This window comes from Perspicuibacillus lycopersici (assembly GCF_025660475.1).
GTDB lineage: Bacteria > Bacillota > Bacilli > Bacillales > Caldibacillaceae > Perspicuibacillus > Perspicuibacillus lycopersici.
Genome location: NZ_JAOUSF010000001.1, coordinates 288,357 through 346,027, shown reverse-complemented (window position 1 = coordinate 346,027; position 57,671 = coordinate 288,357). Strand labels below are relative to the sequence as shown.

Genomic DNA, 57,671 nt, shown 5'->3' with positions numbered 1-57,671 from the left:
TGGAAACTGAATTTGCCATTCAAAAGGCAATGAGAGAAGTTATGCATGGGAGAACCACTTTCATTATTGCACATCGGATTTCTTCATTAAAACATGCAGACGAAATACTCGTGTTAGAAGATGGTGAAATTGTTGAACGCGGTGTTCATGAGCAACTAATGACCAACAATGGACCATATGAACGTATCTATAATATTCAATTTAAAGATCAACAAGCAATTCTTCAATCACAAATGGGGTGAACTTAAAACAAATGGATACATCGAACGCAAAAAGAAGAGCAAATCCGAATGTAATGAATCGATTCAGATATTCACAAGAGCAAGTAATTGAAAAGCCTTTCAACTGGAAGCAAATGGCTCGATTACTAGCCTATTTAAAGCCTTATTCGAAAAAATTACTACCTAAATCAATTATCGTAGTATTAATTACTACGATAATTCGATTGGCTATTCCGCTGATTATCGGATACTTAGTGTTAGAGCATGCAATAGTAGAGAAAAATACGTCGTTATTAATCATACTTATTTCTATTGTCGCTGCATTATATTTTATCTCTTATATTGGGAATTATTATCGGATTCGTTGGACAAATGAATTAGGGCAAAATGTTATTTATGATTTACGAAAGGATTTATTTACACATGTTCAAAGCTTGTCTCACAATTTCTTCGATAAGCGATCAGCAGGTTCTATACTTGTACGAATAATGAATGATACGAACTCCTTACAGGAACTGTTTACGAATGGAGTAATCAATATATTAATGGATATCGTTCTATTAATTGGGATAATCGGAATTATGTTTTCCTTAAGTCCACCGTTAACATTGGCTGTTATGGTTATTTTACCAATCATGTTTTTAATCACAACGAAGCTTAGAAGGAATATTCGACGTTCTTGGCAGAGTGTCCGAACAGTGCAAGCAAAATTAAACTCGCACTTGAATGAAAGCTTGCAAGGAATTCGTATTACCCAGTCTTTTACACAAGAACAAGAAAATATGGCTTTCTTTGACGGTGTTAATACAGATACGTTAGACAGTTTCAACGATGCGATTAAGAAAAACGCGATGTTTCGTCCATTTGTTGAAATTACAAATGCGATCGGGACAGTAATTCTTATTTGGTTTGGTGCACACTTACTGCAAACACAGGATATTACTTTAGGTGTGTTCGTATCGTTTGCCTTTTATTTAGGAATGTTCTGGGAACCAATTTCTCGATTAGGCCAAATTTATAATCAATTATTAATGGCAATGGCATCATCTGAACGTATATTTGAATATTTAGATGAACAGCCACTTGTAGGTGAGAAAGAAGATGCATTAGAGCTTTCTGATGTAAAGGGACATATTAAATTTGAAGATGTAGTATTTTCCTATGATGAAAAACGTACCGCACTGAAAGGGATAAATCTTGAAATTCAGCCAGGGGAAACAATTGCTTTAGTTGGACATACAGGTTCTGGTAAAACAACGATTGCCAATTTGATAAGTCGTTTTTATGACGCAACAAGCGGCAATGTGTTAATTGATGGCTACAATATTAAAGACATTACATTAAAGAGCTTACGAAAAAATATTAGTATTGTATTACAGGATACGTTTATTTTCTCAGGGACGATTATCGAAAATATTCGTTTTGGTCGCCCAGATGCAACAGATGAGGAAGTGAAAGCAGCAGCAACTGCAATCGGAGCAGATACCTTTATACAAAAGCTACCAAATGGCTATGATACAGAGGTAGAGGAAAGAGGAAATATTTTATCTGTTGGTGAACGTCAATTACTTTCCTTTGCACGGGCATTACTTGCAGATCCGAAAATCTTAATTTTAGATGAAGCAACTGCAAGTATTGATACGGAATCCGAAGTGAAAATTCAAACGGCATTAAAGCAGCTATTAAAAGGAAGAACATCGATTATCATTGCCCACCGATTGTCTACCATTCGCGATTCTGATCAAATATTTGTTTTAGATCATGGAAATATTATTGAGCAAGGAAATCATGAACAACTAATGAGTCATCATGGAGAGTATTATAAGCTTGTAAGTGCACAGTTCCAAATGCTTAATGCAATGTAGTTTCTTAATCAGAATATGCTGTATTACGTTACATTAAATGAAAATAAGTAACAAAACCTATTATGTGTAAGCTTGCATAATAGGTTTTTTTATAACGAAAATCGAACGTTCTCTTTTTATTTTAGGCTGTACGCTAATGGATTTGTTGTTATTTCATGAAGAAGGAAAAGCTAAGAATGAATAAATTTACGGCAGAGCAGAGTGAATACACGAAAACTCCACTAAGCGGAAGTCAGTTTCATTAGTCCCTATGCGTTGGAGCTGGACAAGCAGGAAAGCGAGATGCAATGAAGTCTGTGGGCTATTAACAAGTAGTTACAATCTATTCGAAACCAACCTTTTTTTATGTAAATATGTTACAATGGCTTCATAGCTATAAGTGATTACTGGAGGAATTTATCGTGAAAAAAGAATTTGTAGTTATTGGATTAGGAAGATTCGGAGGGAGTATTTGCCGCGAATTAACTAGATTAGGAATGGACGTATTAGCAATTGATAAAAACGAAGATTTAGTTACTGAATATTCGAATATAGTAACACATGCAGTTGTTGCAGATTCTGTGGATGAATCCGTTTTAAAAAGCTTAGGAATAAGAAACTTTGATCATGTTATCGTAGCGATAGGTGATGATATTCAAGCAAGTATTTTAACTACATTAATTTTAAAAGAGCTTGGTGTAAAAAGAGTTACTTCGAAGGCGTTAAATGAATATCATGAAAAGGTTTTACGGAAAATTGGAGCAGATCAAATTGTGCATCCAGAACGAGATATGGGGAAACGTCTTGCGCATAATTTAGTTTCCTCCAATGTATTAGATTATTTGGAGCTATCGGATGAGCATAGTCTAGTAGAAATTGCAGCAAATAGTAAAATTGATGGACATTCCATTATTGATCTTGACGTCCGTGCACGATATGGGGTAAATATTGTTGCAATTAAAAGAGAGGCAAATGTGATTGTATCGCCACAAGCGACAGAGGTAATCCGAAAAGGAGATATATTAATTGTAATAGGGGCAAATGCGGACATTAATCGCTTTGAGGTAAAGATGCTCCATGATTAAAGAGCAAATAGTTTAATTCCATATAAAAATAACCCCTCCATTTGGAATGGAGGGGTTTCGTTTATGCTTAAACTTCCATGATAATTGGTAATATCATTGGTCTACGTTTTGTTTTTTCATATAAGAATGGTCCTAAAATGTCTGTAATTTCATTCTTAATTTCTGACCATTGGGTTGTTTTTCTATCCATAATCTTCGCTAAATGTTTAGCAATAAGACTTTGTGCATCATTAATGAGGTCACCAGATTCTCTCATGTAAACAAAACCACGAGAGATAATATCAGGTCCTGCTGAAATTTTGAATTCTTTCATGTTAATGCTCACAACGACTATAACAAGACCTTCTTCAGAAAGAATTCTACGGTCACGGAGAACGATATTTCCAATATCACCAATTCCGCTACCGTCAATATAAATGGAACCGGATGGAATTTTTCCAGCTACTTGAGCTGTATCACTGCTAAGCGCTAAAACTTCACCATTATCCATAATAAAGCAATTTTCTTCTGGAATGCCACAATCATTTGCAAGCTTCGCGTGCGTAATTTGCATCCGATATTCTCCGTGAATTGGCATGAAGAATTTTGGTTTGATAAGTCGTAACATTAGTTTTTGTTCTTCCTGCCCACCATGACCAGATGTATGAATATCATTTAATGAACCGTGAATGACATTTGCACCTGCACGATAAAGCATATTAATCGTCCGATTAATGCTTGTCGTGTTGCCTGGAATTGGAGAAGAAGAGAAGACAACTGTATCTCCAGGGATTATTTGAATTTGGCGGTGAGTTCCGTTTGCAATTCTTGATAAAGCTGCCATTGGTTCTCCTTGGCTGCCTGTACAAAGGATAGTCACTTGGTTCGCTGGAAGGCGATTTAATTGTTGATTATCAATAAAAGTATCCTTAGGAGCTTTTATATAACCAAGATCTTGTCCAATTTCAATAGCTGCTTCCATACTCCGACCAAATACTGCAATTTTTCTACCACTTTTAACGGCAGCATCCGTAACCTGTTGAAGGCGATGGATATTCGAAGCGAAAGTAGCAAATATGATTCTTCCATCAACCTTACGGAATATATCTTGAATGCTTTCGCCAACTTTTCTTTCGGACATGGTGAAATCAGGAACTTCACTATTTGTACTGTCAGATAGTAAACAAAGTACACCTTCTTTCCCAATCTCTGCCATTTTTGTTAAATTGGCTGGTTCGCCAACAGGGGTAAAATCAAATTTAAAGTCGCCTGTATGTACAATATTTCCTGGTGGTGTTTTTACGACAATACCGTAGGAATCTGGAATACTATGCGTAGTCCGGAAAAAGCTTACAGACGTTTTGCGGAATTTAATAATATCCTCTTCTTTAATTTCGTGCATTACAGTTGTTCTTAATAACCCATGTTCTTCTAATTTATTTCGAATCAATCCTAATGCTAATTTACCAGCATAAATAGGGACATTTATCTCTCTTAAAAGATAAGGAATTCCGCCGATATGATCTTCATGTCCATGGGTAATAAATAACCCTTTAATTTTATCTACATTTTTTACTAGATAAGAATAGTCAGGAATTACGTAATCAATTCCTAATAGTTCATCCTCTGGGAATTTAATTCCAGCATCAATGACAATTATTTCGTCTTGATATTGCACAGCGTATGTGTTTTTGCCAATTTCACCTAAACCACCAAGGGCAAAAACCGCTGTTTGATCGTTTTTAACAAATTTCATAATTATATCTCCATTATTTTAAAATTTTCACTTTGTTTTTCGTACTCTAAATGTGTATCATTTAGAAATTGAACATATTCAATATTATAGTCGCTGCCTTCTAATTTTTTACGAACCTCTTGTTCAGAATTAGCTTCTACATATAATACTTTCGTACGTTCTCTTACTGGAACTTGTTGTTTTGTTTCTTGAAAGTAGACCTTAAAAATCATTTTTCATTCTCTCCTTAACGATTTCAACTTCCTTTAATTTATTTAATAAGTGAATCACGGAATTCACATTATATCCAATATTATACAGTATACTTTTTCTCGAGCAGCCGGACAATATTATATAATTTTAAGATTAACATAAAAAAGGAGATTTTAAAAATATTTCATGAAAGCTTTTTTTCGTTTTTTAAAAAATAGGCTTTTTTACATAGTTTAGCCTAGTTTTTATGCTATCATTTTTTTTCTAAGCAATTCTTTCCAACGATCAACAAGCTTTTTTTTGAGCTTTTTTAACATGGCGCTCACTCCTTATCATTAATTGTAGCTAAACTTTTTCTAAAGTAAAGTTAGGTATCGTTCAAAACTATAATTTATTTATATTATATGATTTTTTATAGTAATATTTCATGGTGCAATATGGAATCTGCTATTTTCTTTGGTTGACAATAGTTTTTGGAAAGGATACGTTATTTATGAAGAGTAGCAATGAAGTCACTCTAGGCTAACTTTCTAATACATACAAAACTAATAGTGAATGGAGTTGCATTTATGCGAAAAATTGTCTTTCTTGATATAGATGGTACGATTTTAAATACGAAACATGAAATTCCAGCAGCAACAAAAAAAGCTGTGCAACAGTTGAGAGAAAATAATATTTATGTGGCAATAGCGACTGGACGAGCACCGTTCATGTTTCCGAAGATACGTGAGGAATTAGCAGTCGATACTTATGTTAGCTATAATGGTCAAATTGTTGTCGTAGATAATAAAACAATTCATCATTTTCGATTCCCAGTGGATATGATTTCCTCTCTTTTAAAAATGGGAGAAGAAAATGGACACCCACTTGTGTTTATGTCAAATGACGGATTGAAATCCTCTGTTGAATACGACGAAAGAATAATCACAAGTATGCAATCATTAGAATTTAGCCACCCGCAATTTCAATCAAATTATTATATGAATCATCCTATTTCCCAAATATTACTTTTTTGTAAGGAAGGGGAAGAAGAAAGATATGAAAAAGCGTTTCCGATGTGTAAATTTATTCGTTGGCATGAGTATGCAGTTGACGTTATTCCAGCTACTGGTTCAAAAGCTGAAGGAATTGATAAAATAATCAATAAACTAGGATTTACGATAAACGATACTTATGCGTTCGGTGATGGTTTAAACGATATTGAAATGTTAACATCAGTTGGTACAGGGATTGCTATGGGCAATGCTGATCCGCAAGTAAAAAAATATGCGAATCTAGTGACAAGTCATGTTGATGAAGATGGTTTATATTTTGGTTGTAAGGAACTTGGTCTTATATAATATGTACTAAACATACTATTGGAAACTTTAATAATGGAAAAAGGAATGCAAAGCATCGGTTTGCATTCCTTTTTTGTTAAGGCAGTTTTCGTATAGATTGTTCCTTTTTAATAAAGACCACAAACTGAACACACTCCAATTTCCCGCGAGTGTCTACGTCTGCTAAGCATTGCATTTAATAACTATTTCATGTATTAACAGCAATTCTTTAATAAACAGTCTTATTAAATGATGGATAGTTAGTATTATTTGACTAAAGGCGAAGCGTTATCAACTTCTTTAAAGGGATTTTCTTGGTCAATATGGTCATAAAACATAATTCCGTTTATATGATCAATTTCATGCTGAATTGCAATTGCTGGAAGACCTTTTAGACGGATTTTTACTTCCTCACCATTGATATCATAAGCTTTGACGGTCACTCTTGCATATCGTGGAACATATCCTGGGATAGTTTCATCAACTGAAAGACAACCTTCACCATTAGGTAAATAGGTTTTCTCGACCGAGTGACTAATTATTTTTGGGTTGAAAAGCTTATAGCTATGCAATTTTCCATTGTCATCTTCCAAATGTACTGCAATCATTCGTTTAGAAACATTAATTTGTGGTGCGGCTAAACCGATTCCTGGACGTAAACTATATTTTTTTGCAATCTCTTCATCTTGACTATTTTGAATAAATTCCATTAAGGAATTTAATATTTGCTTATCCTCTTCACTAGGAGGTAGGCTAACCTCCTCAGCAACCTTGCGCAGCGTAGGGTGTCCATCCCGAATGATGTCTTTCATTGTAATCACTTCATTTCACTCCTTACCTTATCTATAGGCCAGCACATTTTGGATTATATTATAATTATATGTACCAAGTCTAACAAAGTTTAAAGAAAAAGTAATCAAATTTGCCTATCATTTGTCATAAATAAAGTAGAATATGAATAGATTTGAAAAATAACTAGAGAAAATAGATTGGAAATATTTCTTAGTAAAGTAGTCAAAATGCTAGTAATTGTTGAAATACCATTGAAAAATAAAAAAGGTATCAGTATAGTAAAATTATGTATATGGGGAATGGAGGTACGTTTGTGCGAAAACAAAAAGTGTTGCTTGTCTTAATTATCGGTTTGCTTTTTCTACTGTCTGGCTGCTTTAATCGCCAATCAACCGAGGAAAAAATTTATGAGGCATTAGAATCTGTCGTCCAGTTGGAACAAGAATTTGAAAATCAACAAGAACCATTAATGGAAATAGAAAAGCAAGAAAAAGAAGTTTATGATTCTATTTTGGAGCTGGGCTTAAAAGAGCATGACCAAATTGTTACACTAGCAGATGAAGCGATAGGCTTGACAGAAAAAAGGCAGGAACTACTTGATAAGGAAAATGATAGTATCGAGCAAGCGAAAAAAGAGTTTGAAAATGTCCAAAAATTAATAGAGAAAATAGAAGATGAAAAGCTGCATACGGAAGCACAAAATTTATATGATACGATGATGAAACGATACAGCTTGCATGAACAATTATATGAACAATATGCTTTAGGGATTCAGTATGATCAAGAACTATATAATATGTTCAAACAAGAAGATGTATTATTGGATGTTTTACAGCCTCAAATCGAAAAAATTAATGCTGCCTATGCAAAGGTATATGAGTTAAATGATCAATTTAATGAACAAACAGAAAGGTATAATGATTCGAAAGTCCAATTTTATGAAAATGCAGGATTAAATATTCAATTAGAAGAGAATGATAAGTAATATAACGTAGGAGGTAACCTGATAAAAGGTTACCTTTTCTTATGTGATATTCTGTACTGTAATAGTTAGAAATGAATTTATCCAAAATATGTAAGCGTTTTTATTTTGAAAATATAATGATTAATTAAGGTGATGACAAGATGACATAAAATAGGGAAGCTGTGATGTAATTTTATATTAGCTTGTTTGCTATCGAGTACTTTATGAAGACTGCTTAATGAGGATAGAAGAGTTAGGGAACAATTGTCGCAAAGATAAGCTTTTTGTAAACTACTGCTTCCTATGATGGAAAAGAATTATCTTAATATAATTTTTTCCAATCGTTAGAAACAGGTGTAAAAAGATAAACGAAAACAGTAGGCATTTCATTAATACAGTTGCAGGAAAATTACTAGTACAGATTATTAGTTAAAGCAGTTAGTTTTCTTTAAATATTGTTCAAATACATTTATACAAACTAATTGACGAACTGGTTTTTTTTGGTGTACACTAGTTAAGGATTAAATTGTTGTATTAATTTATTTTCTTAATAAAATAATACAGGTCACTAATGCTTAAGCAGAATAATCCTCTCAATTATAAAAGAAAATATCTTCAACCATAGATGTTTATCTCATGGGTAGTATTATGTTTCTTTTTAGGATCCTTAGGCAAACTATATTTAATAGTAATAAAATAATGTGATTATAGAAAGGAAGAGGCAAATGGCATCTAAAACAAAAAATGCAAAGCTTGAAGTTGCAAGCCAATTGGATGCAGTTGATAAGGAATTTCAAACATTCCAAATTTTAAATGAAGAGGGAGAAGTTGTTAACGAAAAAGCTTTACCAGATTTAACAGATGAACAACTTCAAGAATTAATGCGTCGAATGGTATACACTCGTATTTTAGACCAACGTAGCATTTCTCTAAACCGTCAAGGTCGCCTAGGTTTCTATGCGCCTACAGCTGGTCAAGAAGCATCACAAATTGCTTCACACTTCGCTTTAGAAAAAGAAGATTTTATTTTACCTGGATATCGTGATGTTCCACAAGTAATTTGGCATGGTCTTCCATTGTCTAAAGCATTTTTATGGTCTCGTGGTCATTACCAAGGATTTGAAAATACCGCAGCTCTTAATGTACTTCCACCACAAATTATCATTGGTGCACAATATGTACAAACAGCTGGTGTAGCACTTGGCTTGAAGAAAAAAGGTGAAAAAGCAGTAGCCATTACATATACAGGTGATGGTGGTACATCACAAGGTGATTTCTATGAAGGAATTAACTTTGCAAGTGCATATCAAGTTCCTGCAATTTTCGTTGTTCAAAACAATGGATTTGCAATTTCTACTCCACGCCATAAACAAACAGCTGCCAAAACTTTAGCTCAAAAAGCAGTTGCAGCAGGAATTCCTGGAATTCAAGTAGACGGTATGGATCCTTTAGCTGTATATGTTGCAGTTAAAGATGCAAGAGAACGTGCAATTAATGGTGAAGGTCCTACTTTAATTGAAACATTAACTTATCGTTATGGTCCACATACAATGAGCGGTGATGATCCTACACGTTATCGTACAAAAGAATTAGATAGCGAATGGGAGAAAAAAGATCCATTAGTACGTTTCCGTAAATATCTTGAAAACAAAGGTATTTGGAATGAAGAAATGGAAAATGCAGCTATTGAACAAGCAAAAGAAGAAATTAAAGAAGCTATTAAAGAAGCTGACCAAGCTCCAAAACAAAAAGTTTCTGATTTAATTTCAATCATGAGTAAAGAACTTCCATCTAATTTAAAGGAACAGTATGAAATTTATAAAGAAAAGGAGTCGAAGTAAGTCATGGCTCAAATGACAATGATTCAAGCAATTAATGATGCAATGAGAGTTGAATTAAAAAGAGATGAAAAAGTCCTTGTCTTTGGGGAAGACGTAGGAGTTAACGGCGGGGTTTTCCGTGCAACTGAAAACCTTCACGCAGAATTTGGTGAAGATCGTGTATTTGATACACCTTTAGCAGAATCTGGTATCGGTGGTTTAGCAATCGGTCTTGCTGTACAAGGATTCCGCCCAGTTCCTGAAATTCAATTTTTTGGATTTGTATTTGAAGTAATGGATTCCATTGCTGGACAAATGGCTCGTTATCACTTCCGTACAGGTGGTAGCTTTGAAATGCCTATTACTATCCGTTCTCCTTTCGGTGGTGGTGTACATACACCAGAAATGCACGCTGATAGCTTGGAAGGATTAATGGCACAAACACCTGGACTAAAAGTGGTTATTCCATCTACTCCTTATGATGCAAAAGGATTATTAATCTCTGCTATCCGTGATAATAACCCAGTTGTATTTTTAGAGCATATGAAATTATACCGTTCATTCCGTGAAGAAGTACCTGAAGGTGAATACACAATTCCATTAGGTAAAGCAGATGTTAAACGTGAAGGTAAAGATATCTCTATTATTGCTTATGGTGCAATGGTTCATGAAGCACTTAAAGCTGCAGATGAATTAGAAAAAGAAGGTTATTCTGCAGAAGTAGTGGATTTAAGAACAGTTAGCCCACTTGATATTGAAACAATTATTGCATCTGTTGAAAAAACAAACCGTGCAATTGTTGTACAAGAGGCACAAAAACAAGCAGGTGTTGCTGCAAATGTAGTTGCTGAAATTAATGATCGTGCAATCTTAAGTTTAGAAGCTCCAGTATTACGTGTAGCAGCTGCTGACACAGTATTCCCATTCTCACAAGCTGAGTCTGTATGGCTTCCAAATTATAAAGATATTATTGAAACAGCAAAAAAAGTTTTAACATTTTAATGCCTAATAGTTGAAGTCGGACGATGACATTGTTTTGATTCGTCCTACTTCTTCATTTTATTACAAAAACAACTAATTAATCATAGGATTAACACAATAGGAGGGATAATCGTGGCATTCGAATTTAAATTACCAGACATCGGAGAAGGAATCCACGAAGGTGAAATCGTTAAATGGTTTGTTAAACCAGGTGACGAAGTAAACGAAGATGATGTACTTTGTGAAGTACAAAATGATAAATCAGTGGTTGAAATCCCATCACCAGTAAAAGGGAAAGTAATTGATGTGAAAGTTGCGGAAGGTACAGTAGCAGTAGTAGGTGACGTACTTGTTACATTTGACGCACCAGGATATGAAAACCTGAAATTTAAAGGCGAAGAAACAGAAGCACCAGCATCTGCACCGGCAGCGGCAGCTACACCAGCGCAAGCAGCACCAGCAGCTAGCCAATCTTCTATTTTCGAATTTAAATTACCAGACATTGGTGAAGGAATTCACGAGGGTGAAATCGTTAAATGGTTTGTTAAATCAGGCGACGAAGTGAATGAAGACGATGTACTATGTGAAGTACAAAATGATAAATCAGTAGTTGAAATTCCATCTCCTGTAAAAGGGAAAGTAATTGATGTGAAAGTTGCAGAAGGTACAGTAGCTGTAGTTGGTGATGTACTCGTAACATTTGACGCACCAGGCTATGAAGGCTTAAAATTTAAAGGTGAAGAAACAGAAAATGCACCAGCGCAAGCAGCACCAGTAGCTGCTCAAGCTTCTGCACAACCTGCTGATCCAAACAAAAATGTTATTGCAATGCCAAGTGTACGTAAATATGCTCGTGAAAAAGGAATCGATATTCGTTTAGTGAACGGTTCTGGTAAAAATGGACGTATAGTTAAACAAGATATTGATGCATTTGCAAATGGTACGCAAGCAGCACCAGTAGCAGCAGCTACACCTGCAGCACCAACAGAAACAAAAGTAGAAAAAGCAGCTACACCTGCAGCAGCAGCTATACCTACTGACGGTCAATATCCAGAAACTCGTGAAAAAATGAGTGGTATTCGTAAAGCAATTGCAAAAGCAATGGTTAATTCGAAACATACTGCTCCTCACGTTACATTAATGGATGAAGTAGATGTAACTAAACTTGTTGCACATCGTAAGAAATTTAAAGAAGTTGCAGCACAAAAAGGAATTAAGCTTACATTCTTACCATATGTAGTTAAAGCACTAGTTAGTGCATTACGTGAATACCCTGCATTAAATACTTCACTTGATGATGCTACAAGCGAAATTGTTCATAAACATTATTACAATATCGGTATTGCAGCTGATACAGAACGTGGTTTACTTGTACCAGTCGTTAAAAATGCTGATCGTAAATCAATGTTTACTATTTCTAATGAGATTAATGAACTAGCTGTTAAAGCCCGTGATGGTAAATTGGCTCCAAATGAAATGAAAGGTGCATCTTGCACAATTTCTAATATCGGTTCAGCAGGTGGACAATGGTTTACACCAGTAATTAACCATCCTGAAGTTGCTATTTTAGGTATTGGTCGTATTGCAGAAAAACCGATTGTACGTGATGGAGAAATTGTAGCAGCACCAGTTCTTTCATTATCTTTAAGCTTTGACCATCGTATGATTGATGGAGCAACTGGACAAAGTGCATTAAATCATATTAAACGTTTGCTAAATGATCCAGAATTATTATTAATGGAGGCGTAAGCAATGGTAGTAGGAGATTTTCCAATCGAAACAGATACTATAGTAATTGGGGCAGGTCCTGGTGGATATGTAGCAGCTATTCGTGCTGCTCAACTTGGACAAAAAGTTACAGTTGTCGAAAAAGGAAACGTGGGTGGCGTTTGTTTAAACGTTGGATGTATCCCATCCAAAGCACTTATCAATGTTGGTCATAAATACCATGACGCAAAACATTCTGAAGATATTGGTCTTATTGGAGAATCAGTAAAACTTGATTTTTCAAAAGTTCAAGCTTTCAAAGATAGTGTAGTGAAAAAATTAACTGGCGGTGTTTCCGGATTATTAAAAGGAAACAAAATTGAAGTTGTTTCTGGTGAAGCATTCTTTGTTGACAGTAACTCACTACGTGTAATGACTGAGAAAGCAGCACAAACATATAATTTTAAAAATGCTATTATTGCAACTGGATCTCGTCCAATTGAATTAAAAACATTCAAGTATTCTAAACGTGTACTTGATTCAACAGGTGCACTTGCATTACAAGAAGTTCCAGAAAAAATTGTCATCATTGGTGGCGGTGTTATCGGTCTAGAACTTGGTGGTGCATATGCTAACTTTGGTACTCAAGTAACTATTTTAGAAGGTACTGACGATATTCTTGGTGGTAACTATGCTAAACAAATGACACAACTTGTGAAGAAAAACTTCAAGAATAAAGGTACGGAAATCATTACAAAAGCAATGGCTAAAGGTGTTGAAGAAAGTGACACTGGTGTTGTTGTAACTTACGAAGCAGCTGGAAAAGAAGAAAAAGTTTCTGCTGATTACGTATTCGTAATGGTTGGACGTCGTCCAAATACGGATGAAATTGGTCTTGAACAAGCAGGTGTTAAATTAACAGATCGTGGTTTAGTCGAAATTGATAAACAATGCCGCACTAGTGTACCTAATATTTATGCTATTGGTGACATTGTTGCTGGACCACAATTAGCACATAAAGCTTCTTATGAAGGTAAAATTGCTGCGGAAGCTATTGCTGGACATCCATCAGAAATTGATTATCTTGGAATTCCTGCTGTTGTATTCTCTGATCCAGAACTTGCAACAGTTGGTTATACTCCAGAACAAGCAAAAGCAGAAGGAATTGAAGTGAAAGTAGGTAAATTCCCATATGCTGCACTTGGTCGTTCATTAGCATTGAACAATTCTGAAGGCTTCTATCAATTAGTAACACGTAAAGAGGATGGAGTAGTTATCGGCGGACAAGTAGCTGGTCCTAATGCATCTGATTTAATCGCAGAAATTGGTCTTGCAGTTGAAACAGGTATTACTGCGGAAGACATTGCATTAACAATTCATGCTCACCCTACATTTGGTGAAATAGCAATGGAAGCTGCAGAAGTTGCGCTTGGTAGCCCAATCCACATTCTGTAAGCTGTATTAGTAAAGTTATTTAAACGGTGTTTCCTTATCGGAAACACCGTTTTTTGCTTTTTAATTTTTGCTAATTGTGTTTAATACATAAAAGGGCTATTTTTATTTTTTAACGTTATACATTTAAGGGATTTAATGAACATATACTGTAGTATATTATAATAAAAAGATAAAATAGTATAACATATTTTAAATTTTGTCATCATGTTTAAACGGGAGGGAATTCCAATGGGTCAAATCGTTTGTCAATCTTGTAATTCCACTATTGAGCATTTTGAAAATGAAAAGGTTTCCATTTTGTATGGCCAATGTCCACATTGTAAGGATTGCGAGGAAGAAGCGTAAATGTTGTGATAATAAGAAAAGGCTGTTCCTTTGTCAAAGAATGGATGACAAAAAAACAGCCTTATTTTTTATCTTATTGCGCGGTATTCCTTGATTACGCGAATATAGTTTAATTCACTATCTTCAGGTCCTTGTACCGGAAGACCGGCTTCAATATTCTTCTTAATATAATATAGATTTTCTTCCATGATTATTTCACCAGGGATTAAAATAGGAATTCCTGGAGGATAGACCATCACAAACTCTGCGATTACCCTACCAACAGCCTCTTTGAATGGAATAACTTCCGTTTCTGAATAAAAAGCATCTCTTGGAGATAACGCGAGCAGAGGAATTTCTGGTAAAAGAACTTGTACATGCTTTTTAGAGGCGTAGCTAGCAAATGTTTTTGCTAATTCCTTTAGTGCAGTTAATAATATGTCTGCTTCCTTTTGTGTATCTCCAAATGTAACGATACATAATATATTATATAAATCAGATAGCTCCACTTCAATATTATAAACTTCACGTAACCATTGTTCTGCGTCATGACCAGTTATGCCGAGATCCTTAACACTAATAATTAGCTTTGTTGGGTCAATTCCATATACAGCTTTATTATTTAATACTTCTCTACCGACACAATAGAGATGTTCGATTTGGTTAACTTCTTCACGAATGTATTCTGCTAATTCAATTGTTTTCGAAATAAGCTCTTTCCCTCTGATGGCTAATTGTTTTCTAGCTGTATCTAATGATGATAGTAAAATATATGACGTCGAAGTAGTTGTCAGCATACTTAAAATCGATTGAATACGGTTCACATTAATTAAACCTTCCTTAACATTTAATACAGAGCTTTGCGTTAAGGAACCTCCAAGCTTATGTACACTAGTGGCAGCAATATCAGCCCCTGCTTGCATTGCGGAAATAGGTAAATCCTCATGGAAATGGATATGAACTCCATGTGCCTCATCGACTAAAACGGGAACGTCATAGGAATGAGCAATTTCAACGATTTTCTTTAAATCAGCAGCTAAACCAAAATAAGTTGGATTAATGACTAGTACCCCTTTTGCATCTGGATGTTCTTCTAATGCTTTTTCCACAGACTCAGCTGTGATACCGTGGGATATTCCTAAAACAGCATCAATTGCTGGGTGAATGAAGATAGGAGTTGCACCTGAAAAGACGATCGCAGACATAACGGATTTATGCACGTTACGTGGTACAATTATTTTATCTCCGGGTCCTGCAACGGCCATTACCATCGTCATTATTGCCCCACTTGTGCCTTGTACAGAAAAGAATGTATGATCCGCACCGAATGCCTCGGCTGCAAGTAATTGTGCTTCTTTAATAATTCCTTTTGGTTGATGTAAATCATCTAACGGGGCAATATTTATTAAATCCATTGAAAAAGCATTATCGCCAATAAAGTTCCGAAATTCTGGATCCACGCCAACACCTTTTTTATGACCAGGTATATGGAATTGTATTGGATTTTTTTTAATATGCTCGAGTATTCCTGTAAATAAAGGGGTATCAAATTGATTCAATCTAACTTTCACCTCATTAATTCTTAATTTATTTTGTATTCAATAATGTTTATTGAAGGATTTATACTATGTATAAATAAAATTATTTTAATAAAACAAAATGAATTATAACAGTATAGACACCATTTTTCTATCTTTTTTTTATTATTTTGGACAAATTGTGATTGTGCATGAAAAATTGTCGCAAAGAATCTTTATACAATAGGATTTATTACGTTTTGAATTATTATTAGTAAGTGTAATATTTCTATTTTACCCAAACTGGAGTGCATTACTTATTTGAAAAAAACTGTTATACTTTACTGGATAAAGGAAATACATAAGGAGGAATTAATGTGAATTGGACTACAAGAGTAAGTAAATTACTAAATATAAAATACCCAATTATCCAAGGGGGACTCGCTCATCTAGCCTATAGTGAATTAGCTGCGGCTGTCTCAAATGCAGGGGGACTCGGACAAATTACCGCAATGTCACTTCCTAATCCGGAATTATTACGCGATGAGATTCGTAAAGTTAGAACATTAACAGATAAGCCCTTTGGGGTTAATTTTGCAATAAGTCAGCATGGAAAATCATTCGAACCGTATTTACAAGTTGCTATTGAAGAAAAGGTTCCGGTTGTATCTGTTACTGGAGGCAACCCTACTCCATTTTTTCAACAACTAGAAGGTGTTGATATTAAAAAACTAGTATTAGTTGCTGCGAAACGACAAGCAATGAAGGCGGAAATGCTAGGTGCAGATGCTGTAATGGTTGTTGGTCAAGAGGGTGGTGGACATATTGGTAGAGACGATTTGTCAACGATGGTGCTAGTTCCACAAGTAGTCGATGCAGTTTCTATTCCAGTCATTGCCTCAGGCGGTATTGGAGATGGTAGAGGGCTTTTAGCTGCTTTAAGCTTAGGTGCTGAAGGTGTTGAGATGGGAACAAGATTTATAGCAACAAAAGAATGTGTGCATGCACATTCGTCTTATAAGGAAGCATTAGTAAATGGTGATGAATTTAGTACCGTTGTCATAAAAAAATCAATAGGTGCACCAGCTAGAACATTAAAAAATAGCTGGACAGATAAAATATTGGAACTGGAAAATGAAAATGCTACATATGAAACATTGCAAGATTATATATCTGGAGAAGCAAATCGACGTTATGCACATGAAGGAAAAACTGAAGAAGGCTTTGTTTGGGCCGGGCAAGTAATTGGCTTAATTCATGACATTCCGACCGTTCAAGAATTGATTGACCGAATGGTTCAGGATGCAGAAACGATTCAAAGACGTTGGGTATAAAAGAGGTGCATTAAAATGGAATACTCCTATCCGATTTCATTCGATTGGTCTACAGATGAAATTATAAATGTTGTTCAATTTTTTGAAGCAATTGAAAAAGTTTACGGAAATGGAATAACGAAAAAAGAACTGATGGAAAAATATCGCTTGTTTAAGCAAGTTGTCCCAAGCATAGGGGAAGAGAAAAGTATATTTCGTGAATTTGAACAAGTAAGTGGCTATGCCTCGTATAAAGCAGTAAAAATGATGAAAGAAACAGATGATGATCAGGCAAAAATAAAATTATCTTAAGTAAAAACGGCTGTCCAAATCAAATGAATGGTTACTTGGACAGCCATTGTTTTTAACTTGTAAAAGAAAGCTTGTATAAAGGTATTAGCGTCTTGAACGTATCAAGCGTAAGTTGTGTCAATGCTTCTCCATTTTGTAAAATTGGATCATTAGCAGGAATATTTCTTCCGATTAAAAATTCCGCCTTTTTCACGTTTTTAAATCGTTCCAATGTATCTTCTAATGATATTTCTTTTATGCTTTGCGCATTTTTTTTCATATGGTCTGTTGAAATAACAAAATCACTTGGGATAATTGTTTTGATTACCTCTACCTGATTTAAAAAGCTTTGTGCTATTTGTGCTTTATTCGGTAATTCGTAAATATAAGCTAACCAAATAAATAGGTGGTCATCGAATAATCCTAGTTGAAAATGCGGATATTGTTTATAGCCACGTTTGTTTGGGCCGATAGCTAGCCATGTATCCTTAGGTGGATTGACTGTTCTTCTAGCGTGTTTCGCGATGTGTAAATACATCTCGTCACCGAGTAAACTAGATAAATCCATTGTTAATTCTGAACCTATTGCTTGGAATTTTGGTTGAATTTTGCCTCTTATGGCAGCCATTCTATCGTCCAATCCATCTATTGTAAATACTTGAAAATCTTCTTTAGTAAATCCTTGTAATGTCATTTTTGCCTCCACCTTAAACGATAATAAAAGTTTACCTTTATGATATCGTTATTTTAACATATAGGAGCTATTTGGTAAAAAAAGTCGAATTCTGCATAGCAAACTATTTACCACGACTAGAAACAATGGTCAATTAAATATTTATGATTTTTCAATTCAACAGTGTATCTTGTATTGAACGTTCTAGCTATTTGGTCTAAGATGGAACTATACATATGTGCATAACAATGAGGAGGAAATAATTTGGTTAATTGGATAGAAGTGGATACATATGCAAGAGAGTGGATTAAAGAAGCAGGTGAACGAATTCGGAAAACCTTTACACAAAAACTGGATATAACAACTAAATCAGATAAAAATGATTTAGTTACAAATGTGGATAAAGAAACCGAGCAATATTTTATTGAAAAAATCCGTAGTACATATAATGATCATAAAATTTTGGGGGAAGAAGGATATGGTGACAAGCCTACGACCATAGACGGTATTGTTTGGATAATTGATCCGATTGATGGTACGATGAATTTTGTTCATCAAAAACGAAATTTTATGATTTCCATTGGTATTTATGAAAATGGCGTTGGAATACTAGGCTATATTTATGATGTGGTACATAATGAATTATTTTATGGAAAAAAAGGGGAAGGTGTATTTTTCCAAGGTAAACCAGTACCAAAATTAGAAGAAGTGTCGTTGGAAGAAGCAGTTTTAGGATTAAACCCAACATGGGTTACTGAAAACCGTAGAATTGATTATTCCATTCTTACGCCACTAGTTAAACGCGCTCATGGTACTCGGTCATACGGTTCTGCAGCACTTGAAATTGCCTATGTAGCAATGGGGTGGATGGACGCATATATAACGCTTCGACTTTCTCCGTGGGATTATGCAGCAGGAAAGATATTAATCGAAGAGTTAGGTGGAAAAGCAACAACTCTTTCAGGAAAACCATTATCGATGTTAGAAGGAAGCTCTGTATTCATTAGTAAACCAGGTTTACATGAAGAGTTATTAGAAAATTATTTGAAGGAATTTAAAGAATAAGTCATATTCAAAACTACCCTTCCCGAATTGAACCCCGATTGTGTTAGAAACACAACTTATGATGGTGTGACAGTTTGGGAAGGGTATTTTATGACTTATAATCAAGTGACTGATATAATATCCTTCTGTGGTATGAAATCCATTATATATTTAAAAATCTAAAGTATAGTGAGCAAGAAATAAAGGAGAAATCCTTTTGATAGAAGGTCTCAACAAGAAAATGGACAAGAAATAAAGGGGAAATCTGTTTGATAGAAGGTCTCAACAGGAAAGCGGAAAAGAAATAAAGGAGAAATCGGTTTGATAACAAGTATCAATAGGAAAGTGAGCAAGAAATAAAGGAGAAATCCGTTTGATAGAAGGTCTCAACAGGAAAGTGAGTAAGAAACCGAGGAGAAATCCGTTTGATAGAAGGTCTCAACAGGAAAGTGAGCAAGAAATAAAGGAGAAATCTGTTTGATAGCAGGTATCAATAGGAAAGTAAGCAAGAAATAAAGGAGAAATCTGTTTGACAAAAGGTCTCAACAAGAAAGTGGACAAGAAACCGAGTTAAAATCCGTTTGATAACAGGAATCAACAGGAAAGCGGACAAGAAACCGAGGAAAAATCCGTTTGATAACAGGAATCAACAGGAAAGCGGAAAAGAAATAAAGGAAAAATCCGTTTGACAAAAGGTCTCAACAGGAAAGTGAGCAAGAAACCGAGGAAAAATCCGTTTGATAACAGGAATCAATAGGAAAGTGGACAAGAAACTGAGCTAAAATCCGTTTGATAACAGGAATCAATAGGAAAGTAAGCAAGAAATAAAGGAGAAATCTGTTTGACAGAAGGTCTCAACAAGAAAGTGGACAAGAAACTGAGCTAAAATCCGTTTGATAACAGGAATCAATAGGAAAGTAAGCAAGAAATAAAGGAGAAATCTGTTTGACAGAAGGTCTCAACAAGAAAGTGGACAAGAAACCAAGGAAAAATCCGTTTGACAGAAGGTCTCAACAGGAAAGTGAGCAAGAAACCGAGGAAAAATCCGTTTGATAACAGGTGTCATTATAAGAGGTAGCCACCGGGTGATGTGCTACCACTTTTTAGTAAAGATGGAATTTTTTTAGAAAATTAATCATTAGTTTTACTATCACTACGACTTTTTCTATAGCTTTCCTAGTTCTCTCATTTTTTTCTTCGTTTGAAAACCTCTGCCCATAACAATAATAACAATAAGGGTAAATACAATTCCCAAAACAATATTTTGAAGTCCGATGGCTATACCAATTCCAACCATTGAAAAAACAGCGATTATGGAATAAAAGAAAAAATTCCATTTAATATTTTTCATAACGTCCCCATCCTTTGTTCTATAGCAATTGATCGTTCAATAAATGTAAAAAATTTACTGTGGAATAGCAAAAGAAAACGCGTTCACTTTTTATTTTACTTGAAAAAATCTTTTTTTTCTACACTTTTGTATTCATGTGTTATAATGTTAAAGTTAATCTGTAGTAAGAAAGCAGGAGGAAAAATGAAACTTCGTGAAGATTTAAGAAATATTGCTATTATTGCCCACGTTGACCATGGGAAAACAACGTTAGTTGATCAGCTGTTAAAACAAGCTGGAACTTTCCGTGCAAATGAACATGTTCAAGAACGTGCGATGGATTCAAATGATTTAGAGCGTGAAAGAGGAATTACCATCTTAGCAAAAAATACTGCTGTTCAATATAAAGATACAAAAATAAATATTTTGGACACACCAGGACATGCTGACTTTAGTGGTGAAGTTGAACGGATTATGAAACTGGTAGATGGTGTTTTACTTGTTGTTGATGCATATGAAGGCTGTATGCCACAAACACGTTTCGTTTTGAAAAAAGCGTTGGAACAAAATTTAACACCGATTGTTGTAGTAAACAAAATTGACCGTGATTTTGCTCGTCCAGAGGAAGTTGTCGATGAAGTATTAGAATTGTTCATTGAGCTAGATGCAAATGATGATCAATTAGAATTCCCTGTTATTTATGCTTCCGCATATAACGGTACGGCAAGTACTGACCCAGAGAAACAGGATGAAAATATGCAAGTATTATTTGACACTATTTTGGAAGCAATTCCAGCACCAGTTGATAACCGTGAAGAGTCACTACAAATGCAAGTTGCCCTACTTGATTATAATGATTATGTAGGAAGAATTGGGATTGGTCGTGTGTTCCGCGGAACGATGAAAGTTGGAGAACAAGTTGCTTTAATGAAGCTTGATGGCACTGTTAAACAATTCCGTGTTACGAAAATGTTTGGTTTCTTAGGATTGAAACGTGTAGAAATAAATGAAGCTTATGCAGGTGATTTAATCGCAGTATCTGGTATGGAAGATATTAATGTAGGGGAAACCATTACGACAATAGATAAGCAAGAGGCACTACCTGTTTTACGTATTGATGAACCAACATTAAAAATGACTTTCTTAGTAAATAATAGTCCATTTGCTGGGAAAGAAGGAAAATATATTACGGCACGTAAAATCGAAGAAAGATTACAAATGCAGTTGCATACAGATGTTAGTTTACGTGTAGATCCAACTGATTCACCAGATGCTTGGGTAGTTTCAGGTCGTGGTGAATTACATTTATCTATCTTAATTGAAAATATGCGCCGTGAAGGATATGAATTACAAGTATCCAAACCAGAAGTAATTTTAAAAGAAATTGATGGTAAAATTTGTGAGCCGTTTGAACGAGTAGTAATTGATGCACCAGAAGAATACACTGGTGGTCTAATTGAATCACTTGGAAGCAGAAAAGGTGAAATGTTAGACATGATTAATAACGGAAAAGGGCAAGTTCGTTTAATTTTCTTAGTTCCTTCCCGTGGATTAATTGGTTATCAAACAGAAGTATTAACAATGACTCGTGGTTATGGAATTTATAACCATTCCTTCGACTGCTATAAACCTAAATTATCTGGTGTAGTCGGTGGCCGCCGTCAAGGTGTTTTAGTTGCACTCGAGGCAGGTAAAGCTAACTCTTATGGTATTATGCAATTGGAAGACCGTGGTGTTATCTTTGTTGAACCTGGTACAGAAGTATATTCTGGAATGATCGTTGGGGAGCATAACCGTGAAAATGATTTAACGGTTAATATTTGTAAAGCAAAACATGCAACAAACGTTCGTTCTGCTACAAAGGATCAAACAACGGTAATTAAAAAACCTAGAATCTTCTCCCTTGAAGAAGCATTACAATATTTAGATGACGATGAATATTGTGAAGTAACACCTGAATCTATCCGTTTACGGAAAAAGATTTTAGATAAAGCGACAAGAGAAAGACAATCTAGAAAGAAAAACGCTTAATTGTTTAGTGCTAATTGAATTGTTTTCTCATGGAAATAACTCGAGATTGAAACCCTGTTTTTATCGAAACAGGGTTTCTTTTTCGTTTTTACAAAATGAGCTTGTTCATGTATGATGAAAGTATCGGTTTTGCGAAGATTAAGAATTAAGGGGGAGCAAATTTGATAGAAAATCGGTTATCCTTTTTTGCTAGTCTGTATCAGGTGGATAAAAATCCTGAAATGGGAATGTTGCTTTTATACTGGACAATTGTAATACTTTGTATCGCTGCCTATAAATTGGGCTTTGCACAAAAGCTACCATTAATTAAATCAATTGTTGTTTATGGTGTTCTTTTACTAGGCTGTACGATATTAAGCTTTTTAGGGACCGTTATCCCAATTGCTGAGGGGTTGTTTGTTATTGTTTTAGTATTGCTTATCTACCGTATACGAAGACATCGGGAGAAAAAAGTGGGGGCAGGAGTGCAACAATAATTACATATAATAAAAAACAAGCATAAATTAATATGCTTGTTTTTTATTATGCTACTTACCACCATTCATCCTCAGGAACATTTGTACTATATAATTTGAATTTTCCTGTCGAAATGCGTGCTTCGGTTTTTTCTTTAATTCTATCGTAGCACTGTTGGCACATATATGTATGGATGGGACGATTTCGTAATTTTTTCGCTATTGGAGAGTCATCATCCAGTGATTCAATTTGATCGCAAATGACACATTTCACTTTCATCGGTAAGCCTCCAAATTTTGGTTTGTTTCAACAAGTATACCATATGAAAGAGTTAGTGTAATCGGTTTTTAGAAAAGAAATGAGGCTGGGACATAACAATTGATGTTTAAATGTAAGACGAACGATAATTCGGATAGCGGAGGAAATATACGTAGACTCCTGCGGGAAAAGCATGAGCCGACCTGACCCCGCACGAAGCGTAGCGGAGGAGGAGGCTAAGGCTATGTCCGCGGAAAGCGAAGTATATTTCCGGAGCGAATTTACCTACTTAACTTTGTTCGGATTCTCTTACATAAAAATACTTTTGTCCCAGCTTCTCTTTTTGTTGTGAACGTCTTATCTGGGATTTATTCTTATTCTTTATGATTGTTTGATTGTTCCTGTTGGTTCTTATCAAGCTTTTGACTATCTTTTGAATTTATATCTTGTTTTTGATCTTCTGTTGCATCTTTCGGTGTTGGATCCTGTAAGTCACCTGGTATTTCTGGCATAATGCGACCGACAATGTCAGATAGCTCGTTTAATACGCCTTGAACTGGTCGGCCATCTCGAATATCTTCGCCAATTTCACCTAATCGGGCTGTAATATCTGGATCTGCCACCACAATAGCATTTGCCCCATGGGGGTCATTTTTTAATACTTCCGATACAGAATATTTAATAGAACCGACTTTGGAACGATCTAGGTTTTCATCTACATCAATTCCTACAATTGCATAGTTCCCTAAAGCGACAGCTGTTGAACTCTTTACATTTGGAACACTTGCTGCAAGATTTGCCAAATGCTTCGATATTTTTTCACTTTCTTCTTGATCTACATTTTCAATGGTTGTATTTTTCACATGCATATAAGGATTGTCATTGTCGTTCGTGTTATTCATATTAGAGGATTCATTGTTGCCACGACATCCAGTTAATGCAAATAAAATAAGTAGAATAAATAACCACTGTTTCATGATTTTCACCTCATCATTGGTGTGTTTTTTCAATAAATATATTTTGATTAAAGTCGTTTTTTTATACATAAAACGAACAAATAGGTGAAATTAAGAAGGGATAATTTTATAATTTAGGGGAAAAATGGGGGTAACAAAAAACTGCCCATGTGCTTCATTGGACAGTTTTTATTATCAGGATACTTGGTTACTCGACAACAAAGCTTGTTACATGGGTAATCGGGTTGTTGCGATTGGAGCCATCGTTAAATAATACATAAACGGGACCATCATCCTTTAAAGGCTTTCCTTCATTTGAAAATTGAAGGATTAATTCACCGGCTTCTTCTAAAGCAATGGTTACGTTTTCTTTTTTTGTTTCAATAATTAAAGATTTCGCTCCGGGAAGTGGCTCTGCATTTTTGATAAACGGTTCAAATTTTATACCAAATGTTCCTGTTAATATTTCTACCTTCTTTAATTTTCGTTCCGCTTTTAAGGTAGGTGGAGCAACGGAGCCTTCTCGAATTTCACGATGCCAATAATTAGACATTTTTTCTTCATAGGAATCAACTTCTTCTGTATCTTCCTTTGCATCAAAATATGTCTTTAAATTAATGTGGCGATCATCAAAAATCCATACCGATGGATCAAGTGTAATCTTATAATTGACGTTACCTTTAATTTCTAAAATACTACTCAAAATCAGTACACCTCATTTCTGTATATAAATTGAGTATACATTTAAAATTCTTAATTGTCACATTGAAAGTTTCTATACTTTCTTGAATTATATAGAAAGGTGGAAGATAAAAATACAATCGTTAAAAACTGGAAAAGCATAAATGTCTTAGGAAAAAATCTTTCATTTCATAATTACTTCAATAGATAATCCCTTGCATTTTCTATGGTTTAAAGGTAGAATTTTAAAAAGGATGGTTTTTTCTTTCTAGTGAGGGGGAATGATGGTGGCGTCAGAAACGAAAGTCGATCATAGGGAGAAAGCCTGTACATTATTACAAGCAGATGCTGAAAAGATAATTAAATTGATTCAAGTTCAAATGGATCATTTAACGATGCCCCAATGCCCATTATATGAGGAAGTATTGGATACCCAAATGTTCGGTTTATCCCGTCAAATAGATTTCGCTGTAAGACTCGGGCTAGTGGAGGAAAAATTCGGTAGAGATCTGTTAGATTCAGTGGAACGTAAACTTTCAGCTTTACATGAAGCATCGATGAATAAATAATAGTTTAATAGACGAAACGAGTATCAGGATTATAACATGTATTGTTATTAAACGGTGCAATTAGCATCTTGATGTTGCGTGATTAATTTATCGGACCTTTAGGGGCAAACTTCACCTACTTAAACTCTAAAGATCTATAAGATTTAAGGCGGTAAAATAGTGCCCCTTAAAAGTGGGATAAAGCTCAAACAGTTGATTAGCCAATTGTTTGGGTTTTTTTATTATCCGTTAGGGTATACATATTTTAAGTTGTTTTATAAAATAGATTTACCGATTGTAATTACTATACGGTAGCGTGAAACCGGTTATATGTACCGGAAAGTATGATACAAAATTGCAAATAAAATTTAAATAGTATAACATAAATATAATGATTGGAAGAGAATTTATGGTAAAAAAAGTGTTGAAATCGTATGATTATTCCATTGTTTCCGTCTATATTTTAATTTCCTTGTTTGGATTAGTGATGGTTTACAGTGCTAGTATGGTTACGGCAATTCAATTAGGACAGGATAGTAATTTCTTCTATAAAAAACAATTAATAAATTTATTAATGTCATTTGTAGCCTTCGTGGTCATGTCCATCATCCCTTATAAACTATTTAAATCAAATAAAATGCTAGTTGCTATTATGCTATTATCCGTAGTTGGGCTAGTTAGTTTGAACTTTATAGGAAACAATGTTAATAATGCAACAAGTTGGATTAGTGTTGGAGCACGTAGTATTCAACCTTCCGAATTTGTTAAGCTAGGGATGATTATTTATTTAGCAGCTGTATATGCCAAAAAACAATCCTATATAAACGATTTTAACAAAGGGGTAGCCCCACCAATTCTCTTTTTAATATTTATTACTTTCTTAACGATTGTCCAACCAGATTTAGGGACAGCATCGATTATTTTTGTAACAGGATTAATGATGGTTCTATGCTCTGGAATGAATTGGAAAAATTTATTGAAGCTAGTAATGATTGGTGTAATTGCTGTTGTCATCTTCTCGCCAATTATATTGCTGAAGAGTGATGATATTTTTACTGAAGAGCGGATGGGACGTATTTATAGCTTTACGGACCCTTTTCAATATGAAGTCGATGAAGGTCATCAGCTAGTTAATTCTTACTTGGCAATTGGCTCTGGTGGCTGGAAGGGCGTAGGATTGGGAAAGAGTGTTCAGAAGCTAGGCTATTTACCTGAAGCCCATACAGATTTTATTATGGCAATTATTGCAGAGGAATTAGGAATATTTGGTGTTGGTTTTGTTTTAGTATGTTTAGGATATATAGTTTTAAAAGGTTTTTATATAGGTATGAAGTGCAAAGATCCTTTTGGCAGTTTACTAGCTTTCGGTATTTCCGGGATGCTAGGATTTCAAACATTCATTAACTTAGGCGGTGCCTCAGGTATGATACCAATAACAGGTGTAACCTTACCGTTTGTGAGTTATGGTGGTTCGTCTTTATTAGTTTTATCATTAGCTCTTGGCCTCTTAATGAATGTTGCGATGTTTTCTAACTATGAAATGAAGTACAAAACAGAAAAATCCAACACTATAAAGAAGGAAGAGCGATTCACACGGGCACCACAAGTATTTTAAGTGGTAATAATGTTTTACAATGCAGTTTAGTAGCATAGCGCTACTAAACTACCGTTAAATTACAGAAAATTACCTTATTAACGATAGTTAAAATAATTTTGTGTATTATTAATGAAGGGGTGGGAAGGTTGAATAAAATCAATAAAGTGTTAGTTGCGAATCGAGGGGAAATTGCCATTCGGGTATTCCGGGCATGTACAGAATTAAATATACGGACAGTAGCGATATATTCTAGGGAGGATTCTAGCTCCTATCATCGTTATAAAGCGGATGAAGCATATTTAGTTGGAGAAGGCAAAAAACCAATTGATGCTTATTTGGATATTGAAGGAATTATAAAAATTGCTAAACAAAGTGAAGTGGATGCGATTCATCCAGGGTATGGTTTTCTATCGGAAAATATTCAGTTTGCGAAAAGATGTGAAGAAGAGGGTATTATTTTCATCGGTCCTAAACCAGAACAATTGGAAATTTTTGGAGATAAAGTGAAGGCACGGATGCAAGCCGAGCGTTCGAAAATACCTGTTGTGCCTGGTCGTTCGATTCAATTAGAAGAAGATATTCGCCAGTTTGCATCAGAGGTTGGCTATCCAATTATCATTAAAGCAGCACTTGGCGGTGGCGGACGTGGGATGCGGATTGTAACAAATGAATCTGAATTAATAGAGGCATTTTCTCGTGCGAAATCGGAAGCAAAATCTGCCTTTGGTAGTGATGAAGTATATGTGGAAAAATTTCTTGCGAATCCAAAGCATATTGAAGTACAAATATTAGCAGATAATGATGGAAATTTAGTGCACTTATATGAACGGGATTGTTCTGTTCAACGCCGTCATCAAAAAGTGGTAGAAATTGCACCATCGGTTTCTCTTTCAGAACAACTACGAAAAGAAATCTGTGACGCTGCAGTGAAATTAATGAAGGATACTAATTACGTAAATGCTGGTACCGTTGAATTTTTAGTAGCTAATGATAAATTTTATTTCATTGAAGTGAATCCGAGAATCCAGGTGGAACATACGATTACGGAATTAATTACTGGAATCGATATCGTTCAATCACAACTATTTATTGCAGATGGCTATGATTTACATAGTGATGTTATCGGAATACCGAAACAAGAAGATATCAGTACAAATGGGTTTGCTATTCAATGTCGTGTAACGACAGAGGATCCATTAAATCATTTTATGCCAGACACCGGTAAAATAAATGTGTACCGAAGTGGTGGTGGATTTGGTGTTCGGTTAGACGCAGGAAATGGATTCCAAGGATCAGTAATTTCTCCTTATTATGACTCATTACTTGTAAAGGTTTCCACTTGGGCAATGACCTTTGAAAAAGCTGCTGCAAAAATGGTTCGGAATTTGCAGGAATTTCGAATTAGAGGAATAAAAACGAATATCGCGTTTTTAGAAAATGTGATGTTGCACCCGAAGTTCATTAACGGTGAATATGATACATCATTTATTGACACTACACCGGAATTATTTGTATTTCCAGTTCGTAAGGATAGGGGAACAAAGCTACTTACCTATCTTGGGGATGTAACAGTTAATGGCTTCCCGGGTATTGGTAAAGTAAAAAAACCAATCTTTGAAAAGCCGAGAATTCCAAATGTCGATGGTAATGTAGAGAATTTAGTCGGGACTAAGCAAATATTAGATCAATTTGGACCTAGTTACTTATCAGAGTGGATAAAATCACAGGAAAAAGTACTATTAACAGATACGACATTTCGTGATGCACATCAATCATTGCTTGCGACAAGAGTACGGACACATGATTTATTGAAAATTGCGGAACCAACTGCGCATCTTTTACCTAATTTATTCTCGATGGAGATGTGGGGAGGAGCAACCTTTGATGTCAGTTATCGATTTTTAATGGAGGATCCGTGGGAACGACTAATCCAATTACGAAAGAAAATGCCGAATGTACTTTTCCAAATGTTATTTAGAGGATCGAATGCGGTTGGTTATACAAATTATCCAGATAATGTTATTCGTGAGTTTGTAAAAGTATCTGCTACCGCTGGTATCGATGTGTATCGAATCTTTGATAGCCTAAATTGGATAAAAGGGATGGAAGTTGCTATTGAAGCAGTACGAGATGCCGGAAAGGTGGCCGAGGCTGCAATATGTTATACAGGAGATATTCATGATCCATCTCGTAGTAAATATCATTTAAACTATTATATTGAGTTAGCTAAAGAGCTAGAAAAGCAAGGGGCACATATTTTAGCAATTAAAGATATGGCAGGACTTTTAAAGCCGCAAGCTGCATATGAACTCATATCTGAATTGAAAAACCATATTAATATACCGATTCATCTTCATACACATGATACGAGTGGCAATGGCATATTTACTTATGCGAGGGCAATTGAGGCAGGAGTGGATATTGTCGATACAGCAATTAGCTCAATGGCTGGTTTCACTTCCCAACCAAGTGCCAATTCACTTTACTATGCACTCCAAGGTTCTAAGCGAATCCCGGATGTTTCGATAGCTTCCTTAAACGATATCTCGAAATATTGGGAAGATATTCGTCGTTACTATCATGAATTTGAAAGTGGGATGAATGCCCCGCATCCAGAAGTTTATGAACATGAAATGCCTGGCGGTCAGTATAGTAATCTTCAGCAGCAGGCAAAAGCACTTGGTCTAATCGAGCGCTGGGATGAAGTAAAAGAAATGTATCGACGTGTTAATTTAATGTTTGGAGATATTGTTAAAGTAACGCCGTCGTCGAAAATTGTCGGTGATATGGCTTTATTCATGGTTCAAAATAATCTAACGGAGGAAGATGTTCTGGAAAAAGGATTCAAAATTGATTTCCCAGATTCCGTTATTGAGTTTTTCCAAGGCTATATTGGTTTTCCACCAGGAGGATTCCCGGAAGAATTACAAAAAGTGATATTAAAGAATAAAGAGCCATTAACGGTACGTGCTGGAGAACTGCTTCAACCTGTCGATTTCCAAAAAATTAAAGAAGACTTAGTCGGAGAACTGAAGAGGAAAGTGACCGATTATGATGCACTTAGTTTTGCACTTTATCCGAAAGTATTTACTGACTATATAAAAAGTGTAAGTCAGTATGGTACTGTATCTGAATTAGATACCCCATCCTTCTTTTATGGTATGCGTTTAGGAGAAGAACTTGAAATTGAAATTGAAACAGGAAAAACATTGATTGTGAAATTAATTTCCGTTGGCCAAGTGCAAGCAGACGGTACGCGAATTGTTTATTTTGAATTGAACGGTCAACCTCGAGAAATTGTAATTAAGGATGCAAATGTTAAAGGTACTGTTTCAGAAAGACCGAAAGCAGATGTAAACAATGAACAGCATATTGGTGCGACAATGCCTGGAACAGTTGTGAAGGTAATCGTTGAAAAAGGAGAAAAAGTAAATAAAGGGGATCATTTGGTCATAACAGAAGCGATGAAAATGGAAACTACTGTTCAAGCTCCCTTTTCTGGTACGGTAGAGGATATATTTGTTTCAGCAGGTGATGCTATTAAACAAGGGGATTTATTAATACAATTAAAGAAATAATAAAAAGAGGTTGATGTTACATCAACCTCTTTTTATGCATGTAATTTACGGTCTTTGTCATTTTAACGATAATTAACCATTATTTTGAACGATGGAGGATATAATTTCCTTATTTTCCTGATGCTTTTTACTATGTAATTTTCGTGCTCTTTCATTATATTGTGTCCGCGAAATAATAAATATCATATAACTTAATACACCGAATAAGCAAGATATAAATAATGCATGTAATAAAGCAACATATAAGTTCAATTGAGAGATGATTACAATGGCGCCGGAAAAAACTTGAAGCGAAACGAGAATAAATGCAATCATCCAACCGTAATAAATAACAGGTTGTGTTTTATATTTGCGGATGGCTAATAAAAATATAAAGAGTATCCAAAGGAAAATAAGACCTGCAGCCAGTCGGTGTCCCATCTGTACCCATTCGTAAATGTTTCGAGGGAGTGTAATGGCGGTATTGTTACAAAATGGCCAGTCTGAACAAATCATACTCGCTTCCATATGTCTAACTAAAGCTCCTGTATAAATGACAACTAAGCTATAAATGGTTAATCCTATTGTATGGGCTTTCATTCGTTTATCAATAATGACATTTTCTACCTGAAACTTCTTATCGATCTCAAAAATAAGTAATGTCAAAAGAAGAACAGCGGAAAATGAAATTAAGGAAATTCCAAAATGCAGTGCCATAAAGAAATCCGATTGTCCCCAAAGGACTGTCGCAGCACCAACTAAACTTTGAATTACAATAAAGGAGAGTGCGAGAATGGATAAAAATTTCGTTTCTCTAATATGGCCAAGCTTTTTCCAGCTTAATATGGCAAGAACGAGAACCATTATTGCAACTAATCCTGTAACCATTCGATGGGAAGCTTCAATAACTAATTCAGAAGTAATTTCTGATGGGATAAATTGTCCATTACATAACGGCCAAGATGCACCACAGCCATCACCTGAATCTGTCTTTGTAACTAAAGCGCCACCAATTAATAACATGAGCATACCAAAAGTAGATAGAACAGCAAGCCGTTTTAAGTAGGGTTGCACTACGTCACCTTCTTATAATTTATTCTCTTGCTATATCGTACATTATGTTGATTCTATGTGACAAGTCATTTGTACTATTTCCATAATTATTATAATAAAAAAATATTGAAAATAAAGGTTTAAATGTATAATAATAAAAAAGTGCTTATAGAACGCTAAATTAATCGTTTAATTCCGTTTATTTTGAAAAGATATTATATTCCAATATAGAAATGGCACGTTTTCATTGTTTTGACACAAATTAGACAAATATTATTCAGAAATTATTCACAAAATCCATTGGTTTGTGCTTTAATATTAAATAGAGTTAAGTATTTGAAACGTTTTCATCTATAATTATTTCGTGGATTTTGCTGGTAATAAACCACAATGATAGATTATTACGCTTTTTTCGTATATAGTTAATACTATGGTTAACCCTCTTCTGCTAAGAAAGGAGGTCGAGTTAAGCAGTGGATAATACAAAAATACTTCAAAACAATTCCGTTTATCAAAAGGATTCAGACGAAGACACAAAAACCTCGGTAGTGAAAGACTTTTTAGCACTAATTAAAATTGGTATTATTAATTCGAATTTAATTACTGCAACAACCGGTATTTGGTTAGCCTTATATTATAATGATCTTAAGTTGTTTGATAACCTTGATAAGGTTATTTTTGCGATTGTTGGTACCTGGCTTGTTATCGGTGGTGCAGGTAGCTTAAATAATTTTATTGATCGCGATATAGATGTTAAGATGAGTAGAACAAAGAAGAGACCTACAGTTTCCGGTAATTTTTCACCAGCATTTGCATTAACTATCGGGTTAGGTTTTGTTACAATTGGAGCTCTTTTTCTATTCCAAACGACATTCGTTTCTGGATTGATTGGATTATTTGGCGTATTTGCTTATGTCATTTTATATACGGTGTGGTCAAAGCGAAGATTTACATTAAATACTGTCGTAGGGAGTATTTCTGGTGCTGTTCCACCATTAATTGGCTGGGCAGCGATTGATGGCAATCTTCATACTGCTGCTTGGATACTATTTTTAATTATGTTCATTTGGCAAATACCACATTTTCTTGCATTAGCAATGAGAAGAACAGAGGAATACCGTGCAGCAAATATTCCGATGTTACCTGTTGTGCATGGATTTGCAATGACGAAGCGACAAATTATCGTTTGGATTGTTTGCCTATTTCCATTACCATTTTACTTAAGTGAGCTAGGAATCCCATTTTTAGTACTAGCAACGATTTTAAATATTGGTTGGCTAGCACTTGGCATTATTGGCTACAAATCGATGGATGACATAAAATGGGCAAATCGAATGTTTATTTTTTCGTTAAATTATTTAACCATCATGTTCGTTTCCATGATTATTTTTACACTTATTTAATTAAGATGATGTTCATTTTTGGATAGCAAATGAACATAAATTCTCTTTGGCTATCCTAAATAATAATAGGTGAGTGAGCTATTTATTCACTCACCCAATACATAATCATTCATTAACACTATAAACAAAGTGGAAACGCTATTAGTATTTAAACTTGTTTTTAAGCGAAACATTCGCTTGAAATAAATTAATCGAATTTTTTTTATTCTTTTTATTACAAGAATTGTGAAAGAGGGGATTGATAGCATTATGAAGAAATGGCGTCTTATGACATTGCTATTTTTGATGGCGCTAGTCCTGGCTGGATGTGGTAAACCATATTTATCAACACTTCAGCCAGCGGGGGAAGTTGCAGGCAAGCAGCTTGATTTATTGATTTTTAGTAGTTTGATTATGCTATTTGTCATTATAGTAGTAGTTATCGTGTATGTACTAGTATTAGTCCGATTTAGAAGGAAAAAAGTTGGAGAGGATTTCATTCCAAAACAAGTGGAGGGTAGCCACAAGCTTGAAGTGATTTGGACTGTTATACCGATTATACTCGTGCTAATCTTATCGGTTCCAACCATTTTGTATACTTTTGAGTTTGGTAATGTCAAAGGTATGGAAAAGGTTGATCAAAACGGGGACAAAGAAGCACTTGTTGTAAATGTGCGAGCAAATTTATATTGGTGGGAATTTGAGTACCCTGATTTAGGTATTGTTACCTCACAAGATTTAGTAGTCCCAACGGATGAGAAGGTTTATTTTAATTTGATTTCTTCTGATGTAAAACATTCATTCTGGATTCCATCAATTGGTGGGAAAATGGATACGAATACAGAAAACACAAATACTTTTTATTTAGAATTTGATCAATCGAAAGCAGATGCTGCCGGCAATTTATTCTTCGGTAAATGTGCAGAGCTTTGTGGTCCATCACATGCGTATATGGACTTTAAAGTAAAAGCGGTTTCTCGAGATGAATTCAATCAATGGGCTACTGCGATGCAAAATTCAACAGAAGAACCTACACCAACGTCAGATGTTGCACTACGTGGTCAAGAGCTCTTCCAAGAAAATAATTGTTTCTCTTGTCATGCTACAACAGCAAATGACGAAAGACCTGCTGCAGCTAGAACTGCGCCAAATTTAGCTGATTTTGGAAATCGTACAAAGGTTGCAGGAATATTAGATCATACGAAAGAGGATCTGAAAAATTGGATTCAGCATCCTGGAGAATATAAACCAGGAAATAAAATGTATGATGAAAATGATTTTACAGAAGAAGAACTTGATGCATTGGCTGAGTATTTAATGGGTCTGAAAGTTCAAGAATAATAGGGGAGTAAAGGAGGCTTAAGTGTGAGTAGCATCGCTGTAAAAAAAGGATTTGGTGCCATTCTTTGGGAATATTTAACTACCGTCGATCATAAAAAAATTGCACATCTATATTTAATGGGTGGGGGATTTTTCTTCCTTGTCGGTGGTTTGGAGGCATTATTAATCCGTATACAACTATTAAAACCACAAAATACATTTTTATCAGAACAAACATTTAATGAAATGTTTACAATGCATGGAACAACAATGATTTTTCTTGCTGCCATGCCATTATTATTTGCATTTATGAATGCGGTTGTACCGCTACAAATTGGTGCGCGGGACGTAGCGTTTCCATTTTTAAATTCATTAGGATTTTGGTTGTTTTTCTTTGGTGGAGTATTTTTAAATCTATCATGGATTTTTGGTAGTGTACCAGATGCAGGATGGACTTCCTATGCAACTCTTTCTCTTGCTTCGCCGGGTCATGGGATAGATTTCTATACTTTAGGCTTGCAAATATCTGGTTTTGGTACGTTGATATCAGGGATTAACTTCCTTGTAACAATAATTAATATGCGTGCCCCAGGTATGACATTTATGCGTATGCCGTTATTTACTTGGACAACATTTATTGCATCTACATTGATTTTGTTTGCCTTTCCGCCATTAACGGTTGGTATTTTCTTCTTAATGTTTGACCGACTATTTGGTGCAAACTTCTTTGATGTAGCAATGGGTGGGAATGCAGTTATTTGGGAGCATGTATTCTGGATTTTTGGACACCCAGAAGTATATATCCTTGTATTACCAGCGTTTGGTATTTTTTCCGAAATTATTCCGACGTTCTCAAGAAAACGCTTGTTTGGCTACTCATCGATGGTGTTTGCAACGGTTTTAATCGGCTTTTTAGGGTTCATGGTTTGGGCCCACCATATGTTTACTACTGGTTTAGGTAATGTTGCTAATGCAATTTTTGCTGTCGCAACAATGGCTATTGCAGTTCCTACTGGGATTAAAATTTTTAACTGGCTATTAACTATGTGGGGCGGAAGCATCAAAATTTCCGTACCGATGCTATGGTCGCTAGGATTTATACCTACATTTGTTATGGGTGGTGTAACTGGTGTAATGCAAGGGATTGCGCCGCTCGATTACCAGCTACATGATACTTACTTTATCGTGGCCCATTTCCACTACGTAATATTAGGTGGGGTTGTATTTGCAATATTAGCAGGCTTGCATTTTTATTGGCCAAAAATGTGGGGAACTATGCTAAGTGAAAAAATTGGATATTTTACTTTTGTATTTTTCTTTATTGGTTTCCATTTAACCTTCTTTATTCAGCATTTCTTAGGTTTATTTGGGATGCCAAGACGGGTTGCTACATATTTACCTGGCCAAGGATTAGAGCTTGGAAATTTAATTAGCTCAATTGGTGCCTTTATGATGGCAGTTGGGGCAATCTCTCTAGTCTATAATATTATTATTACGGTTGTGAAAAATAAAAAGGTTGGAAATGATCCATGGGGTGACGGTCGTACGATCGAGTGGGCAATTCCATCACCACCGCCATTTTACAACTTTAAACAAACACCACTAGTACGCGGGTTAGACACGTATTGGATTGAAAAAACAGAAGGGAAAAAGGAATTAACTCCAGCAGAACCATTAAGCGATATTCATATGCCAAATAATTCCTTTGTTCCAGTTGTTATTTCCTTTGGATTATTTGTGGCTGCCTTTGGGGCAATGTATAATCCACTGAATCAAGTCGGGGATGGAAAGTCATGGGCTCTTCCAATGTTAATTATCGGGTTATTAATTACCTTTGGCTCGATGCTATTCCGTTCCATTAAAGATGATCATGGATATCATATTCATAAAGAAGATTTAATGGATGATGAAGGGGGAGAGTCGAAATGAATGTAGAAGGAAAATTCACACCACAGACATGGCCAGATTCTCCTGAAAAACAAACACTTGAAGGTAAAAATAAATTTCTAGGATTTTGGTTATTTTTAGGTGGAGAAACCGTACTTTTCGCAACATTATTTGCTACTTACTTAGCATTAAAGGAAAAAGGTAGTAGTATCACAACGGAAGAGCTATTTAGCATGCCATTAGTATTTGCGATGACGATGCTATTATTATCTAGTTCTTTAACTAGTGTGTATGCTATATACCATATGAAAAATTATAATTTTAAGTTAATGCAAGCATGGTTTTTACTAACAGTTTTCTTAGGATTTGGATTTTTATGTTTAGAGATTTATGAGTTTTATCACTATGTACATGGTGAACATTTTACTTATTCAAGCAGTGCATTTAGTTCCGCATATTATACATTAGTTGGTACCCATGGTGCCCACGTAACGTTCGGATTATTATGGTTCATCGCATTGCTGGTTCGAAATGCTAAAAGAGGACTTAATCTATATAATGCACCGAAATATTATGTAGCAAGTTTATACTGGCATTTCATTGATGTAGTATGGGTGTTTATCTTTACAGTTGTTTATTTAATGGGAATGGTGGGATAATTCATGACAAACGAACATGTGAGTAAGACAAATGTACGTGAGCAATATGAATATCGCCGGAAGAAGAATGCGAAAGAGATGAAGCTTCAAGTAGTTACTTTTGCGTTAATGATTTTTTTAACACTTATTGCATTTATGGCAGTTGGATTTAGTGAACATATTCCAGTGAAGTTTATTGCTCCATTTATCTTATTGCTTGCTATAATCCAAGTAATATTCCAGCTGTATTACTTCATGCATGCAAATCATAAAGGACATGAACTTCCAATGTTCTATATGTACTGTGGAGCTGCAACAGCATTTTTAACGATATTAGCGTTTTGTACAATTGTCTGGTGGTAGATTTTCATCAATAAATGATAACCCGGTCGCTTGTTTACCGGGTTATCTTTATTTTCATAGATTTCACTTTTGTCCCTGTCATAAAAATGTCAAATCTAGCAATTGGTGAAATAAAGTAAATATAGTTATAATAAAAACAAAAGATGAAATTTTTCGATGAGGTGACATTTTTGTTAACATTAAGTCAATTTGGTTTTCGTGCATTATGGAGTCCCTATTTTTTCCTATTTATCATCGGTGTAATCGTCCTATTTTTTTATGTGGCGATAAAAAAACGTCATCTTTTTGATGGGAATGAACGCTTATCTAAAAAAGAGGGGTTTTTATTTACCTTTACACTTCTATTCATTTATGTTTTGAAAGGATCTCCTATTGATTTATTAGGTCATTTAATGTTTACCTTCCATATGATCCAAATGGCATTACTATACTTACTTGTTCCACAGCTGTTAATAGTTAGTATTCCGAAATGGATGTGGAGTAAATTTATTACATTACCATACATAAAACCGGTATTTACATTTTTTACGAAGCCGTTAATTGCATTACTATTATTTAATGGTATATTCTCAATGTATCATATACCGCTTGTATTTGATGTTGTAAAAACAGATATGCTTCTCCATACTATTTATACATTTGTATTATTATTGTTAGCAATTAATATGTGGTGGCCATTACTGAATAAGCTACGTGATGGCAATCAATTATCTGGAATAAAAAAATTAGGCTATTTATTAGCAGCAAGCGTTCTACTTACTCCTGCATGTGCACTTATTATTTTTAATAAGAATCCGATGTATAGTACGTATTCCAATCCAGATCTTTGGTACCAGTCGTTGCATCTATGTGTACCGGCAGACCTATTAGCTACTCTCCAGTTAGCTGGACCAGAAATGTTCAATCTGATGAGTGTACTCTATGATCAACAGCTTGGTGGAGTAATAATGAAAATTTTACAAGAAGTTATATATGGTGGAGTTTTGTATCGGATATTTATTGAATGGTATCGGAAGGAGCAAAATGAACCAGATCCAATCTTAAACTTGGACCCAGAACTATTGAAAAAATCATAGGTTAAAAAATAATTGAAAACACATAGTATTTTTTGAGAAAGAGGTAGATGTTGCAATGGGTAGTTTACCAATATTACCAACAATCAGTACTTCCTTTATTGTAATTAGTGCGATTTTTGTTGCAATCGGATGGTACTATATTAAACAACGCAAAATTGAAACACATAAGAAGCTTATGTTAACTGCTGCTGTTTTTGCAGTACTATTTTTCATTATTTACGCTAGCCGTACCATCTTTTTTGGAAACACTTCCTTCGGTGGGCCAGATAATATAAAAATATATTATACGATTTTTTTAATTTTCCACATTACGTTAGCTACAGTAGGAGCGGTGTTAGGTCTTTTTACTATTTGGTTAGGCTTAAAAAAGCAATATGCAAAGCATCGTAAACTAGGACCAATTACAAGTATTATTTGGTTTTTCACTGCTATAACAGGCGTTTTAGTCTACTTATTACTTTATGTGTTTTACCACGGTGGAGATAGCACCTCATTAATTAAAGCGATTTTAGGATTTTAAAAAAGCAAGCAGCGAATAATTTCGTTGCTTGCTTTTTACTAGTTGATTGGCTGGTTCTAACGTAATGCTTCTAGCTCCTTTTGTACCTTTACTAGTGTTTCCTCACATTTACTAACTAGAGAGTTTGGAAAGTTTTCATCTTCCCCATATTCGATGCCGTGTGGGTAATAATATTTACCAAGTATCGGCTTCTTCAATTGAATGTAAGCATCGTGTGCGCCGACGTCACCCTCCAAAGCCACACCCTGTACACGTAAATAATAAACATGCTCTTTAATGACAATTTTCCGATCATATGTAACTCGTTCATAATCCCATTGTCCTGCACGAATTAAGCCATATTGAGGCAGTATTTCATCTAATGTGTTTAAATCAATTTTTAAATTTTCTAACCCCGTATTTTCAATATACATAATTTCCCCCTCCTAATGTTCATCAATTGTTGATATGTAGAACGTTTACATTTAACCTTCAATTTAATAATAGTGGATTATTCTGTAAGTTTCAATGTTTTCTATAATAATCTTTATTAATTTACTACAGGAATAGAGGATAAACTAACTGTCATGTCTATTGAGCATATCTAATGTAACCCAATCGAATAAACTTTATTGCTTCGGGAAATTTATTAAATGTTGTAACTGGTTGTTAAGGAATTTTTTAAAATGATTGTGGAATGGAGGAAGTTTAATGATAAAGATTCGGGATATTATGACAACTGAGTTAGAAACATGTTCCATATTAGACAATATTTATGAAGCGGCACTGAAAATGAAACAATATAATTTAGGTGCAATTCCTGTTGTTGATGGGGACAAGCTTATAGGAATTATTACTGATCGGGATATTGTCATTCGCGGGATTGCAGAAAAGAGAAGTGCTTCTTCTAAAGTGGAAAAAGTAATGACAATGGAAATGATAACGATACATGCCGATCAATCAGTAGAAATAGCGGCAAAAATTATGGCAGATCATCAAATCCGAAGATTACCGGTAGTAGAGGATGATCGATTAATTGGAATTGTTTCATTAGGAGATATTGCGGTAGAAGAAAAAACCGATCACAAGGCGAAACTAGCCTTATCTGCAATATCGGAGCAGCAAGAGGGAGAATATTTTCAGTAATAAAGCTCTCGATTATTTAAATAGTAGCAATTATAGGGTGTCCCATATCGGTAAAGCTTCTAGCATTCCAGGTTAATAAATAGAGTTTATTGAAATTCTCTATTCTATCTATTAATCAAATGGTGTAAAAGCATGTGGGACACTTTTTCGTTTAGTGATGTGCTATAATCACATAATTGTTCATATTGGTGACTAATCAGACGTAATGTAACTTTATCTAGGTAAATTCTCTTTTAAAAGTTTATAATTCAGGCATTATTCGCTAAAATGATATATAATATGAACTAATAGAAAATAAATTATGGAGAAAAAGCATTTCTTGAGTAATGATACAGTTGTAAAGTGTTGTAAAAGGAACTTAATTATTTTTACATTTTCTTAATATAATACATTTCTTTATTCGTTTAATATTAATTATGAATAAAATGCTAGTTTTCATTCTATTTACTATAACTATGCATATAATGGTAATAATCTATAAGAAGGGGAGGAGTTCCCTCTGAAAAGTTTAGTACGAATTTTGCTCTTATTAACGTTATTTATTGTCATTGGAATTTCTTTCAATTTGTTTTATGGACAAGAGGACGATGTTTTAGTTAGTGATCCGTCAGATGCAGTTGTGGACGAAGATTTAGATGTACAAATGGAAACGGAAAAAAATCCTGAGCTAACAAGACCGGAAAAAGGTATATCTACCTATATTGGAAAATCTACAAAGAGCTTCCAGGAGAAATTTGGAGAGCCTGCTCGAACAGACCAATCGTATTATGGCTATGAATTGTGGATTTACAATAAAGAAAATCAATATATGCAAGTAGGAGTGGTGGATAACAAAGTTGTCACAATCTCAGTCGTAGGAAAAGATATTGATGCCTCTCCGTTTGAAATTGGCGAAAATCTGGAATCTGTTTATAAAAAAGTTTCTATGCAGCCGATTGTAGAATTAGCAGATGATAGTGGAGATTATCGTTTTGAATTATTTGAAAATGATTTAAATACACGTCCACTTATACCTTTTGGAGATATATATGCGCAGCTATACTTTGACAGTTTTGAAGGGGAGTTATTGTTTGTTCGATTTATGGACAAAGAGACATTATTAAAGCTTCGTCCATATGATTTGACTTACCGAGGTGAATTAGTAGAGAGTGAACCGTTAACTGAAGAGCAATGGAAGGAAGCAGATTTAGCTAGCGAACAGGAAATTTTTGAATTAACCAATATTGTTCGAAAAAGATATGAACTACCACAATTACAATGGGATGATACAACTGCTGATGTAGCTTATTATCATTCGCAAGATATGTATGAAACAGAAAATTTCTCCCATGTATCGGAAAAATATGGAGATCTAGCAGATCGCCTCGAGGCAAGAAGTGTTTTTTATGAAGCAGCGGGTGAAAATATTGCTTATTTATATAATGATAGTATCGCCGTTATTGCAGGCTGGTTAAATAGTCAAGGACACCGGGAAACATTTTTAAGTGACGAATTTACTCATCTAGGTGTAGGAGTTTATTATAAATACTATACGCAAAACTTTATAAGACAGACTTGGGAAGAATAAGCTGCTAAATAAAGGCCAGTATAACAGCCTTTATTTAGCAGCTTTTTACTTTTTATAAGTAATTTTCAATGCGGTTGGTACCATTTATCTTTCCTATCATATGTATGTATAGAGGAATATACAGAGGTGAAAAAAGATGAGTAAAGGTAAACTTCATCCATCCGTACAACAATTTAAGCAATTTGTGAAAAATCATCCAGAAATGATTCAAGAGGTAAGACAAGGAAAAACTTCTTGGCAAGAGCTATATGAGGAATGGTACTTGCTAGGGGAAGAGGATCCAAAATGGGATGCCTATTCATCGGAAAAGCCTAAACAGGCACATGAAACGGACAATACGGATACAACTAATACAACAGAGGACTCAGTTACAAACCAGGCATTTATTAATAATATATTAAATTCATTAAAAAAAATGGATATGAATAAGGTGCAATACTATATGAATAATCTACATGATGCGTTAGGGGCTGTACAGCAATTAATTACTCAATTTCAATCAAATGAAGGTTCGAATCGAGAAAATCATGCGGAAACAAGTGAAAGAAGACCACATCCATTTTCATTTCGAAAAGATTAACGGAGCGGAGGTATTATGAGAAAAGATATTTACGACTATATTAAAAGTAAAAAAGACCTTCATCAATTTATTCGTGAACAACCGATATGGTATAAAAATCTTGCGAGAAATCCTCACGATATCGAAAAATTTGAGCGGGCAGCCTTACATTATTATCGGAAAACCATTCCGGACCGGGTAGAAAAAATATCTAATAATATGCAGATGGCTTCCATGATGATTGGTATGTTACAAGCAATGAATCAAAAAGACTAAAGCAATTTTTCTCAAAATAGAAAAATTGCTTTTTTATTTTGCTGAAATTTGAGTGAATATCCATGAAATGGATACACTAATAGAAAAAAGGAGTAGATAACTATGCGCTCCATTCTTTTTGTATTATTACTGCTTTTAACGACGAGCTGTTCAAAGGATATACCAGACCCAGAAGTGAAAAATGAAAAGGAAAATATCGATCCGATTCAAATGGAATACGACTTAAATCGCACCAATGCATATAACTTACAATAGTATTATACAGGCATTTTTCGATTGCTATATTTGGTTTAGGAAGCATTAGCAAAAATAGAAATAATGAAAATAATGGATGTTTTTGTTAAATATTGCTTGTCTAAGGCATTCCATTGTAAGCATACATTATGGTATGATAGTGATGGAGGTGTACTTAATGATTGCAACAATGGAACGTGTGGAAATCATTGACACAGCAGAAGCACTGGCTGAAATGGTTGTTAATAGTGAAGTAGCAGAAATGTATCGCCACTTTTTATATATAATGAATACGAATAGAGAAACACAAAGAAAAATTAAGCGGTTTGTCCAGTTGAAGGAACGTTTTGAGGAAGTGCAACGTTTTGGAAGATATCACCCAGATTATAAACAAGTCAATACCGATGTACGGTTGGCTAAACGAGAAATGGATATGGATGAACATGTAGCAAACTTTAAGCGTGCAGAAGTAGAACTGCAAAATGTACTGGATGAGATTAGTGTTCTTATCGGTCATTCTGTTTCGAATAGTGTAAAAGTAGCTACTGGTAATCCTTTCTTCCAAACATCATCCTGTGGATCTGGTTGTGGTTCAGGTGGTAGCTGTGGATGTAGTGCGTAAATATTTACGTTTTATTATCAATAGGGATTAGGGGAAGTAGCTATGATAGGACAGAGACAAGGGATTATCGTTTGGTTGTTTTCGATAAAACAAGCCAAAAATTTAAAAAAATATGGGAATATCCATTATATTTCCAAACGGTTAAAATATGTCGTACTTTACTGTGACCAAGTGGAAAGCGAAGAACTATGCAATAAAATCGACGCATTATCCTTTGTAAAAAAAGTAGAGCTATCCTACCGACCGTTTTTAAAAACAGATTTTGACAATGCAAAACCGGATAAAGCAAAAGAATATGATTACAAGCTTGGATTTTAAAAAGAATGCTGTTCAACAATTGGTTGAACAGCATTCTTTTTATATGATTTTTAAAGCATTTTTAACAAGTAGTCTGTTTTCTAATGATTGTAACAGCAAGAAATGCGTAAAAAGGAAGGTAGACGCCAAAAAAAGCAGACAGCTTTACATTATACATTCAGTCTACTAACAATATTCTCTACGAAAAAGCTGTCTGCCATTATTTGAATATCAAAAAAATAACCCTGTAGATGAATCCACAGGGTTCCTTCAAACTCAAAAATGAGCGAAGGCAAAGGGAGAGGAGAAACCGGAGGAAGAACTTATGGGGAAACGTAAGTCTTCTCCGCGGTTGGCAACAACACCATCGTAGTTGATGTTGTCATTAACAGTATGGCCATCTCCATCTTTCTTATACATTCTTTGCACAAAAATTAGCGAAAAAACAAAAACTAGTCTCTCCTAATAATTTATGGTAGCATGGTAGGGAACAATGAAATTGGATATAGTAAATTCCATAAAATATTATTATTTTGTCATATAGGGTGATTATGTGAGGGTAGTATCAGGTTCACAAAAAGGAAGAATATTAAAAGCAGTACCAGGAAATAGTACACGACCAACGACAGATAAAGTAAAAGAAGCCGTTTTTAATATGATTGGTCCTTATTTTGACGACGGGAATGGTTTGGATTTATTTGCCGGTAGCGGTAATCTAGGTATTGAAGGAATATCGCGAGGGTTGGATAAAGTAATTTTTGTAGACCATGATGGAAAAGCGATTCAAACCATTAAACAAAATTTAGATTTATGTGGTTTTCGGAATCAAGCAGAAGTGTTTAAAAACGATTGGAAACGTGCTTTAAAGGCTGTTATAAATCGAAGCTTAATATTTCGTGTGATTTGGTTAGACCCGCCTTATAAAAATGAAGTATATACCACTATTTTGCGAGAAATTGATAAGCATCAGTTATTAGAAAATCATGGTGTAATTGTTTGCGAGCATGCAAAGGAAGTGGACCTGCCAAATCAAGTTGGCGAATTTGTTAAGTGGAAGTACGAAGTATATGGAACGATTGCTATTTCCATTTATCAGAAGGGAAAAATAGAGGAGGATTAATTAATGGAAAGAATAGCAGTTTGTCCTGGCAGCTTTGATCCAATTACAAATGGTCATATTGATATTATAAAAAGGACATCCCAACTATTTGATAAAGTATATGTTTGTGTTTTAAATAATTCGACGAAAAATACATTATTCACACATGAGGAACGGATGAACTTAATTAAGGAAGCTACAAAGGATGTTCCAAATATTGTGGTTGATTCGTATAATGGGTTATTAATGGATTATGCGAAAACTATAAACGCAAGTGTGATTATTCGTGGTTTACGCGCAGTAACGGATTTTGAATATGAAATGCGGATTACTTCGATGAACCGAAAATTAAATGAGGATATTGAAACTCTTTTTATTTTAACAAAAAATGAGTATTCTTTCTTGAGTTCTAGCATTGTAAAAGAAGTAGCGAAGTATAATGGGAATATTTCAGATTTAGTTCCTCCAGCTGTAGAAAAAGCGTTGTATCAAAAATATTTGGAACATAAATTAGGTAATTAACATACATATTGTTTATTATTGCTGTATTTGTTAAAAATGTGAGGAAATAGTGTGCGGACTTTTTACAAATAGCAACAATTTATACGAAAACAGCCAAAAGCAAAAAGATGAACGGAAAAAAATAGCATTGTTTTGAATATGGTGGTAATTACCGTATGGACAGGGCTAATTTACTCAACCGTTCATCTTTTTACTTTTACATGCAATAGATTATTTTTCCAATGTCATCCTTCTTGCATAAACAATGATATAAATAATAAGCGAAATAATCGTTATTATTGGTCCATTATGGAGGAGATAATTGATAATGGTCGAAAATGGCTGTTCGTGCAGCTGTAAAAATGCTGGGATCGATTCCAAACTCATTCCGCTTAAACGATTTTCGTATAATGGTTTCCAAAGAATGACGGTAATTAATGCTGCAAAAAATCCATGGAATAACCGTGCTATGAGAAACGGTAATAGGCGCATATCGGCCTGTGCTAATAGGCTAGCTACTTGTGCTTGAATACTAAAGCCTCCGAAAGCTAGTAAAAAGCTTACAACAACTGCTTGTTGTAATAAAGCTGTATTTTGTACTTCACTAATTAATTGGCTACCAATTGTCATCTCAAATAATCCGGAAATAAAGGGAACACTTAAGTCTTCTGAGATGGAAAACATCGAAAAAATAATTTTAACAAATAATGCAATAAAGTCGGTTATATGTAATATCGAAAGTAGGCGGTTAATGACCGAAAATAATATCATAAAGCCACCAATCATAAGTAATGTTTGTATCGATGAAATTACAGCATCACCTAATATTTTTCCTAATGGCCGTTTTTCTTTCACCCGCGTGTGATGAAGTGCACGGAACGCTTCTTTAATAGAAAACTTTGTTGATATTTCTTCTTTTGTTTCCTTTTTTCCATGGAATCTCATAATAAGTCCGACACAGATATTCCCAACATAATGAGCGATAGCAAATATAATTCCTAATGCAGCATTGTTAAAAAAACCAACAGCAACTGCGCCAAAAATAAATAAAGGATTTGCAGAGCTAGTAAAAGAGACTAGGCGTTCACCTTCTATTTTCGTAATTTGCTTTTCTTGTCTCATTCGTACCGTGAATTTTGCACCGGCAGGGTTTCCTGATGCCATGCCCATCGCCCACACAAATCCCCCGACTCCAGGTACCCTAAATATTGGTCTCATTAATGGTTCTAACAAAACCCCGATAAATTTTACAACGCCAAAGCCTATTAATAATTCAGCCACAATAAAAAATGGTAATAGCGAAGGAAATACTACCTTCCACCAAGTATTTAATCCTTTTGTTGAAGCGGCTAAGCTTTCCGCTGGAAAGGATATTAAAGAGATTGCTAGTGTAACAGCAATCGCCGCAAATATTGTCGTTTTTAGTCTAGAACGAAGCAAAGGTCTTCCTCCCTTTTTTATCAAAGTAATGCAAGTCCATATATAAGAGTATGAATTATGGCCAAGATTATAATAAACTTTTCATCTGAATTTTTTATTGTTAGAATGAAATCAAGGTTTTAGGCATGTCCTTACCATTAACAGTCTATGAATCTGCTGAATAAAAAAGAAGTATATTTTTTTCGTCAGCACATTTGATGATTCATATCCTTTCCTTTTTTGCATACATATTCTTGAGTCGAGAAAAAAGGAGAGGAAGCACGTGGACTTTCCAAAAATAGGTCTAGCATTAGGTTCAGGGGGGGCGAGAGGACTCGCACATATTGGTGTTATAAAAGTTCTGGAAGAAGCAAACATTCCTATCCATATGATTGCAGGAAGTAGTATTGGATCTTTAATTGGTGCATTCTATGCTGCCGGTCACAATGTAGAGGAAATGCTTAAAATCACAAGTGCTTTCAAAAGAAAGTACTTTTTAGATATTACTATCCCAAAACTTGGTTTTATTGCTGGTAATCGGATTAAAGACTTTATTCGATTATTTACGTATAATAAAAATATTGAAGATTTATCGATCCCATTGGCTATTACAGCAACCGATATCCATACAGGAGAAAAAGTGATTTTTAAACAGGGACCTATTGCAGATGCAGTAAGGGCAAGTATTGCGATTCCTGGAATTTTTGTACCGGAAACTTGGAATGGAAGAGTATTGGTTGATGGAGGGGTAATCGATCGCGTACCTGTTTCGGTAGTGAAAGAAATGGGTGCAGAAATCATCATAGCAGTTGATGTTGCAGGTTTGAAAAAAAATGCATCGATAACTACTATCTATGATGTAATTTTACAAAGCATTGATATAATGCAATTGGAATTGGTGAAAAATCGCGAGAACCAATCTGATATTATGATCCAGCCAATTGTTGAGCAATTTGGGTCCTATTCCTTTGGGCAAGCAACAGAAATTATTTTAGCAGGCGAAGAAGCAGCTAAAAAATATATTGATACTATTAAATCCTTGATTAGCAGGTGGAAGGAGTCACATCAGTGAATAAAAAACGAACAATTATTGCGCTAGTACTTGTAGTTATCGTCGTCTTATTTTTAAATTTATATACCCTTCCTTATTATGTGTCAAGACCAGGTATGGCAGAGGAAATTGATACCGTTATTGATGTGGAAGATGGCTATGATGCAGAAGGAAAATTAATGCTTACTACCGTTTGGATGGGGCAAGCGAACATCATTTCCTATCTTATGACAAAATTTAATAAATACTACGAGCTATATCCACTGGAAGATGTTCGATACGAAGATGAAACAGATGAGGAATACAATGTTCGCCAGCTGTACTATATGGAAGATTCACAAGAAAGTGCTTTACAAGTAGCATTTGAAAAAGCTGGAAAAGAAGTACATGTTGATTATAAAGGAATATATGTTTTAAGTGTGTTAGAGAATGCACCTGCTACTGACATATTAGTCCCGGGAGACCGAATAACAAAAATAGATAATCATGCTTTTCACTCATCTGCGGAATTTACCGAGTATATTCAAGGAAAAAAAGCAGGGGATACTATTTCGGTCACCTTTACTAGAAACGATGAAACGATAGAGAAAAATATTACGATTGATGAGATTGAAGAAATCGGAAAACCAGGTATTGGTATTGGACTTGTCGATGATAAAGAAGTGAAGACAGATCCTTCCGTCGAGATTAATACAGAAAAAATTGGCGGCCCTTCGGCAGGATTAATGTTTTCTTTAGAAATTTATAATCAGTTGAATGAAGAAGATATTACAAAAGGATACGCAATTGCAGGAACAGGTACGATATCTGTTGATGGAGTAGTTGGTCCAATAGGTGGCATCGAACAAAAAATTGTAGCAGCAGATAAAGCAGGAGCGGAAATCTTTTTTGCACCGAACGAAAATGGAGCAAAAACATCAAATTATCAAAATGCAGTAAAAACAGCGAAAGATATAGGAACAGATATGATAATTGTTCCAGTTGATACATTTGACGATGCAATAAATTATTTAAACGAGCTTGAACCAAAAAAATAATAAGGAAAGCCTCCAAATCGAATGATTTTGTGAGGCTTTTTTGTTAGAAAAGGAGAGACATACTAAACAGTTGCCTCGGGTTTTATAATAGGTGGCTGGCTATATTCTTGCTCGATTAATTTTTGCCCGATTGGAGCAGGGTAGCCAAAGGAATATACATGACTAGCTTTTACGTCTAAACGAATGGTTTCTTCATTTACAGCAGATAATTTTGAAACAACAGGGAGGGAAATTAGTTCTTTCTTTTCCTTTAAATATTTTCTCCCTTTCTGTGACAGCCCAAGCAGGCGAATATATTCTGCTCCTTTACTTCTTTTTTTCATTTCTGCTTTCTTACTGTTTGTTAATATATGGGTACATACTCGTTGTAATCTTGTCCATGTATATCGTTTCGTTTTTGTTTTTTCCATAAACTCTTGAAAGCTACTAGCCTGTCTTGCATTGGATTGCATTCGATATTCCAATCCTTCCTCCATTTCATATATTTCTCGTAGCTCGGCAGGTTCAGATTGTAACAGACGGTATTTTAAATATTGCCAATAATTTTCCCACCGAATAAAGGTTTCGTAATCATTTTGAAAAGCAACCAATTCTAGATAAGTAGTGATAGGGATGGACGAACGGATTTCCTCTAATGTCGCCTGTTTATCGAATAATGATTTACGGATACTTGTTGCACTAGAGATGGATGTATTTGAGAGCATTTGATCATGATAGCCTGCATTTTTTCTTTCAATGGTTAAAGCAATCATTTTACTCTGACAGTCATGAATAGCTTTCATATAATGATAGCCTAAAATATTATTTGGTTGTGCAAGATCAACTATTGCTTCGTTCGTTTGTAGCTCATGAAAGGCAAGAGCGGTTGCCTTTGGATAACTATACCCTTGTTTCATAAATTGTTGAACGAAAAAATCAAAGTCTGATTGATGTTCCTTCATAAACTGTAATGTGCTATTAAATAATTCAATATTTCCAGACTCACTACCAAAACAGAGGTAATTACAATCTAGTGCTGATAAAATTTGTACGGCGCCAGTAGCAAATACTTCTGCTTTCTGTGTTGCAAAGGCGTAAGGTAATTCCACAATAAGATCAACACCAGCTTCCAATGCCATTTTTGCACGAGAATATTTTGATACTAATGCTGGTTCTCCTCTTTGTAGAAAATTACCACACATTACTGCAATAATACAATCTGCATTTGTGCGTTTTTTTGTTTCAAACAAATGATGGGCATGTCCATTGTGAAATGGATTATACTCCACAACAATACCAGAACTTATCATAAGAACCTCCAACAATTTGATTTTATTTTATTTACATCTTCTCCAATATCGCAAGGAAAGTGAATCAAAATTTTCAAACAGGTTGATAATATAGTAAGTATTTAAAAAACGAAGGGCTATGTTTTAATAAAAGGTATTTTATGTGTAAGAAATTTTAAAATGAACTGCTAAGCAGACTGAAAGCGCTTAGGAATCTCGTAGGAAAGCGGAGTGTATTCAGTCTGCGGACTATTTTCTAGTTGTGACAACTTGTAAAAATAAATGTACTGGCATTTATAGGTAAAATAAGTTAATATCTACTATGTATATTTTTACATTACCACTTTTGGAGTGTAAAGAAAAAATATTGACAAATGGATATAGGAAAGCTATAATAACCTTTGTTGCCTTAGGGGTGAATGTCTTGAAATGGTCAATGACTCAATTACAAAAATTTAGAAATAAAGGGTTAGAAATTGATGAAGTAATCAATCTGGATTCCATTAAAAATAGAGATCCGCAAATCCGTTCTATTTCACCTATTCGGGTAAAAAGTACGGTCGATATTACTTCAAAAGAAGTGACCTTTCATTTGCATATTACTGGTGAATTGGTTTTACCAAGTTCAAGAACACTTAATGATGTTCATTATCCAATCGATATTCATTCGGTTGAAACTTTTCTTTACGATGTTTCTGAATATGATATCGATCCAGATGGGGAGCTTCATTTAATTCAAGGGGAAATGGTTGACTTATTACCAGTTATAGAAGAATTAATATTAATAGAAATACCTTTGCAAGTTTTAGGTGATGAAGATGAGGATGTTCCTGCTTCCCTACAATCAGGGAAAGATTGGGAATATATTTCTGAAGAGGAACAACATCAATCGAAAAAAATTGATCCCCGATTAGCTGAACTTGCAAAATTATTAAATCAAGATGATGAGTAAATTTAACTCCGAAACTTTTTAAGGAGGTGGGAAACATGGCTGTACCATTTAGAAGAACATCTAAAACTAGAAAACGTCTTCGTCGTACACATTTTAAATTACAGGTTCCTGGTATGGTAGAATGTCCAAATTGCGGCGAAATGAAATTAGCTCACCGTGTATGTAAAGCTTGTGGAACTTATAAAGGTGACCAAGTTATTAACAAATAATGTCGAAAAGAAGCCTACATTTTATGTACGGCTTTTTTTTGAGATTTTTTTACACTCAATAACGATATTCCATATGTTATGCTTCGAAGAGCGAGTCTATCGCTTATCATTATCCACAGATCATCCATCTTTATTATCAGTCACTTAAATGAAAAATAGTGCCTGCTTTTCTATATTCTCCTATATTGTATAAACCTTACTCAAGCCATTCCCATTTTTATAAGTTATTTCCTCTAAATATGAGATACATTCCTCACGTAATCACTAGTTACCGGAATAAAAGACATGCTTAATAGAATATATTCTAGTCTACCGTTTCTACTAGTTGCATATATATTTTATTACAAAATGAATTTTGCTCTAGGAGGGAAAAATATGACAACTGTGCGTCAAGATGCTTGGACGAAAGATGAAGATTTACTTTTGGCAGAGGTTGTATTAAGACATATAAGAGAAGGAAGTACGCAATTAAAAGCATTTGAAGAAGTAGGCAAGAAATTAAGTCGAACTCCTGCAGCCTGCGGATTTCGGTGGAATTCACAAGTAAGAAAACAATATAAAACGGGAATTGAGCTTTCTAAGAAGCAAAGAAAAGATTTGAAGAAAAAAAATCAAACAGAAGAAGAAAAGATATTATTTACCGACGCGGAAGTAGAGGTTCCAGACCTTTCGAACTCTGAGGAGAAAAGCTTGTCATTCGAATCTGTCATTAATTATTTGCAGGATTACAACGAAAAGCAGCAAAAATTACGCCAATCTGCTGAGCAATTGAAAGAATTTAAGGAAAAACTATTTGTTTTAGAATTGGAAGTACAAGAATTAAAGAGAGAAAATCAAATGCTGAAGAAAGAAAATAAAGCAATCAAGGATGATTACTTAGCATTATTAACAATTATGGAAAAGGCAAGAAAACTGGCAGTAAAAGAAGAAGAAAATCAGGTGAAAATGAAGTTTCAAATGGATCCAAATGGTAATTTAGAAGCATTGAAAAAATAATAGAGGTAAGCTGGTGGAGAATTTCTCCACCTATTTCATTCGCTCGGAACTTGTTTCATCCGTGATAATAGAAGCTTTTCCAAAAGAGAAACTACTTCCATTCATTCTACATCAAGCAAATAATAACACTCCATCAGTAAACGGCCGAAAATAATTAGTTACAATGTTTGAAGACTGGTATTTTGTTTACAAAAAATAGGAAGCGTTTTCAGATAGTTTGTTTCATATAAATTGTTTGAAAGGAGAATTCGATGAAAAAAATTTTAGTTGCAAATAGAGGAGAAATTGCATCTAGAATTATTCGAACCTGCAACCAGATGGAGATACAAACAGTTGCAGTGTATTCAGAAGCAGATAAAGAATTGCCATTTGTTCAAGCAGCAGATGAGGCTATTTGTATAGGAAAGTCTCCTGTCGCACAATCATATTTACAAATGGACAATATATTAGCCGCTGCCAATCAATTTCATGTGGATGCTATTCATCCAGGATATGGATTATTATCCGAAAACGGTACATTTGCTGAAAAGGTAGAAGCACAAGGTTTTATTTTTATCGGACCAAATGCAGATACTATCCATTTAATGGGAGATAAAATATCCTCTCGTGAAATTATGAGTAGAGCAGGTGTGCCAGTCGTTCCTGGAAGTGAAGGGAATGTGGAAAACGCAGAGAAGGCAAGTCGCGTTGCTAGATCAATTGGTTATCCTGTAATGTTGAAGGCAAGTGGAGGTGGTGGTGGAATTGGGATGGTTTTATGCCGTAATGAGAGCCAGCTCCAAGCCGCTTTTCGTTCTGTTAAAGCAAGGGCAAAAACAAATTTTCGATCAGACCATATCTTTATTGAGAAGTACATAGAAAATGCACGCCATATCGAGGTACAAATATTTGGTGATAGATTTGGCCAATATGTTCATTTATTTGAACGCGATTGCTCAGTGCAAAGGAGAAATCAAAAAGTGGTGGAAGAATCACGAGCGCCTTCCTTAAGTATTAAGCAACGGGAGCAACTCTATGAAATAGCATTACTTGCAGCAAAGGCAGTTCAATATAAAAATGCGGGTACGGTTGAGTTTATTATGGATGAGGAAGGGAATTTCTACTTTTTAGAGATGAACACACGATTGCAGGTGGAGCATCCGGTTACCGAGATGATTACGAATTTAGATTTAGTGGAATGGCAAATTCGCATTGCTCGTGGCGAAGCAATTCCATTGAAACAAGAGAACATTCATGCTGAGGGACACGGAATGGAGTTCAGAGTTTATGCGGAACATCCGAATTCTTTTTTACCTTCGCCCGGGAAGCTGATAAAGCTTCAATGGGGAAGTGGCTCGCTTCGCATTGATTCAGGTTATCGAGAAGGAAATGAAGTAACACCATTCTATGATCCATTAATTGCGAAATGTATTATTCATGGAGAAACAAGAAAGGAATGCATTTTACGAGCACGTGATTTTTTTGAACAAACAACAGTAGAAGGGATTCAAACAAATATCCCGTTATTTTTACGTGTTCTAGAAAACGAGTCTTTTATAAATGGTACGCATTCCACAAATCTTTTAGAGAAAATGAAGGAATAGGAGGTTATTTTGATGGAAGTTTTATCTTCAATGGCAGGTACAGTATTTCAACTGTTAGTTTCAAAAGGTGACACGGTTGAAAAGGGTCAAATAGTAATAATATTAGAATCTATGAAAATGGAAATTCCGATTGAAAGTGAACATAGTGGAATTGTTCAAGAAATCTATGTTACTGAAGGAGATTTTGTCAATGAAGCAGAAAGGCTTTTGAAATTAGTGTAATTGGGCTTTAATTTTTCTTTGGCAGAAAAGAGTTGGTTATGAGAATTAACTGTTTGCGTGCAATCCTTTGTGTGCTATTTTTGCGAGTTTGATAAAGTAGTGAAATGAGGTGGGACACTGTGCAAGAAGAACTATCTGTTCAATTAAAGCGCAATGTGGAGAAAATAAGAAAAGGTGGAAACCCAAAGTATCATGAGCAGTTAAAAGTGCAAAATAAGCTCTTTGTCCGTGAGCGACTGCAATTATTGTTTGATAATGGCAGCTATCAAGAGGATGGGGCTTTTGCTAATTTCCAAGAAGGCGAACTTCCTGCAGATGGAGTAGTGACTGCAATCGGAAAAATGAATGGTCGAACCATTTGTGTGATGGCAAATGATTCAACAGTAAAGGCGGGCTCTTGGGGTGCTCGGACAGTGGAGAAAATTGTTCGTATACAAGAGACTGCAATGAATTTGAGAGTCCCAATTATTTATTTAGTGGACTCAGCTGGTGCAAGAATTACGGATCAACTAGAAATGTTTCCAAATCGACGGGGAGCAGGGAGAATATTCCATAATCAAGTGAAAATGAGTGGAATGGTTCCACAAATTTGTCTGTTATTTGGACCTTCTGCTGCTGGAGGAGCTTATATCCCTGCCTTTTGCGATATCGTCATTATGGTTGATAAAAATGCCTCAATGTATCTAGGTTCCCCACGAATGGCGGAAAAGGTAATTGGTGAAAGGGTATCGTTAGAGGAAATGGGTGGAGCAAGAATGCATTGCGAAGTTAGTGGCTGTGGAGATTACTTAGTAGCTTCGGAACAAGAAGCAATTAGTGTAGCGAAGCGCTATTTGCATTATTTTCCGCAAAATTATGCAGAAAAGCCAGAAAAGAAAGATGGTGCAAAACAAGCAAGCTTGGAACCGTTGGAAAAATTAATTCCTAAAAATCCAAACGCTCCGTTTAATATGTACGATTGTATTAATACATTAATTGATGAGGATAGCTTTTTTGAAATGAAAAAACTATTCGCTCCTGAGCTAATCACCGCATTTTCCCGAATCGATGGGAATGTGGTCGGGATAGTAGCAAATCAACCGAGAGTAAAAGGTGGCGTACTATTTGTAGATTCCGCGGATAAAGCTGCAAAGTTTATTCAGTTATGTGATGCCTTCCATATTCCTTTATTGTTTTTGGCAGATGTACCAGGGTTCATGATTGGTTCTAAAGTGGAGCGGGATGGAATTATCCGCCACGGAGCAAAAATGATTGCTGCAATGAGTTCGGCAACTGTTCCGAAAATATCCGTCATTGTCCGTAAAGCATTTGGTGCAGGCTTATATGCAATGGCTGGCCCGGCATTTGAACCAGATATTTGCCTTGCACTGCCTACAGCTCAAATCGCGGTAATGGGACCGGAGGCAGCCGTAAATGCTGTATATGCAAAGAAAATTGAGGAGATAATAGATCCGAAGGATAAATATGCATTTATCCAAAAGAAACAGAATGAGTATAAAGAACATATCGATATTTATAAGCTCGCCTCGGAATTAATTGTAGATGAAATTGTTGCAGCAAATGACTTACGAAATGTTTTAATCAATCGTTTTCAACTTTATGAGACAAAAGAAGTACTTGTACAGAAGAAAAAACATCCTGTCTACCCGGTATAATCTATTTTATAAATAAGCGATAGGTTGTTTTTTGATAATGGCGGAAAATTAACTATATTGTCTTAAAAAAGCACAGGAGGTGTAAAAACTCCTGTGCTTTTTCTTGCTATATTCAGAAAAAAGTTATTTTTCGGCTAGAATATTAACAAGATTACTAGATAATTTGATAATATAAAAGAAGGATTATTGAATGGTGGGAAAAAAGGATGAAGATTGGTATAATCGGTGGTGGCTCTATCGGCCTTTTATTTTCTTGTTATTTAAGTGAAAATCATCAAGTCACTTTATACTGTCGGACTATTAATCAAGTGAATATGATTAATCAATGTGGTATAACGCTTCAAAAAAAAGATAGCAGTATTTTGTCAAATATACATGCGAAGCTTTCCACTGAACGAGTTGCCGATGAACTAGTATTAGTAACGGTAAAGCAATATCATTTGCCAGAGCTATTACCAATATTGGATAAAATACCACAGCATATACCGCTGCTTTTTTTACAAAATGGCATGGGGCATTTGGACTATTTACAAAAAATGAAACATGATAATATTTTACTAGGTGTTGTGGAGCATGGGGCATTGAAGATATCGCTTTCTACGGTTAAACATACTGGTTTTGGCACGACAAGAGTAGCAGCATATAAAGGTGATATGCAGAAATTAATGGCAATAAAAAATACATTACAAATGTCCAATTTCCCTTTTGAAATAGAAGCAAATTACAATGAAATGCTTATCCGTAAATTAGTCGTAAATGCAGCCATTAATCCTTTAACCGCCTTGCTTCGGATAAAGAATGGGGATTTACTATCCAATAACTATTATTTTGAACTATTAAAAGAAGTTTTTCAGGAAATTATTCAAGTGCTTTGCTTGCAGGAGCTAGAGGATACGTATTTTGCCTCCATAGTGTCGATTTGTCAAAGTACAAGTAACAATTATTCCTCCATGTTAAAGGATATTTTGGAACATAGACAAACGGAAATCGAGGGAATTGTTGGGGTATTACGAAATAAAGCAGAAATTCAAAAGCAATCCGTTCCTTTTTTACAGTTTTTATACACTTCCATCAAAGGAATGGAATATAAAAGGTGGGATGAGTAGTGGCTTCATTTCTTTCCAGTATTCTAGCAATATTTATCATTGCACCAGTCTTATTATTTGTTATCATCTTCTTTCTATCAAAATATTGGATTCATGATACACGTAGGTCGATTCAGATTTCGGCAGATAGCACGACATTATTTTTTATTTTATCGGTTCATTTTATTATTTTAGCGGTTTGGGAAAAATCATTACTGTCATTATTGATTCTATTACTACTTCTAACAGCTTTATGCTTTGCCTATTTATATTGGAAACTAAAAGGAGAATTAAATTACGGAAAAATCTTTCGGGGATTTTGGCGCTTTAGTTTTCTTTTGTATTTCACTTTGTATGTATTTTTAATCATTTTTGGTGTATTTTCTAGTGCGTTTACGTTTTTAACATAGGCCATTTTCTAAAGGAATGTTGTTAATTCAAGAGAAGGGTTTATTAAATGGAACGCATAGCAGAGTAAAGACACGAAGACTGCGAAGGCGGTGTATTTTCAGTCAACGATCCTTTTATAAATAGCAATAATCTATCTAGAAACAGTCTTTAACATAAAGAGAGGTATTCTCAACTTTACTTTGGAAAATTACGGTTTTCCAATCAAGTTTTTTTTCATTCAGTCAATCCTCTGTTATACTCAGAGTAATTGAACAAGAAGTAGAAAGGAAGAATCTTTGCATGGAAATGCTCCAACTTAATATAGAACCTAGTAATTCACTCGTAAAACAATATATTACGAATGAGGATGTGTCCTATTTTCATTATTCCTTCCGTAGTGTGGAGGATGATAAAAAGCGTTATTCAGAATTAATGGAAAGAGTATTTCCGAGAAGCCTTTTAGTGGAACATATTCGTTCCTTTATGAAGCCATATTCCTTAACAGAAGAAATTGAAGCATCATTAGCGAAGCTTGAGCAACCGAATAGTGTCGTTGTTGTCGGTGGCCAGCAAGCAGGACTTTTAACAGGTCCC

At 34.9% G+C, this 57,671-nt stretch carries 58 protein-coding genes (2 of these 58 cut by a window edge); 45 read left to right on the top strand and 13 right to left on the bottom strand.

Going from position 1 to position 57,671, the window contains the following annotated elements:
• The 3 genes from OEV98_RS01645 to OEV98_RS01635 form a co-directional block, all read left to right on the top strand.
• On the top strand, positions 1 to 242 hold the end of the coding sequence (locus OEV98_RS01645) for an ABC transporter ATP-binding protein (RefSeq protein WP_263071399.1). 1,513 nt of this gene lie to the left of the window's left edge; 242 of the gene's 1,755 nt are visible here — the last part of the coding sequence; its start codon lies beyond the left edge, outside the window; it ends in the stop codon at positions 240 to 242.
• Between the two features lie 11 nt (positions 243 to 253).
• A complete protein-coding gene (locus OEV98_RS01640; RefSeq protein ID WP_263071398.1) occupies positions 254 to 2,086 on the top strand; it encodes an ABC transporter ATP-binding protein in 1,833 nt (610 codons plus the stop codon).
• Between the two features lie 401 nt (positions 2,087 to 2,487).
• Positions 2,488 to 3,150 carry a potassium channel family protein gene (locus tag OEV98_RS01635; RefSeq protein ID WP_263071397.1) on the top strand — a complete coding sequence of 221 codons (663 nt, stop codon included), beginning with the start codon at positions 2,488 to 2,490 and terminating at the stop codon, positions 3,148 to 3,150.
• 67 nt (positions 3,151 to 3,217) lie between these two features.
• Here OEV98_RS01635 and rnjA read toward each other — a convergent pair whose 3' ends face one another.
• Both rnjA and OEV98_RS01625 read right to left on the bottom strand, forming a co-directional pair.
• Positions 3,218 to 4,885: a ribonuclease J1 gene (gene rnjA, locus OEV98_RS01630; RefSeq protein WP_263071396.1), complete on the bottom strand. Its 1,668-nt coding sequence runs from the start codon at positions 4,883 to 4,885 to the stop codon at positions 3,218 to 3,220.
• Between the two features lie 2 nt (positions 4,886 to 4,887).
• Entirely contained in the window at positions 4,888 to 5,097 is a 210-nt protein-coding gene (locus tag OEV98_RS01625) for a DNA-dependent RNA polymerase subunit epsilon (protein ID WP_263071395.1), read from the bottom strand.
• Between the two features lie 549 nt (positions 5,098 to 5,646).
• Here OEV98_RS01625 and OEV98_RS01620 point away from each other — a divergent pair.
• The gene (locus tag OEV98_RS01620; RefSeq protein WP_263071394.1) at positions 5,647 to 6,417 is read left to right on the top strand and encodes a Cof-type HAD-IIB family hydrolase; all 771 of its coding nucleotides are present in this window, start codon (positions 5,647 to 5,649) and stop codon (positions 6,415 to 6,417) included.
• A 245-nt stretch (positions 6,418 to 6,662) separates the two neighbouring features.
• Here the strand turns inward: OEV98_RS01620 and def are convergent, their stop codons facing one another.
• Positions 6,663 to 7,217: a peptide deformylase gene (gene def, locus OEV98_RS01615; RefSeq protein WP_263071393.1), complete on the bottom strand. Its 555-nt coding sequence runs from the start codon at positions 7,215 to 7,217 to the stop codon at positions 6,663 to 6,665.
• Positions 7,218 to 7,501: 284 nt separating this feature from the next.
• Between def and OEV98_RS01610 the strand changes: the two genes are divergently transcribed.
• From OEV98_RS01610 to OEV98_RS01585, 6 genes are all read left to right on the top strand, one after another.
• Positions 7,502 to 8,173 carry a YkyA family protein gene (locus OEV98_RS01610; RefSeq protein ID WP_263071392.1) on the top strand — a complete coding sequence of 224 codons (672 nt, stop codon included), beginning with the start codon at positions 7,502 to 7,504 and terminating at the stop codon, positions 8,171 to 8,173.
• Positions 8,174 to 8,877: 704 nt separating this feature from the next.
• On the top strand, positions 8,878 to 9,993 hold the full coding sequence (gene pdhA / locus OEV98_RS01605) for a pyruvate dehydrogenase (acetyl-transferring) E1 component subunit alpha (protein ID WP_263071391.1): 1,116 nt from the start codon (positions 8,878 to 8,880) through the stop codon (positions 9,991 to 9,993).
• 3 nt (positions 9,994 to 9,996) lie between these two features.
• Positions 9,997 to 10,974, top strand: a complete 978-nt coding sequence (locus OEV98_RS01600) for an alpha-ketoacid dehydrogenase subunit beta (RefSeq protein WP_263071390.1) — start codon at positions 9,997 to 9,999, stop codon at positions 10,972 to 10,974.
• A 111-nt stretch (positions 10,975 to 11,085) separates the two neighbouring features.
• Positions 11,086 to 12,702, top strand: a complete 1,617-nt coding sequence (locus tag OEV98_RS01595) for a dihydrolipoyllysine-residue acetyltransferase (protein ID WP_263071389.1) — start codon at positions 11,086 to 11,088, stop codon at positions 12,700 to 12,702.
• Positions 12,703 to 12,705: 3 nt separating this feature from the next.
• The gene (lpdA, locus tag OEV98_RS01590) at positions 12,706 to 14,115 is read left to right on the top strand and encodes a dihydrolipoyl dehydrogenase (RefSeq protein ID WP_263071388.1); all 1,410 of its coding nucleotides are present in this window, start codon (positions 12,706 to 12,708) and stop codon (positions 14,113 to 14,115) included.
• A 228-nt stretch (positions 14,116 to 14,343) separates the two neighbouring features.
• Positions 14,344 to 14,460 (top strand): GapA-binding peptide SR1P, encoded by a 117-nt coding sequence (locus OEV98_RS01585; protein ID WP_263071387.1) that lies wholly within the window; start codon positions 14,344 to 14,346, stop codon positions 14,458 to 14,460.
• Between the two features lie 68 nt (positions 14,461 to 14,528).
• Here OEV98_RS01585 and OEV98_RS01580 read toward each other — a convergent pair whose 3' ends face one another.
• On the bottom strand, positions 14,529 to 15,998 hold the full coding sequence (locus OEV98_RS01580; RefSeq protein WP_263071386.1) for an aminotransferase class I/II-fold pyridoxal phosphate-dependent enzyme: 1,470 nt from the start codon (positions 15,996 to 15,998) through the stop codon (positions 14,529 to 14,531).
• 335 nt (positions 15,999 to 16,333) lie between these two features.
• Between OEV98_RS01580 and OEV98_RS01575 the strand changes: the two genes are divergently transcribed.
• Together OEV98_RS01575 and OEV98_RS01570 are read left to right on the top strand one after the other, a co-directional pair.
• Positions 16,334 to 17,290, top strand: coding sequence for an NAD(P)H-dependent flavin oxidoreductase (locus OEV98_RS01575; RefSeq protein WP_263071385.1), 957 nt, complete (start codon positions 16,334 to 16,336; stop codon positions 17,288 to 17,290).
• Between the two features lie 15 nt (positions 17,291 to 17,305).
• Positions 17,306 to 17,581 (top strand): UPF0223 family protein, encoded by a 276-nt coding sequence (locus tag OEV98_RS01570; protein WP_263071384.1) that lies wholly within the window; start codon positions 17,306 to 17,308, stop codon positions 17,579 to 17,581.
• A 52-nt stretch (positions 17,582 to 17,633) separates the two neighbouring features.
• Here the strand turns inward: OEV98_RS01570 and OEV98_RS01565 are convergent, their stop codons facing one another.
• A complete protein-coding gene (locus OEV98_RS01565; RefSeq protein ID WP_263071383.1) occupies positions 17,634 to 18,254 on the bottom strand; it encodes a YktB family protein in 621 nt (206 codons plus the stop codon).
• A 243-nt stretch (positions 18,255 to 18,497) separates the two neighbouring features.
• On the opposite strand from OEV98_RS01565, the gene OEV98_RS01560 reads away from it, so the two are divergent.
• Entirely contained in the window at positions 18,498 to 19,298 is an 801-nt protein-coding gene (locus tag OEV98_RS01560; RefSeq protein WP_263071382.1) for an inositol monophosphatase family protein, read from the top strand.
• A 1,144-nt stretch (positions 19,299 to 20,442) separates the two neighbouring features.
• On the opposite strand, the gene OEV98_RS01555 is transcribed toward OEV98_RS01560, so the two are convergent.
• Positions 20,443 to 20,628 (bottom strand): YlaF family protein, encoded by a 186-nt coding sequence (locus tag OEV98_RS01555; RefSeq protein ID WP_263071381.1) that lies wholly within the window; start codon positions 20,626 to 20,628, stop codon positions 20,443 to 20,445.
• Positions 20,629 to 20,811: 183 nt separating this feature from the next.
• On the opposite strand from OEV98_RS01555, the gene typA reads away from it, so the two are divergent.
• Together typA and OEV98_RS01545 are read left to right on the top strand one after the other, a co-directional pair.
• Positions 20,812 to 22,638: a translational GTPase TypA gene (gene typA / locus OEV98_RS01550; RefSeq protein ID WP_263071380.1), complete on the top strand. Its 1,827-nt coding sequence runs from the start codon at positions 20,812 to 20,814 to the stop codon at positions 22,636 to 22,638.
• 161 nt (positions 22,639 to 22,799) lie between these two features.
• Positions 22,800 to 23,114: a YlaH-like family protein gene (locus tag OEV98_RS01545; RefSeq protein WP_407676476.1), complete on the top strand. Its 315-nt coding sequence runs from the start codon at positions 22,800 to 22,802 to the stop codon at positions 23,112 to 23,114.
• Positions 23,115 to 23,169: 55 nt separating this feature from the next.
• On the opposite strand, the gene OEV98_RS01540 is transcribed toward OEV98_RS01545, so the two are convergent.
• The 3 genes from OEV98_RS01540 to OEV98_RS01530 form a co-directional block, all read right to left on the bottom strand.
• Positions 23,170 to 23,373 carry a YlaI family protein gene (locus tag OEV98_RS01540; protein ID WP_263071379.1) on the bottom strand — a complete coding sequence of 68 codons (204 nt, stop codon included), beginning with the start codon at positions 23,371 to 23,373 and terminating at the stop codon, positions 23,170 to 23,172.
• A gap of 353 nt (positions 23,374 to 23,726) precedes the next feature.
• The gene (locus OEV98_RS01535) at positions 23,727 to 24,329 is read right to left on the bottom strand and encodes a YhcN/YlaJ family sporulation lipoprotein (RefSeq protein ID WP_263071378.1); all 603 of its coding nucleotides are present in this window, start codon (positions 24,327 to 24,329) and stop codon (positions 23,727 to 23,729) included.
• A 187-nt stretch (positions 24,330 to 24,516) separates the two neighbouring features.
• Positions 24,517 to 25,011 carry a peptidyl-prolyl cis-trans isomerase gene (locus OEV98_RS01530; protein ID WP_263071377.1) on the bottom strand — a complete coding sequence of 165 codons (495 nt, stop codon included), beginning with the start codon at positions 25,009 to 25,011 and terminating at the stop codon, positions 24,517 to 24,519.
• A 262-nt stretch (positions 25,012 to 25,273) separates the two neighbouring features.
• Between OEV98_RS01530 and OEV98_RS01525 the strand changes: the two genes are divergently transcribed.
• From OEV98_RS01525 to pyc, 3 genes are all read left to right on the top strand, one after another.
• Positions 25,274 to 25,558, top strand: coding sequence for a YlaN family protein (locus tag OEV98_RS01525; RefSeq protein WP_263071936.1), 285 nt, complete (start codon positions 25,274 to 25,276; stop codon positions 25,556 to 25,558).
• A 388-nt stretch (positions 25,559 to 25,946) separates the two neighbouring features.
• Entirely contained in the window at positions 25,947 to 27,152 is a 1,206-nt protein-coding gene (gene ftsW / locus OEV98_RS01520) for a putative lipid II flippase FtsW (protein ID WP_263071376.1), read from the top strand.
• 128 nt (positions 27,153 to 27,280) lie between these two features.
• Positions 27,281 to 30,712, top strand: a complete 3,432-nt coding sequence (gene pyc, locus OEV98_RS01515) for a pyruvate carboxylase (RefSeq protein ID WP_263071375.1) — start codon at positions 27,281 to 27,283, stop codon at positions 30,710 to 30,712.
• A gap of 72 nt (positions 30,713 to 30,784) precedes the next feature.
• Here the strand turns inward: pyc and OEV98_RS01510 are convergent, their stop codons facing one another.
• A complete protein-coding gene (locus OEV98_RS01510) occupies positions 30,785 to 31,765 on the bottom strand; it encodes a COX15/CtaA family protein (protein WP_263071374.1) in 981 nt (326 codons plus the stop codon).
• Positions 31,766 to 32,232: 467 nt separating this feature from the next.
• Here OEV98_RS01510 and cyoE point away from each other — a divergent pair, with 467 nt between their 5' ends.
• The 7 genes from cyoE (at position 32,233) to OEV98_RS01475 (ending at position 38,930) form a co-directional block, all read left to right on the top strand.
• Entirely contained in the window at positions 32,233 to 33,147 is a 915-nt protein-coding gene (cyoE, locus tag OEV98_RS01505; RefSeq protein ID WP_263071935.1) for a heme o synthase, read from the top strand.
• A 249-nt stretch (positions 33,148 to 33,396) separates the two neighbouring features.
• Positions 33,397 to 34,467, top strand: a complete 1,071-nt coding sequence (gene coxB / locus OEV98_RS01500) for a cytochrome c oxidase subunit II (protein WP_263071373.1) — start codon at positions 33,397 to 33,399, stop codon at positions 34,465 to 34,467.
• Positions 34,468 to 34,491: 24 nt separating this feature from the next.
• Positions 34,492 to 36,375, top strand: coding sequence for a cytochrome c oxidase subunit I (gene ctaD, locus OEV98_RS01495; protein WP_263071372.1), 1,884 nt, complete (start codon positions 34,492 to 34,494; stop codon positions 36,373 to 36,375).
• Positions 36,372 to 36,992 carry a cytochrome c oxidase subunit 3 gene (locus OEV98_RS01490; RefSeq protein WP_263071371.1) on the top strand — a complete coding sequence of 207 codons (621 nt, stop codon included), beginning with the start codon at positions 36,372 to 36,374 and terminating at the stop codon, positions 36,990 to 36,992. Before ctaD ends, OEV98_RS01490 begins: the two co-directional genes overlap by 4 nt.
• A gap of 3 nt (positions 36,993 to 36,995) precedes the next feature.
• Positions 36,996 to 37,334, top strand: a complete 339-nt coding sequence (gene ctaF, locus OEV98_RS01485; RefSeq protein WP_263071370.1) for a cytochrome c oxidase subunit IVB — start codon at positions 36,996 to 36,998, stop codon at positions 37,332 to 37,334.
• Between the two features lie 170 nt (positions 37,335 to 37,504).
• On the top strand, positions 37,505 to 38,410 hold the full coding sequence (ctaG, locus tag OEV98_RS01480; protein ID WP_263071369.1) for a cytochrome c oxidase assembly factor CtaG: 906 nt from the start codon (positions 37,505 to 37,507) through the stop codon (positions 38,408 to 38,410).
• A 55-nt stretch (positions 38,411 to 38,465) separates the two neighbouring features.
• Positions 38,466 to 38,930, top strand: coding sequence for a DUF420 domain-containing protein (locus OEV98_RS01475; RefSeq protein ID WP_263071368.1), 465 nt, complete (start codon positions 38,466 to 38,468; stop codon positions 38,928 to 38,930).
• Positions 38,931 to 38,986: 56 nt separating this feature from the next.
• On the opposite strand, the gene OEV98_RS01470 is transcribed toward OEV98_RS01475, so the two are convergent.
• Positions 38,987 to 39,343 (bottom strand): YugN-like family protein, encoded by a 357-nt coding sequence (locus tag OEV98_RS01470; protein ID WP_263071367.1) that lies wholly within the window; start codon positions 39,341 to 39,343, stop codon positions 38,987 to 38,989.
• A 277-nt stretch (positions 39,344 to 39,620) separates the two neighbouring features.
• On the opposite strand from OEV98_RS01470, the gene OEV98_RS01465 reads away from it, so the two are divergent.
• The 9 genes from OEV98_RS01465 to coaD all read left to right on the top strand — a co-directional run bounded on the left by OEV98_RS01465 (position 39,621) and on the right by coaD (position 45,231).
• Positions 39,621 to 40,055, top strand: a complete 435-nt coding sequence (locus tag OEV98_RS01465) for a CBS domain-containing protein (RefSeq protein ID WP_263071366.1) — start codon at positions 39,621 to 39,623, stop codon at positions 40,053 to 40,055.
• Between the two features lie 565 nt (positions 40,056 to 40,620).
• Positions 40,621 to 41,622, top strand: a complete 1,002-nt coding sequence (locus tag OEV98_RS01460) for a CAP domain-containing protein (protein ID WP_263071365.1) — start codon at positions 40,621 to 40,623, stop codon at positions 41,620 to 41,622.
• A gap of 136 nt (positions 41,623 to 41,758) precedes the next feature.
• Positions 41,759 to 42,202 (top strand): YlbD family protein, encoded by a 444-nt coding sequence (gene ylbD, locus OEV98_RS01455; RefSeq protein WP_263071364.1) that lies wholly within the window; start codon positions 41,759 to 41,761, stop codon positions 42,200 to 42,202.
• A gap of 15 nt (positions 42,203 to 42,217) precedes the next feature.
• Positions 42,218 to 42,457 (top strand): YlbE-like family protein, encoded by a 240-nt coding sequence (locus tag OEV98_RS01450; protein WP_263071363.1) that lies wholly within the window; start codon positions 42,218 to 42,220, stop codon positions 42,455 to 42,457.
• 102 nt (positions 42,458 to 42,559) lie between these two features.
• Complete coding sequence (locus OEV98_RS01445) at positions 42,560 to 42,712, top strand: hypothetical protein (RefSeq protein WP_263071362.1); 153 nt, start codon at positions 42,560 to 42,562, stop codon at positions 42,710 to 42,712.
• 157 nt (positions 42,713 to 42,869) lie between these two features.
• Complete coding sequence (locus tag OEV98_RS01440; protein ID WP_263071360.1) at positions 42,870 to 43,313, top strand: YlbF family regulator; 444 nt, start codon at positions 42,870 to 42,872, stop codon at positions 43,311 to 43,313.
• Positions 43,314 to 43,355: 42 nt separating this feature from the next.
• Positions 43,356 to 43,631 carry a YlbG family protein gene (locus OEV98_RS01435; protein ID WP_263071359.1) on the top strand — a complete coding sequence of 92 codons (276 nt, stop codon included), beginning with the start codon at positions 43,356 to 43,358 and terminating at the stop codon, positions 43,629 to 43,631.
• A gap of 532 nt (positions 43,632 to 44,163) precedes the next feature.
• Positions 44,164 to 44,730 carry a 16S rRNA (guanine(966)-N(2))-methyltransferase RsmD gene (rsmD, locus tag OEV98_RS01430; protein ID WP_263071358.1) on the top strand — a complete coding sequence of 189 codons (567 nt, stop codon included), beginning with the start codon at positions 44,164 to 44,166 and terminating at the stop codon, positions 44,728 to 44,730.
• Positions 44,731 to 44,733: 3 nt separating this feature from the next.
• Positions 44,734 to 45,231, top strand: coding sequence for a pantetheine-phosphate adenylyltransferase (coaD, locus tag OEV98_RS01425; RefSeq protein ID WP_263071357.1), 498 nt, complete (start codon positions 44,734 to 44,736; stop codon positions 45,229 to 45,231).
• 210 nt (positions 45,232 to 45,441) lie between these two features.
• Here coaD and ylbJ read toward each other — a convergent pair whose 3' ends face one another.
• Positions 45,442 to 46,650 (bottom strand): sporulation integral membrane protein YlbJ, encoded by a 1,209-nt coding sequence (gene ylbJ, locus OEV98_RS01420; RefSeq protein WP_263071356.1) that lies wholly within the window; start codon positions 46,648 to 46,650, stop codon positions 45,442 to 45,444.
• 262 nt (positions 46,651 to 46,912) lie between these two features.
• On the opposite strand from ylbJ, the gene OEV98_RS01415 reads away from it, so the two are divergent.
• Positions 46,913 to 47,701: a patatin-like phospholipase family protein gene (locus OEV98_RS01415; RefSeq protein WP_263071355.1), complete on the top strand. Its 789-nt coding sequence runs from the start codon at positions 46,913 to 46,915 to the stop codon at positions 47,699 to 47,701.
• Positions 47,698 to 48,717 (top strand): SepM family pheromone-processing serine protease, encoded by a 1,020-nt coding sequence (locus OEV98_RS01410; protein ID WP_263071354.1) that lies wholly within the window; start codon positions 47,698 to 47,700, stop codon positions 48,715 to 48,717. Before OEV98_RS01415 ends, OEV98_RS01410 begins: the two co-directional genes overlap by 4 nt.
• A 62-nt stretch (positions 48,718 to 48,779) precedes the next feature.
• Here OEV98_RS01410 and OEV98_RS01405 read toward each other — a convergent pair whose 3' ends face one another.
• A complete protein-coding gene (locus tag OEV98_RS01405) occupies positions 48,780 to 50,006 on the bottom strand; it encodes a nucleotidyltransferase (RefSeq protein WP_263071353.1) in 1,227 nt (408 codons plus the stop codon).
• A gap of 394 nt (positions 50,007 to 50,400) precedes the next feature.
• On the opposite strand from OEV98_RS01405, the gene OEV98_RS01400 reads away from it, so the two are divergent.
• The 9 genes from OEV98_RS01400 to bshC all read left to right on the top strand — a co-directional run.
• Positions 50,401 to 50,937, top strand: coding sequence for a YceD family protein (locus OEV98_RS01400; protein WP_317633780.1), 537 nt, complete (start codon positions 50,401 to 50,403; stop codon positions 50,935 to 50,937).
• Between the two features lie 35 nt (positions 50,938 to 50,972).
• Complete coding sequence (gene rpmF, locus OEV98_RS01395) at positions 50,973 to 51,146, top strand: 50S ribosomal protein L32 (protein WP_263071351.1); 174 nt, start codon at positions 50,973 to 50,975, stop codon at positions 51,144 to 51,146.
• A 375-nt stretch (positions 51,147 to 51,521) separates the two neighbouring features.
• Entirely contained in the window at positions 51,522 to 52,142 is a 621-nt protein-coding gene (locus OEV98_RS01390) for an RsfA family transcriptional regulator (RefSeq protein WP_263071350.1), read from the top strand.
• Between the two features lie 251 nt (positions 52,143 to 52,393).
• Positions 52,394 to 53,725: an acetyl-CoA carboxylase biotin carboxylase subunit gene (locus OEV98_RS01385; RefSeq protein WP_263071349.1), complete on the top strand. Its 1,332-nt coding sequence runs from the start codon at positions 52,394 to 52,396 to the stop codon at positions 53,723 to 53,725.
• Positions 53,726 to 53,734: 9 nt separating this feature from the next.
• Complete coding sequence (locus OEV98_RS01380; RefSeq protein WP_263071348.1) at positions 53,735 to 53,947, top strand: acetyl-CoA carboxylase biotin carboxyl carrier protein subunit; 213 nt, start codon at positions 53,735 to 53,737, stop codon at positions 53,945 to 53,947.
• Between the two features lie 104 nt (positions 53,948 to 54,051).
• Positions 54,052 to 55,602: an acyl-CoA carboxylase subunit beta gene (locus OEV98_RS01375; RefSeq protein WP_263071347.1), complete on the top strand. Its 1,551-nt coding sequence runs from the start codon at positions 54,052 to 54,054 to the stop codon at positions 55,600 to 55,602.
• A gap of 206 nt (positions 55,603 to 55,808) precedes the next feature.
• Complete coding sequence (locus OEV98_RS01370; RefSeq protein ID WP_263071346.1) at positions 55,809 to 56,708, top strand: 2-dehydropantoate 2-reductase; 900 nt, start codon at positions 55,809 to 55,811, stop codon at positions 56,706 to 56,708.
• Entirely contained in the window at positions 56,708 to 57,097 is a 390-nt protein-coding gene (locus OEV98_RS01365) for a DUF3397 domain-containing protein (RefSeq protein WP_263071345.1), read from the top strand. Before OEV98_RS01370 ends, OEV98_RS01365 begins: the two co-directional genes overlap by 1 nt.
• Before the next feature lie 280 nt (positions 57,098 to 57,377).
• A protein-coding gene (bshC, locus tag OEV98_RS01360; protein WP_263071344.1) for a bacillithiol biosynthesis cysteine-adding enzyme BshC crosses the window boundary here: on the top strand, positions 57,378 to 57,671 show its 5' end (the start). The gene runs 1,326 nt beyond the window's last position; 294 of the gene's 1,620 nt are visible here — the first part of the coding sequence; its start codon is at positions 57,378 to 57,380; the stop codon falls past the right edge of the window.

Coding starts and splice junctions, on each gene's coding strand:
- OEV98_RS01555 (WP_263071381.1), bottom strand. CDS start 20,628: ATGAAAAATATTAAATGGAATTTTTTCTTTTATTCCATAATCGCTGTT.
- coaD (WP_263071357.1), top strand. CDS start 44,734: ATGGAAAGAATAGCAGTTTGTCCTGGCAGCTTTGATCCAATTACAAAT.
- OEV98_RS01585 (WP_263071387.1), top strand. CDS start 14,344: ATGGGTCAAATCGTTTGTCAATCTTGTAATTCCACTATTGAGCATTTT.
- OEV98_RS01475 (WP_263071368.1), top strand. CDS start 38,466: ATGGGTAGTTTACCAATATTACCAACAATCAGTACTTCCTTTATTGTA.
- ftsW (WP_263071376.1), top strand. CDS start 25,947: ATGGTAAAAAAAGTGTTGAAATCGTATGATTATTCCATTGTTTCCGTC.
- OEV98_RS01535 (WP_263071378.1), bottom strand. CDS start 24,329: ATGAAACAGTGGTTATTTATTCTACTTATTTTATTTGCATTAACTGGA.
- OEV98_RS01565 (WP_263071383.1), bottom strand. CDS start 18,254: ATGACATTACAAGGATTTACTAAAGAAGATTTTCAAGTATTTACAATA.
- OEV98_RS01470 (WP_263071367.1), bottom strand. CDS start 39,343: ATGTATATTGAAAATACGGGGTTAGAAAATTTAAAAATTGATTTAAAC.
- OEV98_RS01600 (WP_263071390.1), top strand. CDS start 9,997: ATGGCTCAAATGACAATGATTCAAGCAATTAATGATGCAATGAGAGTT.
- OEV98_RS01465 (WP_263071366.1), top strand. CDS start 39,621: ATGATAAAGATTCGGGATATTATGACAACTGAGTTAGAAACATGTTCC.
- OEV98_RS01625 (WP_263071395.1), bottom strand. CDS start 5,097: ATGATTTTTAAGGTCTACTTTCAAGAAACAAAACAACAAGTTCCAGTA.
- ctaF (WP_263071370.1), top strand. CDS start 36,996: ATGACAAACGAACATGTGAGTAAGACAAATGTACGTGAGCAATATGAA.
- OEV98_RS01435 (WP_263071359.1), top strand. CDS start 43,356: ATGATAGGACAGAGACAAGGGATTATCGTTTGGTTGTTTTCGATAAAA.
- OEV98_RS01375 (WP_263071347.1), top strand. CDS start 54,052: ATGAGGTGGGACACTGTGCAAGAAGAACTATCTGTTCAATTAAAGCGC.
- ylbD (WP_263071364.1), top strand. CDS start 41,759: ATGAGTAAAGGTAAACTTCATCCATCCGTACAACAATTTAAGCAATTT.
- OEV98_RS01445 (WP_263071362.1), top strand. CDS start 42,560: ATGCGCTCCATTCTTTTTGTATTATTACTGCTTTTAACGACGAGCTGT.
- OEV98_RS01385 (WP_263071349.1), top strand. CDS start 52,394: ATGAAAAAAATTTTAGTTGCAAATAGAGGAGAAATTGCATCTAGAATT.
- OEV98_RS01620 (WP_263071394.1), top strand. CDS start 5,647: ATGCGAAAAATTGTCTTTCTTGATATAGATGGTACGATTTTAAATACG.
- OEV98_RS01440 (WP_263071360.1), top strand. CDS start 42,870: ATGATTGCAACAATGGAACGTGTGGAAATCATTGACACAGCAGAAGCA.
- OEV98_RS01450 (WP_263071363.1), top strand. CDS start 42,218: ATGAGAAAAGATATTTACGACTATATTAAAAGTAAAAAAGACCTTCAT.
- OEV98_RS01405 (WP_263071353.1), bottom strand. CDS start 50,006: ATGATAAGTTCTGGTATTGTTGTGGAGTATAATCCATTTCACAATGGA.
- OEV98_RS01525 (WP_263071936.1), top strand. CDS start 25,274: ATGGTGGCGTCAGAAACGAAAGTCGATCATAGGGAGAAAGCCTGTACA.
- pdhA (WP_263071391.1), top strand. CDS start 8,878: ATGGCATCTAAAACAAAAAATGCAAAGCTTGAAGTTGCAAGCCAATTG.
- typA (WP_263071380.1), top strand. CDS start 20,812: ATGAAACTTCGTGAAGATTTAAGAAATATTGCTATTATTGCCCACGTT.
- OEV98_RS01640 (WP_263071398.1), top strand. CDS start 254: ATGGATACATCGAACGCAAAAAGAAGAGCAAATCCGAATGTAATGAAT.
- rnjA (WP_263071396.1), bottom strand. CDS start 4,885: ATGAAATTTGTTAAAAACGATCAAACAGCGGTTTTTGCCCTTGGTGGT.
- lpdA (WP_263071388.1), top strand. CDS start 12,706: ATGGTAGTAGGAGATTTTCCAATCGAAACAGATACTATAGTAATTGGG.
- OEV98_RS01390 (WP_263071350.1), top strand. CDS start 51,522: ATGACAACTGTGCGTCAAGATGCTTGGACGAAAGATGAAGATTTACTT.
- OEV98_RS01370 (WP_263071346.1), top strand. CDS start 55,809: ATGAAGATTGGTATAATCGGTGGTGGCTCTATCGGCCTTTTATTTTCT.
- OEV98_RS01540 (WP_263071379.1), bottom strand. CDS start 23,373: ATGAAAGTGAAATGTGTCATTTGCGATCAAATTGAATCACTGGATGAT.
- OEV98_RS01490 (WP_263071371.1), top strand. CDS start 36,372: ATGAATGTAGAAGGAAAATTCACACCACAGACATGGCCAGATTCTCCT.
- coxB (WP_263071373.1), top strand. CDS start 33,397: ATGAAGAAATGGCGTCTTATGACATTGCTATTTTTGATGGCGCTAGTC.
- rpmF (WP_263071351.1), top strand. CDS start 50,973: ATGGCTGTACCATTTAGAAGAACATCTAAAACTAGAAAACGTCTTCGT.
- OEV98_RS01570 (WP_263071384.1), top strand. CDS start 17,306: ATGGAATACTCCTATCCGATTTCATTCGATTGGTCTACAGATGAAATT.